Annotated in this window: 40 protein-coding genes and 1 tRNA gene (2 of these 41 cut by a window edge); 39 read left to right on the forward strand and 2 right to left on the reverse strand. The window is 46.4% G+C overall.

Annotated elements, in window-relative coordinates:
- From P5G61_RS12245 to glnA, 7 genes are all read left to right on the forward strand, one after another.
- Nucleotides 1–626 carry the 3' portion of a PBP1A family penicillin-binding protein gene (locus P5G61_RS12245; RefSeq protein WP_301246681.1) on the forward strand. It extends 2,038 nt beyond the left edge of the window, so 626 of the gene's 2,664 nt are visible here — the last part of the coding sequence; the start codon falls outside the window, past its left edge; it ends in the stop codon at nt 624–626.
- Nucleotides 627–909: 283 nt separating this feature from the next.
- Nucleotides 910–1,473 (forward strand): ribonuclease FAU-1 family protein, encoded by a 564-nt coding sequence (locus P5G61_RS12250; RefSeq protein ID WP_024630470.1) that lies wholly within the window; start codon nt 910–912, stop codon nt 1,471–1,473.
- A 109-nt stretch (nt 1,474–1,582) separates the two neighbouring features.
- Nucleotides 1,583–2,554, forward strand: a complete 972-nt coding sequence (locus tag P5G61_RS12255) for an AAA family ATPase (protein ID WP_024630469.1) — start codon at nt 1,583–1,585, stop codon at nt 2,552–2,554.
- Nucleotides 2,555–2,673: 119 nt separating this feature from the next.
- A complete protein-coding gene (hflX, locus tag P5G61_RS12260) occupies nt 2,674–3,960 on the forward strand; it encodes a GTPase HflX (RefSeq protein WP_301246683.1) in 1,287 nt (428 codons plus the stop codon).
- A gap of 84 nt (nt 3,961–4,044) precedes the next feature.
- Nucleotides 4,045–5,298 carry a methionine gamma-lyase family protein gene (locus P5G61_RS12265; RefSeq protein ID WP_301246684.1) on the forward strand — a complete coding sequence of 418 codons (1,254 nt, stop codon included), beginning with the start codon at nt 4,045–4,047 and terminating at the stop codon, nt 5,296–5,298.
- Nucleotides 5,299–5,381: 83 nt separating this feature from the next.
- A complete protein-coding gene (locus tag P5G61_RS12270; protein WP_024630466.1) occupies nt 5,382–5,795 on the forward strand; it encodes a MerR family transcriptional regulator in 414 nt (137 codons plus the stop codon).
- A gap of 129 nt (nt 5,796–5,924) precedes the next feature.
- On the forward strand, nt 5,925–7,253 hold the full coding sequence (gene glnA, locus P5G61_RS12275) for a type I glutamate--ammonia ligase (RefSeq protein WP_024630465.1): 1,329 nt from the start codon (nt 5,925–5,927) through the stop codon (nt 7,251–7,253).
- A gap of 212 nt (nt 7,254–7,465) precedes the next feature.
- On the opposite strand, the gene P5G61_RS12280 is transcribed toward glnA, so the two are convergent.
- A tRNA-Pro gene (locus P5G61_RS12280) sits at nt 7,466–7,543 on the reverse strand.
- Nucleotides 7,544–8,169: 626 nt separating this feature from the next.
- On the opposite strand from P5G61_RS12280, the gene P5G61_RS12285 reads away from it, so the two are divergent.
- Nucleotides 8,170–8,694: a hypothetical protein gene (locus tag P5G61_RS12285; protein ID WP_024630463.1), complete on the forward strand. Its 525-nt coding sequence runs from the start codon at nt 8,170–8,172 to the stop codon at nt 8,692–8,694.
- 247 nt (nt 8,695–8,941) lie between these two features.
- Entirely contained in the window at nt 8,942–9,091 is a 150-nt protein-coding gene (locus P5G61_RS12290; protein ID WP_161634210.1) for a hypothetical protein, read from the forward strand.
- A 226-nt stretch (nt 9,092–9,317) separates the two neighbouring features.
- Here the strand turns inward: P5G61_RS12290 and P5G61_RS12295 are convergent, their stop codons facing one another.
- Nucleotides 9,318–9,575: a helix-turn-helix domain-containing protein gene (locus tag P5G61_RS12295; RefSeq protein ID WP_301246686.1), complete on the reverse strand. Its 258-nt coding sequence runs from the start codon at nt 9,573–9,575 to the stop codon at nt 9,318–9,320.
- Between the two features lie 569 nt (nt 9,576–10,144).
- Here P5G61_RS12295 and P5G61_RS12300 point away from each other — a divergent pair.
- From P5G61_RS12300 to P5G61_RS12445, 30 genes are all read left to right on the forward strand, one after another.
- Nucleotides 10,145–10,483 carry a hypothetical protein gene (locus tag P5G61_RS12300; RefSeq protein WP_024630460.1) on the forward strand — a complete coding sequence of 113 codons (339 nt, stop codon included), beginning with the start codon at nt 10,145–10,147 and terminating at the stop codon, nt 10,481–10,483.
- A 302-nt stretch (nt 10,484–10,785) separates the two neighbouring features.
- Nucleotides 10,786–11,247, forward strand: a complete 462-nt coding sequence (locus P5G61_RS12305) for a hypothetical protein (RefSeq protein ID WP_024630459.1) — start codon at nt 10,786–10,788, stop codon at nt 11,245–11,247.
- Entirely contained in the window at nt 11,248–12,306 is a 1,059-nt protein-coding gene (locus tag P5G61_RS12310; RefSeq protein ID WP_301246688.1) for a hypothetical protein, read from the forward strand.
- 161 nt (nt 12,307–12,467) lie between these two features.
- The gene (locus P5G61_RS12315; protein ID WP_254790253.1) at nt 12,468–12,926 is read left to right on the forward strand and encodes a DNA polymerase III subunit gamma/tau; all 459 of its coding nucleotides are present in this window, start codon (nt 12,468–12,470) and stop codon (nt 12,924–12,926) included.
- Nucleotides 12,887–13,255, forward strand: coding sequence for a hypothetical protein (locus tag P5G61_RS12320; RefSeq protein WP_109998333.1), 369 nt, complete (start codon nt 12,887–12,889; stop codon nt 13,253–13,255). The genes P5G61_RS12315 and P5G61_RS12320 overlap by 40 nt, the downstream gene beginning before the upstream one ends.
- A 64-nt stretch (nt 13,256–13,319) precedes the next feature.
- Nucleotides 13,320–18,527, forward strand: coding sequence for a hypothetical protein (locus P5G61_RS12325; protein ID WP_301246692.1), 5,208 nt, complete (start codon nt 13,320–13,322; stop codon nt 18,525–18,527).
- 58 nt (nt 18,528–18,585) lie between these two features.
- Nucleotides 18,586–19,206, forward strand: a complete 621-nt coding sequence (locus P5G61_RS12330) for an S-layer homology domain-containing protein (protein ID WP_024630454.1) — start codon at nt 18,586–18,588, stop codon at nt 19,204–19,206.
- A gap of 3 nt (nt 19,207–19,209) precedes the next feature.
- Entirely contained in the window at nt 19,210–20,253 is a 1,044-nt protein-coding gene (locus tag P5G61_RS12335; protein ID WP_024630453.1) for an S-layer homology domain-containing protein, read from the forward strand.
- A 14-nt stretch (nt 20,254–20,267) separates the two neighbouring features.
- Nucleotides 20,268–23,756: a peptidoglycan DD-metalloendopeptidase family protein gene (locus P5G61_RS12340; protein WP_301246695.1), complete on the forward strand. Its 3,489-nt coding sequence runs from the start codon at nt 20,268–20,270 to the stop codon at nt 23,754–23,756.
- 76 nt (nt 23,757–23,832) lie between these two features.
- Nucleotides 23,833–24,258 carry a hypothetical protein gene (locus tag P5G61_RS12345; RefSeq protein ID WP_236642083.1) on the forward strand — a complete coding sequence of 142 codons (426 nt, stop codon included), beginning with the start codon at nt 23,833–23,835 and terminating at the stop codon, nt 24,256–24,258.
- Nucleotides 24,259–24,261: 3 nt separating this feature from the next.
- A complete protein-coding gene (locus tag P5G61_RS12350) occupies nt 24,262–24,648 on the forward strand; it encodes a hypothetical protein (RefSeq protein ID WP_024630450.1) in 387 nt (128 codons plus the stop codon).
- A 15-nt stretch (nt 24,649–24,663) separates the two neighbouring features.
- On the forward strand, nt 24,664–27,324 hold the full coding sequence (locus P5G61_RS12355) for a PKD domain-containing protein (protein ID WP_301246697.1): 2,661 nt from the start codon (nt 24,664–24,666) through the stop codon (nt 27,322–27,324).
- Between the two features lie 48 nt (nt 27,325–27,372).
- Nucleotides 27,373–28,851 (forward strand): hypothetical protein, encoded by a 1,479-nt coding sequence (locus tag P5G61_RS12360; protein WP_024630448.1) that lies wholly within the window; start codon nt 27,373–27,375, stop codon nt 28,849–28,851.
- An 88-nt stretch (nt 28,852–28,939) separates the two neighbouring features.
- Complete coding sequence (locus P5G61_RS12365) at nt 28,940–30,760, forward strand: hypothetical protein (protein WP_301246699.1); 1,821 nt, start codon at nt 28,940–28,942, stop codon at nt 30,758–30,760.
- 26 nt (nt 30,761–30,786) lie between these two features.
- A complete protein-coding gene (locus tag P5G61_RS12370; protein WP_301246700.1) occupies nt 30,787–34,656 on the forward strand; it encodes a hypothetical protein in 3,870 nt (1,289 codons plus the stop codon).
- Between the two features lie 10 nt (nt 34,657–34,666).
- Entirely contained in the window at nt 34,667–35,749 is a 1,083-nt protein-coding gene (locus P5G61_RS12375) for a cell adhesion protein (RefSeq protein ID WP_301246702.1), read from the forward strand.
- A gap of 14 nt (nt 35,750–35,763) precedes the next feature.
- A complete protein-coding gene (locus P5G61_RS12380) occupies nt 35,764–36,603 on the forward strand; it encodes a hypothetical protein (protein WP_301246703.1) in 840 nt (279 codons plus the stop codon).
- Nucleotides 36,604–36,707: 104 nt separating this feature from the next.
- On the forward strand, nt 36,708–37,940 hold the full coding sequence (locus tag P5G61_RS12385; protein WP_301246704.1) for a hypothetical protein: 1,233 nt from the start codon (nt 36,708–36,710) through the stop codon (nt 37,938–37,940).
- A gap of 171 nt (nt 37,941–38,111) precedes the next feature.
- A complete protein-coding gene (locus P5G61_RS12390; RefSeq protein ID WP_111273293.1) occupies nt 38,112–38,585 on the forward strand; it encodes a hypothetical protein in 474 nt (157 codons plus the stop codon).
- A gap of 38 nt (nt 38,586–38,623) precedes the next feature.
- Nucleotides 38,624–39,238: a hypothetical protein gene (locus tag P5G61_RS12395; protein WP_301246707.1), complete on the forward strand. Its 615-nt coding sequence runs from the start codon at nt 38,624–38,626 to the stop codon at nt 39,236–39,238.
- A gap of 32 nt (nt 39,239–39,270) precedes the next feature.
- On the forward strand, nt 39,271–41,310 hold the full coding sequence (locus P5G61_RS12400; RefSeq protein WP_301246708.1) for a hypothetical protein: 2,040 nt from the start codon (nt 39,271–39,273) through the stop codon (nt 41,308–41,310).
- A gap of 17 nt (nt 41,311–41,327) precedes the next feature.
- The gene (locus tag P5G61_RS12405; protein ID WP_301246710.1) at nt 41,328–44,246 is read left to right on the forward strand and encodes a LamG domain-containing protein; all 2,919 of its coding nucleotides are present in this window, start codon (nt 41,328–41,330) and stop codon (nt 44,244–44,246) included.
- Between the two features lie 25 nt (nt 44,247–44,271).
- Nucleotides 44,272–46,590 carry an RCC1 domain-containing protein gene (locus P5G61_RS12410; protein ID WP_301246711.1) on the forward strand — a complete coding sequence of 773 codons (2,319 nt, stop codon included), beginning with the start codon at nt 44,272–44,274 and terminating at the stop codon, nt 46,588–46,590.
- Nucleotides 46,591–46,691: 101 nt separating this feature from the next.
- Nucleotides 46,692–53,372: a DNRLRE domain-containing protein gene (locus P5G61_RS12415; RefSeq protein WP_301246713.1), complete on the forward strand. Its 6,681-nt coding sequence runs from the start codon at nt 46,692–46,694 to the stop codon at nt 53,370–53,372.
- A 406-nt stretch (nt 53,373–53,778) separates the two neighbouring features.
- A complete protein-coding gene (locus P5G61_RS12420; RefSeq protein ID WP_109998317.1) occupies nt 53,779–54,090 on the forward strand; it encodes a hypothetical protein in 312 nt (103 codons plus the stop codon).
- Between the two features lies 1 nt (nt 54,091).
- A complete protein-coding gene (locus P5G61_RS12425; RefSeq protein ID WP_301246714.1) occupies nt 54,092–54,433 on the forward strand; it encodes a hypothetical protein in 342 nt (113 codons plus the stop codon).
- A gap of 29 nt (nt 54,434–54,462) precedes the next feature.
- Nucleotides 54,463–55,230, forward strand: a complete 768-nt coding sequence (locus P5G61_RS12430; RefSeq protein ID WP_301246715.1) for a peptidoglycan recognition protein family protein — start codon at nt 54,463–54,465, stop codon at nt 55,228–55,230.
- The gene (locus P5G61_RS12435) at nt 55,230–55,532 is read left to right on the forward strand and encodes a hypothetical protein (RefSeq protein ID WP_301246717.1); all 303 of its coding nucleotides are present in this window, start codon (nt 55,230–55,232) and stop codon (nt 55,530–55,532) included. Before P5G61_RS12430 ends, P5G61_RS12435 begins: the two co-directional genes overlap by 1 nt.
- Nucleotides 55,533–56,444: 912 nt before the next feature.
- Complete coding sequence (locus P5G61_RS12440; protein ID WP_301246718.1) at nt 56,445–57,419, forward strand: helix-turn-helix domain-containing protein; 975 nt, start codon at nt 56,445–56,447, stop codon at nt 57,417–57,419.
- On the forward strand, nt 57,419–57,671 hold the 5' portion of the coding sequence (locus P5G61_RS12445) for an ATP-binding protein (protein ID WP_301246720.1). Its footprint extends 524 nt past the window's final position; only the first 253 of its 777 coding nucleotides appear in the window; its start codon is at nt 57,419–57,421; the stop codon falls past the right edge of the window. Before P5G61_RS12440 ends, P5G61_RS12445 begins: the two co-directional genes overlap by 1 nt.

Raw genomic sequence — 57,671 nt, forward strand, 5'->3', positions numbered from 1 at the left:
CACTGAACTGGACTGCAACAGGCGATTCGTCAACACAGTACCGGATTTATCGGAAAGAATCTTCCGAAGGACAGTTCACCCATCTCATTGATGCTGTAGGTTCGACCAGTGCACAAGATTTAAGTGCGCTCCCTGGGCTTACTTATGAGTATTATGTAACAGCCTATGATCTTGCCTCTGGACTGGAGACGGATCCGTCCAATACCATATCGCTGATGATTGAAGCGGAGGAATTGGAACCGGAACAGCCAGATACGGGCACGGAGCCAGGAACGGAACCGGGAACCGGACAGCCGGGAACAGAAAATCCGGACAACGGTTCTCCGGGGAATGGAAGTTCTGAGGGGAACAATGGCAACGGCAACGGGAACGGAAATGAAAATGGCAACAATGGTAACGGGAATAATGGAAACAATGGCGGGACAGGTCAAGGGAACGGACAGACCGGTGAAGGAAACACGCCGCCTGGACAGGGAACAACAGAACCTGGAGGTACGGGTGAGGGTTCCAATGATGGGTCTGTAACGACACCGGGTGAGGTAGTCACGCCACCAGATAGTGGAAACAGCGGTAACACTGGTGAGACGAATGCACCGCCAGATTCCCAAGCTGGAACCGGTGGTTAATGAGAATAAACCGCATTAATAATTTCAACCTAAAGCCTGCTCCCTGACGTTTGGGAAGCAGGCTTTTTGGTTTGTGTAATGTTTGGAGTGGAACAAGAGCCCTGCAACAGATGGGACAAAGCTTGATTTTGAGTGTATAACTTAAATATGGTAAGCTGTAACTATTCGTAATACGTTGTGCAAAGTCGATTCAGGGACTTGTGGAATCGGTAATGCGGACGGTATTCGCTGTTCACCAATATTCAGCAGGTCACGGACCTGTAGTCGGCAAAGAGGGGTTCGTATGAAACGGAAATTCGGGGACCGCGCGAACTGGCGCCGGATTACGAACCGACAATTTACATGCCGGTTCGTTCAATCCAAAATTTTCACAGGTTACATTACGCTGTATACGATACAAGATTTGAAAGAGCCTTTGTGGAAAACCTATGGAGGAAGTACCTTCTGCATTGCGGATAAAGGTTATTCATGGCTGCAGTATTATCCGAAAGGCGAGCATTTTGTTGTAACGGCTATGTTTGACGATCAGGAGCGGATTGTTGAATGGTATATTGATACTTGCCGCAGTCAGGGCATAACTGATCAGGGTGTTCCGTGGTTTGATGATCTGTATCTGGATGTCGTCGTCCTGAAGGATGGAGAAATATTTTTGCTGGACGAGGATGAACTTGAAGATGCTCTTTCACGTAAGCACATTACGACGGGGGATTACGATCTGGCTAACCGGACAGCAAAGGACTTGTTGCATGCCATTGATGCACATGTGTTTCCTTATTTCCAACTGTCTCTGAAGCATAGACAAACCCTGTTTGAGAATGGGGAGTTCAGAAAAAATATTCAGATTTGAGTCATGGAAAAGTCGTAGAATTCTTCATCATCCTTCTAATATTAGAGCACCTGATAGAATACATTAATAATCAGGAGAGTTCAGCCCGATAAAATAGAGGTGATGGCGAATGAACGGACGGGTCATGGCTGCAGGAGGGCAACCGGGAGGCAGACCATCCAGACAAATTAATGTTGTTTTGCGTAACCAGGAGCCTCAGATGCTGGTCAAAGAAGAAGAGACGGCAATACAGGCAGCAAAAGGCTTAGCCAAGCATGCGCACTTTCAGGAAATTCAAGGTGAATTGGAGCAACTGGTTGGACTGGAAAATATCAAGGATTTGGTATTTGAAATCTATGCTTTCTTACAGATTGCCCAGATGCGTACCGAAGCAGGACTGATAAGTGGGGCGCACGTGTATCATATGATTTTTAAAGGCAATCCGGGAACTGGAAAAACAACGGTAGCACGGATCGTTGCGAAGCTGTTTCAGAAGATGGGAGTTCTGAGTAAGGGTCATCTCATTGAAGTGGAACGTGCAGATCTGGTCGGGGAATACATCGGGCATACTGCACAGAAAACGAGGGATTTGGTCAAGAAGGCTTTGGGAGGAATCTTGTTTATTGACGAGGCGTACAGTCTGGCTCGCGGGGGCGAGAAGGATTTTGGGAAGGAAGCTATCGACACACTTGTGAAATCAATGGAAGATAATAAGAATCAATTTATCCTCATCCTGGCTGGATACTCGGAAGAGATAGATTTTTTTCTGCAGACCAACCCCGGATTACCTTCCCGTTTTCCGATCCAGGTTGAATTTCCGGACTATAGCATTGATCAATTGATTCAAATCTCTGAAATTATGGCCAAGGAACGTGACTATATTCTCATGCCACAGACCATACTCAAATTAAAGCAGCATCTGCTTCAGGAAAAAAATGAGTCTCTTCATGCGTTCAGCAACGCCCGATATGTCCGAAATGCCATTGAACGATCGATTCGACATCAGGCCGTTCGACTATTGGAACAGTATACTCAGGGGAATCCGGGAAAACTGGAGCTGATGACCATCCGCACAGAGGATTTGAAGTTTGAGCAAAAGTAAGCGATAATATAATTTTTAACGCAGCCGGCCGGGTTAACCGGTTCGGCTTAAAGCGTGCCATGTAAGCATGGTGGCACAGAATATATGCGGAGACGTAGTAGAAGGAGTGAATATACACGATGACAAATGGCACACATGATACAGATATGGTGAAGAAGGATCGCGCCGTGTTGGTGAGTCTGGTTACCGATGAGGTCAAACGTTCGGGTATTAACCCGGAGTACTCCCTTGAGGAGTTGGTAAAACTCGCCGAGACGGCAGGCGTGGAAGTGCTGAGTGTATTGTCACAGAACCTGAAAACCCGGGACACCAAATGGTTCATTGGTAAGGGAAAAGTGGAAGAACTTCGTGCAGTGGCTGAGGAAATGGGAGCAACAACAGCTATATTTGACCAAGAGCTGTCTGGTGCTCAAGTTCGTAACCTGGAAGAAGCGTTGGATCTCAAAATTATTGACCGCACCCAGCTGATTTTGGATATCTTTGCGCAGCGCGCCAACACAAGAGAAGGTATTATCCAGGTTGAGTTGGCTCAGTTGAGCTATTTGTTACCACGTTTGTCGGGTCACGGGAAGAATTTGTCCAGACTTGGTGGAGGAATTGGAACGCGGGGTCCAGGTGAAAGTAAACTGGAGACGGATCGTCGACATATTCGTGGCCGTATAGATGACTTGAAGCGTCATTTGGAAGAAGTGACGCGTCATCGCAAGCTGCACCGGGAACGTCGTAAAAAGACGGGGATCGTTCAGGTAGCCCTTGTAGGTTATACGAATGCGGGTAAATCGACCTTGCTTAAACAATTAACGGCGGCAGATGTGTACATTCAAGATCAGCTGTTTGCCACACTGGATCCGACCTCACGGACGATGGAACTGCCAAGTGGTAAAGAAATCGTACTCACAGATACGGTAGGGTTTATACAAAACCTTCCTCATGATCTGATTGCGGCTTTCCGTGCAACGCTGGAGGAAGTGAATGAAGCGGACCTTATATTACATGTGGTCGATGCATCATCTGCAATGCGTGAAGACCAGATGAGAACGGTACACACGATTTTGCAGCAACTGGGTTCAGGGGACAAGCCTCAATTGGTATTGTATAACAAAAAGGATGCTTGTACACCGGAGCAGCTGGAAATGCTTCCTTTGGATAAAGAACATATCAAAGTGAGCGCTCTGGATGCAGATGACTTGCTGAAAATTCGTGAGCTTATCCAGGCTGAATTGACTGGCGCTACCAAACGGTTCCGTATTCCGGCTGACCGTGGCGATCTTACATCTGTACTTTACAAAATAGGCGATGTGGTTGAGACTACATTTGAAGATAATGATGTAATTTATGAAGTGGAACTGCAAAAAGGCGAATATGAGAAATTCGGTTATTTACTTGAAGATTTCATACAACTGTAACATCGATGACATATTTGTATGATAAGTTGACACGATAATTGATGTTTGACGTCAGATTCGTGCTATGAAAGGGAATGAAGCAAGATGGCAAGCTTTGATTCAGAGATTATTGAACTTCAACGACAGGTTGAACGTCAGATTGAAGGGCAATTGCAACAGATTGACCGGATCACCGATCATAACCAATGGAAAGTAATTAATGCTTTTCAGCGTAGAAAAGTCAGTGATTTTCACTTTGCGGGTTCAACGGGGTACGCTTATAACGATCGCGGGCGGGAGGTGCTCGATGAAGTATATGCCGATGTTTTCGGTGCAGAGGCGGCACTGGTACGTCCCCATTTTGCATCAGGTACACATACTATTGCTACAGCTTTGTTCGGTGTGCTCCGTCCAGGCGACGAGTTATTGTACATTACGGGTAAGCCCTATGACACATTGCATAAGGTCATTGGCAAGCCTGGTGATGGAACAGGATCGTTACGGGATTTCGGCATTGGCTATCAAGAGACGGCTCTGTTAGAAGATGGCGGAGTAGATTGGGTGGCGGTAGAGAAAAGTATCAATGCAGCGACAAAAGTCATTGGTATTCAGCGCTCCAGAGGTTATGATTGGAGATCTTCCTTCTGTATTGAAGAAATCGCGGATATGGTTGCACGTGTAAAGGCAATCAAAGAAGATGTCATCGTATTTGTGGATAACTGTTATGGTGAATTCACGGAGGAACGTGAACCAACTGAAATAGGTGTAGACTTGATGGCAGGTTCACTGATTAAAAATCCCGGTGGAGGTCTGGCGGAAACCGGAGGATACATATGTGGGAAGGAAAAGTACGTACAATTGGCAGCCTATCGTTTGACTGCTCCTGGAATTGGCGGTGAGGTTGGCGCGATGTTAGGAACGACTCGTGGCATCTACCAAGGACTTTACATGGCTCCGACAATTGTGGGACAGGCCATTAAAGGAAGCACATTCGCTGCGGCGATGTTTGCCGCATCCGGATTTGTGACCAAACCGGCATGGAATGAAATGCGTACCGATCTGATCCAGGCTGTTCAATTCAGTTCGGCAGAGCATCTGATTGCCTTTGTGCAAGGAATACAGCGGGCTGCTGCAGTAGATAGCCATGTAGTTCCTGAACCGTGGGACATGCCGGGTTACGAGCACCCTGTCATCATGGCGGCAGGTACGTTTATACAGGGTGGAAGTCTGGAATTGTCAGCAGATGCACCTATCCGTGAGCCTTATATTGGCTATATGCAGGGTGGTTTAACATACTCTCATGTTAAATATGGCGTTTTGATGGCATTACAGACGATGAAAGAACGTAAATTATTGTGAGTTTATCTAACACATCATTGACACTTAGTAATAACTAACTGTACAATAGAGTGAAGAAAAGATGACTGGAAGGTTGATGAATGATGGGTGACGAAATTCGCAGAAATATGGCCTTATTCCCGATAGGTATTGTAATGAAACTTACGGATCTGTCCGCGCGTCAGATTCGTTATTATGAGCAGCACAGCTTGATTGTTCCTGCGAGAACGTCAGGTAATCAGCGTTTGTTCTCTTTCAATGACGTAGAACGATTGCTGGAAATCAAGGCTCTGATTGAAAAAGGAGTTAACATCGCGGGTATTAAACAAGTGATGAATCCTGTATCCAAGGAGTCAGAAGAAGCGACTGTTATTACACCCGATACGGAAGTGAAACGCAGAGAACTTTCGGACTCCCAACTGCACCGTCTGTTGAAACAACAACTGGTGTCAGGTAAGAGACCTGGACAAGTATCTCTCATTCAGGGAGAGCTTTCCCGTTTCTTTAATAAAAAATAAGTTCGTATAACCTCGTAGGTCAGGGGAAATCCTGCTTTTAGGTAGGAGGACTCCTTGACCCGTGCAATATTCTAATGTACAAATATAACAAGTAAGCCAATTACGCAGAGAAGAAAGGGAGAGGGTATCGTGAGTTTTACTAAAGAAGACATACTACGCATCTCAAAAGAAGAAAATGTACGATTCGTTCGTTTGCAATTTACCGATTTGCTTGGAGCAATCAAAAACGTTGAAATTCCTGTGAGCCAGCTTACCAAGGCTCTGGACAATAAAATGATGTTTGATGGTTCTTCCATTGAAGGTTATGTTCGTATTGAAGAGTCCGACATGTACCTCTATCCGGATCTCGATTCTTGGCTGATTTTCCCTTGGGTAGCCGAGAACCGTGTTGCTCGACTGATTTGCGACGTATATCTTCCGGATGGTAATCCGTTTCCAGGAGATCCGCGTGGCATCTTGAAACGAAACCTGAAAGAAGCCGAAGAAATGGGATTCACTTCCTTCAACGTCGGTCCTGAACCAGAGTTCTTCTTGTTCAAAACAGACGAAAAAGGAAACCCGACTAACGAACTGAATGACCAAGGTGGATATTTCGACCTTGCGCCTACGGATCTTGGTGAAAACTGTCGTCGTGACATTGTTATCACACTTGAAGAAATGGGGTTTGAGATCGAAGCTTCCCACCATGAGGTAGCTCCAGGTCAGCATGAGATCGACTTTAAATATGCTGATGCTCTAAAAGCAGCAGACCAGATCCAAACGTTCAAACTCGTTGTTAAAACGATTGCACGTCAGCATGGTTTACATGCTACCTTTATGCCGAAACCGCTGTTTGGTATGAACGGTTCCGGTATGCACTGTAACCAATCCTTGTTCCAAGGTAAAGTGAACGCATTCGTAGACGAGTCGGACGAGCTGGGTCTGAGCAAAACTGCACGTCACTTCATGGCTGGAACTTTGAAGCATGCTCGTGCGTTTGCAGCAATTACGAACCCAACTGTGAACTCATACAAACGTCTTGTACCAGGTTATGAAGCCCCTTGTTATGTAGCATGGTCCGCCAGTAACCGTAGCCCAATGATCCGTATTCCAGCTTCCCGTGGTCTGAGTACACGTGTTGAGGTTCGTAATCCGGATCCGGCTGCTAACCCTTACTTGGCTTTGGCTGTTTTATTGAAAGCAGGTCTGGACGGAATCAAACGTGAGCTTTCCTTACCAGCTCCGATTGACCGTAACATCTACATCATGTCAGAAGAAGAGCGTGTGGAAGAAGGCATTCCGAGCTTGCCGGCTGACCTGAAAGAAGCATTGAACGAATTGATCCGCAGCGAAGTTATCTGTGATGCTCTCGGCGACCACGCCCTGGCTCACTTCTATGAGCTGAAAGAAATTGAGTGGGACATGTATAGAACACAAGTCCACCAATGGGAACGCGATCAATATATCACGTTGTACTAATAGCTGAATCCCTTGGCGCTCTAGCGCTGAGGGATTTTTCTTTATGCACTAATCTTTACTTCACAAAATAAATGAAGTTAAGATTAGTGCATAACTTAAAAATGAACATAAAATTCCATTGAACTAAGAGAGCATATGGTCGGAAAGGTTGGTAACGCACCAACATCTACGGTATTTCACGCCGCCGCTAATCTATTTCAGCTACTTCCCGATGGTCGGAATGGCAGGACTTGAACCTGCGATCTCTTGCTTCCAAGGCAAGCGAGAACTCCAAACTTCTCCACAACCCGATATGCTGGTCCCGACGGGAATCGAACCCTTGAGAAGCGGCGTATGAGACCGCTCTGAGAATCAACACTCGCCCCTGCATTGGCACGGGTCCGTCTGTGCTCACCGCACATTTAACTCTAGCAACCCCCACATAAGTTCACAGCCTTGAACGTTTACTATTTCGCCACGAACACCAAGTCTTTCACACTAGTCAATTTCGAGAATCGTCAGTTGGCTTGCACATGATTGATATGTAAGTCTAGGAGTGTGCTTTCTAATTAAAAAAACTTTTTCAAGTATTTCACTAGATTGCTCCTTACATTTTCAGCAGTCGAGCCATCTACGTGAAAGGTTGCGTCTAGTACGTACAAAAAGCTTAAGTACGCACAAACCTACCTATATTGGTAAATGAGGTGGTCATATTGAAATGCGGTTGCGGAAGGTTTATTACGCAGAATGCAAAGGCTCTAGCCACTATCTATGAGACGGAAGGCAGTAAATGTATCCACTGTCTATCGGATACCTTGAATGTTCCTTATCAAGAGTTAGTGGATAGGTACATGGGAATTTACGAGTGCCGACCTTGTGCTCAAGATAAGAAGAAAGCGGAGATACGTAGAAAATTACTTGGACTAGGGGGATAACAATGAAATACCTGAAATCAGGTTTTACCGCCCCATCGGTGAAGAACTTGAATGTACTATTACTTAATGATTTGCATATCGGGTCTGAAGCCGCCGATATTAGGTTGCTTGATAGAGCGATTGACTTCGCCAAGACTAATGAACATAACTTTCGTATTCTACTGAACGGTGACTATATTGAAGGAGTCATAAAACTCAGTAAAGGTGGAATATATATACAATATATGTATCCAAGAGAACCAATTTATTTTGTAATGGACAAGCTTGAGCCTGTAAAACCTTTGAACGTTACATATTGTGGGCATTGGCACAAGGAATTTAGTAAGCCAATCAAGAGATTCGCTATTGACCCGTACAATGGATTGGTTCGAGAAGAGAAGCGTTGGCTGGTTTGCCGAAATACGATTGTCAACACTGCGGAGTACGCGGTGCGTGACGGCTTTGAAGAATCGTTCCCATCTCAATCACACTTGACTCTTTCCGGTAAGAAGTCGAACAAAGGGATTGACGTAAAATGGATTCGCTAATCAAGTGCATTAAGTGCGAGTTCAGGTACGTCACAGATAAAGCAAGGGAGAACTTTGTTGCCGAAGAGCTTCAAGGAGAACCCCTGCTTTGTCTCCATTGTATCGGTAAAATTAAGGGAAAAGTCATGAACCGATACGGCTACTTGATCTTGCCTGAAGAGTTAGATGATTCTAACCAACGGATGCAAGTTCTGCCAAAAACACTCACTGGCTGTAGACCGTGTATGAAGAAGAGAGGGTTATCGTGATGAAAACAGAGAGAATCTACTTGAGAACAACTCCCGAGAATAAAAAGTATTTGCAGGAGGTGGCTGACCACTATTTTGAGGGAAACCTGTCTGCCGTTTTCGAGTTTATGATTGAACGTTTTGATATGCGCTTAGAAGGGATGGATTGATATAGCTGAATTTGCCGATTCGGAAGAGATGTACAAGTACAAGCAGGGACAAGACCCTGAGTTTCCAGAGATAATGTCATCTATCGGGCATCGTGGGAAATCAACCCGAACATCAAATGGGAAGACTTGAACATGGACTTTGCAAAAGACCCTGAAGAACTGGAACACTGGCCAATGCCTTCCCTCATGGGGGCATCCAGAAACTAAAGACAAAGCCACAGGCAACTTACGCCGTGGCTCTGTTTCTTTTGGTATAAACGTAGACCAGTAGTCCGCAATCCTCCAAAGCCTGTAACGATATGACAACTGTTTTCCTGCTCAGTTTAGTCAGCTTTACGATTTCATCTTGCAACGGGAACTCCGTCCTACCATCGCTCAGAAGCTTCGTCACCGCAAGGTATGTGGTAATAGCCGAAGCATTCAACCCTCTCTCGAATAGGTCAGCCGCCAGTAAATACCTCTCATTTTCTACGTCCTTTACCACGCCGTACGTGCTTGCTCTCATGTAATCTCACTACCTCTCATTTTGTGGGTAGAGACATTATTCACAAGATTAGTAGATTATATATGTGTTCATATATTACTTTTTATACAATATCTAGCACCCGCCGCCAGATACGTACTGCATGTTATGTCTGAAGTGTACGGTTTACCATACAGACCCCTATGAAGTGTAAAAAGTGCATTTGTTGTGAGTTCTGTATTGTAAAGTTTACACCGTATAAAGAGATATAAAAGATTAAGAGATATAAAAGAAAGATATATAGAATAATAAAACATAGGCAAGGGGTAGTGAAAATACTCACTGAGTAAAACTATGGCAAAGCGTGGCGTTACCCTGCGGGTCACGCTATTTGTTTTTATAAGCTTTCGGTTAAAGCGAGACTTCACCTACCTATAATGACTTGTGACAAAGATAGAAAGGTGGTAAGAAGTTTGGGATGCTGAAAGAACATGTTTACCCGTCTGAACACAAGTCTGGTCAGAAATTAGTGGACGACTTTTTACTTGGTTTGAATTATTACATATCACAATGAGGGGAGCATTTTAACAATGGCAGGAACAACAAACAAACGTAAGAGGACTCCTAAAGCCCCTGAGAAAGAGACCGAGACGGTTAGCGTGGATGGATTGGAGGGCGATGTGGTTGCAGAGTTCACCCAACAACTTTCTATCTTCGGTCAGTTCATTTATAACGCTCAAGAAGAAGATACAACCTTGATTGTCGAGAACTTGGGCTTCGGAGATATCTATGTTAGTGACAAGCCGAATCTCCGAGTGGGCAATGAAGAGCAACGTTTGCTTTTCAAGGAGCAAAAGGCTTTCAAGGCTCGGAAGCTATTTATGACTTCGGGTAGCCAGCCTGTGGCATCCATTATCGAAATCAAGTAAAGAAAGGGCAGTTGGGATGGAAGGTGATGGTCATCGATAGAACACACACCAGCTACTTAGCTTCTAAAGACCCTATGGGCAGTGGGTAGACTTGGGCGACAACATCCATGAATCCAACGTCAGGAGCGCTCCTAATAGAATGAAAAAGAACCATTTAGGTAGAGATTCCACCGTCTCACTGTTCGAATATAGCCTTAATAAGTCCATTTCGATGGTGGACAACGCAGTACACAGGGCGGTTAGAAATATACCCATTTCAACTTATATTGGTATACGAAGCATTCATAAGAGGATGTGATGATATGGGAAAGATCAGCGTCTCTGATGTTTACGCCTATATTCATTCCACGCTTCGTCATGACCCTGAGATTTTTGCCATGCTAGGGCTGGCGGCAGACACTTCTCTGGAAGATTTGGGAACGAAGATTCAGAAGAGGAAGAAGCCGAAGGACTTAGTTCAGCACAACTTGCCCTTGATTACGTTCTACAAAAATCCTGGCGCAAGAGGCGAAAATCACCTTGAGTATAGGTTCATCGTTGACTTCGATATCTATACACAGGATGACGTGGAACTGGCAGTGAACATCGCTGACCGTATTTGCCAAATTTTCGACGTCCAATACTTTTGGATGCCAAAAGGAAGTGTGTTCAAGGGTGAGTATGTCACAAGTGCTGAAGACGACATCGACCTAGAGAACACCTACAAGTATTTCACCCAAATATGCTTCACCATTGGGATAGATGAATATAAGGAGGTTTTCTGAATGAGTAAGATTACTAAGAACAAAAAAATGTTGATTAAGGGCGCTGGTAAGTTCATGGCGAAAATCCCGAACTGTGACGACCTCGTTACAATCGGTACGCTGAACAACATGCGTCTGGATATTCAGCTGGACATGCAGGACATTGAGGGCGGTGACTCTAGCGTAGCACTGGATACGTTGCTTCGTAAGAAGACAATTGATATCACAGCGGAATCCGCTAAGTTCGACCTTAACCTTGTACGTTTGGCTACTGGCTCGAAACTCCGTGAAGGAATTTCTGGTTCGGCGTACAGCATGGTCACTGAGACCTTTGTAGTCCCTTCCGCTTCTCCGTATCAAGCGAAACTTACTCAAGTCGCTCTTGCTTCTCCAACACCTAAGTCTTTCGAGGGTGCTGTGGGCGGCGCTGACCTGAGTGCAGACGTTACGGTAACGGGTCAGGATGTCGTATTCGATATGGCGCTGGCAGGTAAAACGGTTGTCATCGTTTACGCTGCTGCACTGGCTGGGATTACACCAGACCCTGACGGCTTCGTGTGGGTGCTGGAAGAAAAGCACACGGTTAAACAGAACGGCTCAGACTTTACTGTTGATCTTGTGTACGGAGCATCCCTGAACGTTGACCCTCAGATTTCTGTTCGTACTCTGGAAGGTAACAAATTGCTAAAGAAAACGACTAGCCCTACCCCTACGGAAGACCAATACGTAATAAGCGGCGGCACTCTGAAGTTCAACTCAGCTCTCAAGGACGTAAACATTTACGTTAACTACAAGCGGAACGAAGTTGTTGATATCCTCGATATCACAACCAAGGACATGCCGTTGACGGTACACGTTGTTCACGATGGTCAGTTCGAGCAGAAGGACGGTACAATCCAAGGTTATCAAACCGAATTGTTCCAATGCCGTGTGAAGTCCAACTTCACTCTGGACGCACAACGTCAACAAGCGTCCACGCATAGCGTAACGCTGACTGTAATCGACCCTGAACGTCCGGACGGTAAGCTTGGTTCTATCAAGCGTTATGAAGTTGGTTCTGTATCTGCGGAAGATTGCTAATCACTAGACTCCCTTCGGGGAGTCTTTTTTTACATACCTAATGTTAGAGTCTAGGCTTACTTACTTAGAATGTTCTGTGAGTTGATTGCAGGGACTTCCCCCGCTCTGTGGTCAATTCGATTCACTTTTCTTGGGGGAGAAATATAAAGGGGGCTATTAAAATGAGTGAACGAGATTTAGTTATCCCAAAAGCTGGCGGCATCGCTGAAGAAGTAGCCAGTCAAGTAGAAGAGCAGACTCCACAGGTAACAGCTGAAGAAGAGAAGAAGCCACTGACCCAAGAGGAAGCTGACATTCGTGAGAAAGTATTCTTCGAGACAGATGAACAGGTTCGTTTACGTGACGGTAAGACTTATTACATCCCACCACTAGGGTTGCTTGATGCTCGAAGATTGATGAAGAGACTTAATACGATTGATTCCGGTGTAATCATCGCTAACCTTATCCCTGAAGATGAGGAAGATAGATTTGAAGAATTGCTTGAAGTGCTGCTTATGGCATTTAAGCCATATTACAAACACATGACGGTCGAGCATCTTGGCGAATACGTTGATTTGGAGACGGCTAAACAGATTATCGATTGCATGATTGGTCTCAATGGGCTAAAAAAGTCCATGTAACCACTCAGGAAGAGGAAGAAGACTATGACAGTCAGCCGCCTGTCGATTGGGCTAACATCTTCTTCAAACTTGCCCACTACTGCCACTTGAAAAAGCATGATGTGTGGCAGTTAACCTTACCTCAGTTAGGTTACTACTTGGAACAATGCAACGAACACATTCAGTTTACTATCAAGGTTTCTACCATGTCGCTTGGCGGCCTGTTCGGCGGAAGCGTTCCTGCTGGTGATTCAACCAGTGAAGAGGAAGTAACAACTGACGGTAAATACGTGAATGGTTATAAAGTAGCCGATGCGGAAGACATGAATTTCCTTGCACAGCTATTATAATTCCTCCTGCTCTGCTTCCTTCTAGGGAGGGGCAGGAGTTTTATTTTATGAGGGTGGTGAGACTATGAACAACAAAATCCAAACTGACGTGATTTTAGAGTTGCAGAAATCCATAGATAATATGGCTCGATATGGACAGGAGATGGAAACTCTCGATTCTAGTTTTGGTAGATTGGAGCAGCGGATTGACGCAATGCGTTCGTCCCTGTCCGGTTTGCAATCGCAGGTATCACGTGGGGCTGGAAGCAATCTCCGTCAGTCGTTGACAAATGAACTCAACAATCTCATCGCAGGGAATGGGGTTGTTCTTGAGCAGTTAGGTTCGGCTGGACTCACGGTTAAGCTTGAGACTCTTCAAGATATCTTGGGCAAAATTGAAAATGAAATCAACGAAGAGTTGCGGACGTACGTTCGTGACATGCACATTGAAATCGACCCTAACTACGCCGGCGGGCAACAGCTTCCTATCAGTAAAGATGACTTTAACGAGATTAATAAAGAAGTAGCCAAGGTCATCAAACTGCAAATTCATAACCTTGTCAGTGCTATCCAGAAGCAAAAATCCAACCTGATGAAATCGGAAACTCTTGACAGTTTACAGATTACGATTGGCAAGGAAACGGTCATGGCTTTCGTCAATAAAATCAAACAAAAGATTTTGAGTATGCTTCAGAACCCTGACGTAGCCGATATCAGTGACATGAAAATTTCCAAAGCAGATTTGAACAAGGTAATCAAGGAAGCTAAGGAAAAATTGTTGAAGGCACTCGATGTTGAAGTTCCTGACATGAGCGGAATGGAAGTTGCGAACAAGGTAAAGAAAATCCCTAACGAACTTGAACAAAGCCTGAATGAATACGTTAACAAAACCGTTGCAGGCATTAACACTGCAATGGCGGGCAAGATGCAGATTCCATTAGGCGACCTAAGCAAGAAGGTCAAGAAGATTCTTGCTCAGGAACTTGATACTACGGTGGACAAGCTGGAAGCGCTCGGCACGGTCGATTTAGGCTCTATTCGTGGCGCTGGATTGAAGGCTCAACTTGAACGAGTGGCAAAGGCTCTTGACAAGAAAATGAGCAACAATGTTCAGGAAGAGATTGACCAATTAATAAAGGCGATACACGATGTGGAAATCACCCCTGAACCTAAGCTGAAGCATCACCTCGTGAATCAGATTAACCGCATCAACAATGCGTTGATTAACAAAATCCGTGAGCAGGTAAACGTTCAGGTGCAGTCTATCATCCAAGAGATTAATAAGGTTCAATCCGGACCAAGTGGACTTAACAGTGATACTCAGATTCGGAATGCAGGAAAACTTGGCCTTTCTACTTCTCGTTCTGGTTCGTCTTCTTCTGACAGTCACAGCGGCGGTGGAGGAACTGCATCTAAAGGAAGCAGTAGCAGTGAAAAGGATAGTGGGTTGGGAGCGGTTAACGCCGAAGCTGTACAAGGGGCAATCATTAACATCATACGTCAAAGAATTTCGGGAGCCTTCGATAATGCTCTAATGATGGCGATGTCTAAAGCAGTTGAGGCGTTTAAGAATATTCAGCCTGAACAGATTAAAATGATGCGGAACTTGAAGTTGAAGGACGAATACAACCAAGACAAAGACGGCAACCCTCTTGGAACGACGAACATGGCTGGCGTGGAGAGTGCTGTTAGTGATCTGCAAAACTTTATCAGACAGCAATCTATGTTTTACGGTACAGATTACAAACAGCTTTATCAAGTAGGGGGCATCGCTTCTGGTTTGCTTGATGATCCTATAGAAATGAAGGAGTTTGTCCGCGTAACTGCTCAGTTGCATACACTAGCCCCTGGAAGTAGTCCTGTCAATATCGCCAATGGTCTTGAGTCAGCGAAGGCTCAGTTTGGACTTGAGGTGGCTGACTTGGAGGATAGAATCGCACAACCTTTGGCGGTTGTATCCGACGTGACAAAAGCAAGTATTGAGCAACTTATTGATGCACTGAAAAGTTCAAGTTCCAAAGTTGACCCTGAAACGTCAATCGTTATGGCGGGTACAACCCTCCAAGCAAAATCACTTGAAGGGGCGAATGTCAGTAACTTCTACAAATCCATTCTGAACAGATTACAGTCTCCTAGTGCACTGAACAAGAAGGATAAATCACAGGTTGATCCATACTACGGCGACGACAGTGCAGAAGTAGCCAACAGACTTCAATCTCCTGAAGCCATGAAGAAATTGCAGGAACTTGGTCTAGCGAAAGTAGATGACACAGGAGCGAAGATTCTTGTTCCAGCGGAGGAACTGTTTAAGTCCATTGCCCAGAAGTTGTCCGGTGCAGACAGCCCTACCGTCCGCAATACCAACGATGCTTTGTTTGGTACGTACCAATCCTCCAAAGGTGCGGCTACGATGCACGAAATCATGAACACGTTCGTTAAAGTCATGGAAGTTAGCGGAAACTTTGACAAATCTAAATATGAGAAGATGGTTAAGTCGTCTGTAGACAACCCACTCGTCAACACTAAACGGGCAGGGCAAAGCATATCCATTGCCTTTGATGCTCTTGTTCAGGAGATGACCCCTACCATCAATAAAGTGTCCTACGCACTTATGAACATGGCAGAAAACGTGACAAAGAATGCCCAATTGTTCGTCAAGTTAGGAGACGTGCTAACTAACGTATTGATTGGGATGATGCTGCTTAAGGGAGTTAAGTGGGGCGCTGGGAAGATTGGTGCAAACTTCGAGAGGGAGTCTGCACGTACTTCATTTCTGGAGAACGTATCGGGCATGAATGTTGATAATTCTATCAAGAACATGACGCGTAAAGAGGTCGGGGAGATGCAGAAAGACCCATTACTTGGTGGTTATTTACGTGATTTGAACGGATTGACGGAAAAGCAACGCAAGCACTATGAGAACTACCTGGATTCTAATAAGGTAGAGGTTAAAGACTTGCCGACTCTATTTAGCACGATGGACGAAGCTAAAAATTGGAATCCGGGCAAGGAGTTGACGGATGATGAAAAATTCGACCGGACGAAGCAGTACAACAGCCGCCTAAGTACCCGAACTGAATTGGCTTCCGTCATTACCCCTACCCTCCTGACCACCCTGAACAGCAGCACCGCCAGTCGGGGAGTGTTTGATACACAAAGAGCAAGCGATACCAATTACTCTGAACTGTCCAATAGGATGTCCCAAATGTCTCAAGGAGAATTCCAGGGCTTTGAAAACCACTTGGTGGACAGGCAGCGGAACGGATTACCTCCGATTGACGATATCCAAAAGCTGAATAATGCGATGGATGATTACGAGAAGACCCAGCGGGAAGCCGCTGCTTCTGCTCGACAATCCTCCCCTGCCTTCGGAGATTTGTCCAATGCTGTACGAGGCATGAACTCTGGAATGTCTTCTACGGCATCCCTCAAGAATGGGTTCAAACAGTTCTTGAAGGATATTCCAGACTTAAGCAAGGGGGCTCTGGTTTCTGTTAAAAACTTGGCGGGAGGTTTCGCTAAGATGGCTATGGAGATTGCTGGGGCAATCGGTCTCGCTCAAGCGGCTAAAGGATTGACAGAGTCCTACCTGTCAACAGATGACGAAAGGTTACTTGCTCAGGCTGACGACCGTGACAACGACCTGAAAGGCATGTCTAACAAGATTAATGCGCAGGCTGAAGGCGAAGCCTCTTGGGCTTTGGCTCGGAATACCGCGACAGGGCTTTACTACTCCGCAATGAACGGGATATCTTCCGCATTCGGTGGAACTCCATCCAACTTCGGTTACTTTGAAGGCGACGACATGATGGGCGAGATGATGGATTATTTCAAATTCTCGGGAAGTCAGGTGGATTTTTCAAAATGGCTCAAACAACGGGAAGCCAGCGGCGGACAGACAGTAGAGGAAGCCGTTGCTGAGTTTAACACCAAGTCCGGACGTTCTGCGGAAACAGAAAAGATCCGTCAGAAAGCCATTACCAAGCAGTACGAAGCATCAAAGCTTGAAGAGGCAGAGCAGAAGAGACTCGAAGAGATTGCGAAGAAGAATTATGAGGAGAAGTACAAGAAAGGTGCGGTCAACTCCCCTTCCATCGACTCTGACTCTGTTCTAAGCCGTGTCTCTGACCGTATCAATGAGATTAAGGACACTAGCCAAATTGACACGCTTCGTGCCCTCATGAGTGGAATGAAGACTGACTCTGACGAGTACATTGCACTGCGTAAGAAGCAGACTGAATCCATGCGTCAGGTATTGAATGAAGAACTGGATATCATTGACAAGTATATCGCCAACGCCAAGACGGTCATGGACAGCGCTGACCCTGAGTCGCAAGAGTACAAAGATGCCAAAACTGCTTACGATAACCTTACTTCGACAAGAGATAAAGTGGCATCCGAAGGGGAAGTTGAAATTCTTCGGGAAGAGTGGAACACAAAACAAGATTCGTATCAAAGTCAGGTTCGTAAGGTTAACAACAGTTTGTCTCGCATTGACCTTATTGCTCAAGCAAAGGAACTGGCGGCGGCGTACAACATGGACACTCAGTCTCAAGAATACTTGGACACCATGAAGAAGATTACACTGACTAAGCTATCTCAGATGAAAAATGAGTTGGCGAATCTTCAAGCAATCCAAGCCATCGGAGACCTATCCGAAGACCAAGCAACGCAGGTTTTACAGCTTCAGAATGAAATCGCCAATGAGCAAGCCCTTATTAAGGAGTACAATCTTGCTTCCATCGGAATTGGCAGGGCTAAGATTCAGGACAACAGTTCTGAACGTGAGAATGAGTTGCTGGAACTCAAGTTACGGACTGGAAACCCTGACGACTCCTCGCCTATTCTTCGTAACAAGCGGATTGCCAATGCCAAGGAAGAGGTATCTGAAATCAACCAAGTCATTGCCGATCTGAAAGCTAAACTTCCTTCGGCTGGAGCGGACGAAACAACTAAGATTAACGCTGAAATTCGAGACTTGCAAAAGCAATCTTTACAGGCTCAGTTGGGCATCTTGGATGAAATGAAATCCACAGCGGGAACGTTCAACATGCCTAATGGAGTAAATGCTATGAGCCGCTACGAGTACCTTACCCGTGGCAACACTCACAACACGACAACCATCGGTACAGGGGATGTCACCGTCAACATCACGCTTCCTAACATCACCAACGGCATGACAAACCGCCAGTTGCAACAAGTCGGACAATCCATTGGACAAGGCTTGTCTGTAGGGCGGGTAGGAAACCTTCGTAGCCAACAGGCTATGAATCCTAGCAACTATAGAAGTTAGCGAAATAACTCCCCGTCTTATAATGAGATGGGGAGTTAATTTATAAGGAGGTACGACCATGACACAACAAAATAACCTCTTGTCAGAGGATTCGGTATATAAGAAGAAACTGTTTTACGACAACGGAGTCCAGTTTAATCAGGTCAAAGCAAAGCTGATTACGGAGTACAAACCGCCGGCGCCTTACCTGAAGACCCATGTCAACCAGACCTTGGCATCTTCTGCGGGACTTGTGCAGAACGGAACGTCTCATTATAACGCTACCCTAACCATGCTGTTTTATTCTAAGAAGGAATATGCCGACTGGCTTCAGTTCATCGGCTCTCAACATAAGTATTACGACGAGAAGGGTACAGTTTACATCGGCATCGTGACCGGAGAACCCGATATTAAGACCGCTGAGATGGAAACGAAGTACATCGTAACCATCGGCATGTCTCTTGTCCGCAAGCAAGATTTTGAATACAAGTACATGACAGAGTTCATTGATATCGAAGATCATTGGGCAAACAAGTATATCGACAATATGCAACAGCTTGGACTTATCGCAACGAACTGGGAAGCAGACGGGGAGTCTGTTGTTTACTTCCGTCCGGACGAAGCGGCTACAAGAGCAGAATCCATTACGTTCCTTATGCGGACGTACCGACACGTAGACAAGTTGCTGAGGGGGTACTAAGAAATGAAAAGATGGATTGACGTAGATCCGCTGGATTGGTATTACCGTGACACACTTGAGATTACTCGTATGAGAACGGATTTGACAGGTGACGTAGAAGTCTTAAGCGGCATGACGTACAACGTGTTCAAAGAAGGGTACGAGAGAATGGTTAAGCGCTTCGTGACCGTAAGCGGACAGCAAGAGTTTCTTGTACCTGATTACAAATACCACATGAGTAATCCGGTGTTCGTTATCGTGAACGGGGTAGAGGTTCTTCCTGAGAAGGTAGAGAACGGAAAAGTCACAATGACCAACCCACTGTCGGCGGGTATCGAAGTCGTGGTCATTGCTTATGGCATCCCTGACCGGAAAGATATCGGGTGTGTCAATACCCCATACAATGGAGTAGGCGACTACCGGATGCCACACGCAACCCTGAAGTACGCTTCTACATACTACTTCAGCTACAGCAACCAACCGGAGTCTTGTACAGTCCTTGGGGTTAAGCTGAAGAGACTTTTCGTTACTGTTGGCGCAGGAAGTGATGCAGGCGTGGTCATCCGGAACGCTATCGGATTTCAGCGTGACGTGTTTGTAATTCATAAAGGTGAAGTTTACCTACCATACATGTACAATGGCTTCCCTGCTGTCATAGGGTATAACGCCGTAATTAATGGGGTGAATAGACGTACAAGTGAAACGGTCGTCGTGGAATCAGGGCGGGTGACATACAACGACCGATTTTTCGGAGACGTTCGTATTCGTCGCGGAGACTTCTTCGCACTAATGAGCCGTATTTACGAGAACCTGCATAATCGGTACACCGACCGTGCGTTCACATACAATGATACGCCGCTGAGACCGATTGTGGATAAGGATGTTATCCTTTCCAAATGGTACTCGAACGATGTACTGACCCTGTTAGATGAAAAATTCCATGACGGGTGTTATGTTTTCCCACTTTATGAAGATGGCAAGTTTGAACCGGAAGCATGTATTACAAGAGCGGAAGCGGTAACCTTCCTCAATAGATTTATCGAGTGGATTACGGAGAAATATAGATAAGGTAGGTGGCTTAAGTGGCTTATGTATCTAACGTTAATTACCCTTCAAGGCAATTGCTACAAGGAATTATGGAGCGTGTGAACGCGCTAGGGAACGAGCCGAAGGTAATCGTAGAGTTGGACAAAACATCATACGTGCGGGGCTTCCGTAGAAAATACGATGCAGTCCAGTACGTGGTAGACAGTGCAGTGAATGATATGCTATCCATCGACAAAGCGGAGAAGATTACGAATTACGTTGACGGTACGCTGGTTGATACCAGCACCGACCTGAGAAACGCAGACTTCTCAATGCCAATAAAAGCTAGTTCAACGATGCATGGGAAGGAGAATGGGGAGCGTACCATCAACGGGATGTATATCACCGACTGGTTCGAGACAGACCCTCGCTGTTCCCGGAAGAAGCATAAAGGGATTGACCTTGACCTTGCGATGAACGACCCTGTATACGCTGTGTGGACAGGTACAGTAGCCATCGCCAGCACCTTGAGAGGGTACGGTAAAGTCGTCTACGTCAATCACGGAAACGGATGGCAGACAAGGTATGCCCACTTAAACAAAATCAGTGTCAGTGTGGGTGATAAGGTTAACGCAGGTGGTCTTGTAGGTCTTGGAGGTAATACCGGACACTCCATCTCCAGTGGTGGCGGTGACGGAACACACTTGCACTTTGAAGTACGATTTAACGACGTAGCACAGAATCCTGAACCGTACCTTCGGGGCAAGAAAACTATTCAGACAGCAAGCAAGAAAATTGACCCAAGGAACATTCAGGATGCTTCTGTTCTAATGGACGCTTCAGGGGTAATGGCAGACTCGACCTCCTACGTGGAATACAACATGGAAGCAACGGCATATGTAGCAGACTGCCCCGGCTGTATTGGAATCACACGGGGCGGTACAGACGTTCGTACATGGAAGAGCTGGAAGATTATTGCGGTAGATCCCTCTGTCATCCCTTTGAAGAGCAAAGTGGAACTGATTGTCAATGGAACGAGTTGGGGAGAGTATCTTGCAGATGATACGGGCGGGGATATCAAAGGCAACCGAATTGACATTCTCTATGATACGAAGGCGAATGCCCTCAAGTTTGGAAGGCAGCCCGTTGTTGTAAGAGTCAAGTCTTGGGGCGATGGTAAACCAAGAACGGCAGACTCGACTGGAGATGCCAGCATCGATAAGGAAATCGTCACGTACCAATACAACAGGACAACCACTAAACAAACCTACTTTAAGGATTTTACGACCAAGAAGACTACGCTTGATGTCAAGAAGTACACAGAGACAAACGGTGCAGTGCAAATGACCGTTGTTGATGACAAGACTTCGATGAACGTTCTCGGATTTAACGGAACGGGCGGGGCAGGGCAGGCAAAGACGCTGGTTTTCGAGCACGATTGGTTTAAGGCAGGAAACCTTGGCTGGGCATACTTCTCTGACCTTGAACTGGATGACACAATTATTGTCACAGTTAATGATTACGAAGTAGTTCGTATCAACGGGGTTAGCGCTAAAAACGGAGTGGCATACCCACCTTCCATCCCGATGCCCAAAGGACATAACGTGGTGAAATTCACTTTCGCCAATTCCTCGAAAGCATCGAGAGGAAAGTTCGGTATCTTGTGGCTCAGAGCGAAAGAGTTCGATGTAGAGACCATTGAGTCGAAGGCGATGTGGGACTTTGAAGATGAAATGAACAGTGCCAACAAATGGACTCCGTACAGCACAGTTGTACAGAAGGACAAGGGAGATTATCAAGCAATCTCAACCAGCGGAGGCGAAGCAGGTATCGAGCGGTTAGGTAAAATCAAGAAGTTTCCGTTTACGATTAACTTTAGCCTGAAGACAGCCGCCGGTACCAGCGGCAAGTTAGTTATTAGTAATGGAACGAAGGGGTTTCTTCTGAACATCAAGGATGACCAAATTTATACATCTGGTGGCGGCACGTATAAGCTAAACACGACTTCTGATTTTATCGAGTACACTGTAGTCTGCCATGACCAAACGGATATCGATGTATATGTGAAGATAAATGATGTCTGGGTTAACACCGGAATCCGTGGGGCGGCATTCGACTATCCGTACCAAAGCAGAATTCTGTTTGCAGTGACGGATGGAACGATGTATCTCGACAGTGTGAAGTACGCTGCCAACGACTATGCCATCGAGCAACTAGCTACTGCCATCGGTGACACGTATGACGAGAAGTGGTATGAAGTTGGGGACTTCGTTTATGAAGACATGTACACCATTGAGAAAGATGTAATGAGTTGGGAAATCAACACCCACCTTGATACGACTATCAGCACCGCACGGCTAACGCTGGACAACTCTTCGGGTATTTATTCTCCATCTTGGGAGCGTAGACCAGAGTTCCCTGACTCATTTAAGACGGACAAGTCTCCGTTGAGCTATTACGAAGAAGGAGAACTGCGATATGTTATTAGCGAGTACACTCCAATCAGGATTTATGCGGGATACGGGGAAGAAGTTGTCCGTGTATTCACTGGAATGATTAAAGGCGAAATTACGGAGAACTCTGACGAGAAGACCGTCTCGTTTAGCTGTGTGGACAGGTACGACATGCTTGAGGAATTTATCTTCTACAAGCCTATGCATTACCCGCCGGAAGAAGCTTATGCAGGAGATGGCGGGGCATTCTCCTGGATTAAATCAAGCATTGTAGAAGACATTGTTGTCCATGCAGGAATGAGCGCTTGGAAGTTTCATTCGGAGGATATGAGCAACCCTGACTACGTGATTGAGGACACAGTTTACATCGACGTGAACAAAGGGAAGAACACCTTCATGAAATTTAATAAGGAGAGCGGGGAACTTGAGGCCGTGACTCAGGAGAATATTATGGAAGTGGGCGGCTGGCAGAATCCGTTCGTGGCAAGTGTATCCTTCCCAATAGGTACGAACGCTTCAGATGCCGTACAGTCCCTTATTCAAGATATTCCTTACCGTGCCTACTGCGACAGGTATGGGACGTTTCGAATGGAGAAGATGGACTTCCTCGATTCACCAGACTGGGCTATGGTAGCGGGCATGAAGTGGGAGTTTATTGATGGAGAGAATCTACTGGAAGTTACTTCTTCTACGGATTACTCGCGTGTCAGAAATCACTTGATGATTTCCGGTACAGCGGGTATCGTGGAACACTTCTTCGACAAGTCTCTGATTATCGCAACCAAGGGTAATATCCGCACGGCGGGCGCTCAGTTGGACTGGATTGAAGAGATCGATGGAAACTCCTTGAGAGACTTGAAGGAGGACGTAGCCAATAAGATTTTCTTTGATTACAAACGTCAGGCAAGGACGAAGAACGTAGTCGTCAAAGGTAATCCGTTAATCGAACTGCTTGACTCTGTTTACGTATACGATTCCAATACGTTCACTGCCAATTACTTCCTGGTTAAGGGGAACAGAATCGTCGGTAACAGCGATGGCATCGTCAATTACCTCGAGTTGACGTGGCAGTCTTTATCAGAATTAGGATAACCACATAGGCAGGGAGCACTTACGCTTACGGCGCTAATTGTTCCCTGCTTTTTCTTATAATGCTATTGAAGGTGAGGTGTATACTTTGGACACTAGGAACTTTGTAAACTCGAATGAAATCTATCCCATACTCGATTTAATTCGTAGGGAGATGAAGAAATCCGGTCTTTACACTGGCGGCGATGAATTAACTGTCATGGATGCACTTGTAGAACCGAATGTAATTAACGTGGAAGCCCGCAGAGAATTGGCAGGTTATTCTGCTCTCGTAACTTCTGTGGTATACACATACGATAACGGTGTAATCGAAATTCTGACCCTTGAGAGGGATGCCAATTTAATTGTGGAAGGCTTCCTGATAGAGATTACATATCCTGCCTTGGTCAATGAGGAATTAGAAGAGGAAACAGATATCGCATCTTTCAGCACAGTTAGAGGGACTATTATTAGAGAGAACGGATTATTTAAGAATCTGGAACTCGAATATATTAAGGCGGTGTAGTGAATGTCTAGCGGAGCAAATTTTGCGAGTTATCTGGTAGGCGGTAGACTCGACCCTCCTTTTATGCCTACCAAAACGAACCCGTACATTGAAGGGATTATGATAGAGTCCCCAATGGCGGGCAAGGTCGAACACAAGTTGACCATTCAAGAGGATTGTGAGTTGCTTTCCGTTGCAGTCGGCGTATCCAACTATGAAGCAAGAGACTATTGGAACTTGTACGTAGGGGAACGGCTGGTATGTAAGAACATTTACACGAAGGATTTACCGGAGGGGATGTACCTGACGGCGATTATCCCATGTAAGCAGGGAACACAACTTCACTTTGAGTTCTTTAATGAGGGCGGCAAGCCTAAGGTAGTATGGGCAAACTACCAAACGCTCAAATAGAAAGGAGGTGATTAAATGGCAGATACGTCATACCAGCCAACGCCTTGGCTCGACACGACCATAAATGAAGAGTTTTTGCTAGAAGGGCTTGCTGGTATCATGACAACCAACGGCTGGTCAAAGGTAGCTGAGTTTACTAAGGTAACCTACTCCAACAAGCTGACCAAGCCAACAATCAAGCGTTTCTACCTTCCGATGGCTAACCCTGAAATAGACTTGCCTAAGGTACTGAACGATGATTACTACATCTTCCTTGATGGAGAGATTGCTCCAACATCCTATTACACAGCGGTCAAGAACACTGACGAAACCATCACGATTACCTTTGAAGCAGGGGTATCCGGTCAGGTAGCAATTTACTACAGCACGGTCGGGTCAGCAGACACCTTCGACTTCTATGTGACCAAGCACATCGTCGTCAAAAATATATCGGGAAACCTGTTTGGCATGGCAATGCTGGCTCACATTAATGAGCAGATTGGACGGACGGACTGTAAAGTACCATTCGCAATCTATGACAAAAATGCCGATTACGGTACTCAGTTAACACCGCAGGACAGCGGCGTATTCTCTTGGGCGATTCAGAAGGCTAACGAAGATGCCCTCTTTGAGCGGCATACGCTTTACTTCTACCAGCTTGAGAAGTGGATTGGAAACGGGAAGATGTTGGTTGGGTGGGAGAACGTCAATGAATTGAAACGGGTGGCTTTGGATGTTGAAGTGCAGACAAGCATGTGGGGGCTGGACGATAATACAAACGCTCTTCAGTCACGAATTACTGATTCCTTCCCTCAGATGTACCAGTCGCCAATAGTCACGTCCCATACAAGAATCCCTCAGCTTGAGCACACAGAGAAGATTGCCTTCGTTGACGTAAAATTTACGAACTGGTGGGACGACAGTAAGGTGTTCGTCAAAGGGTTCGTGGACGGTAAGTCGCTCATGCTGATTATAGTTGCGGACACTGCTCCCGTTTGGGATGACAACGCCGTACCTGCGATTCCTCTCTACATGGGAGACTTCGACGTTAACGGCTTGACAGAAGAGGTTATTAATCGGGATATCACGTTCGACTTCTACCGGAAGCAGACGAAGACTTCCACAATTATCTCAGGCAAGCCAATGGTTAATGCGGGGTCATATGTAAAAGTATGGCTAATGGGTGACACGGACGGCGACATGCCTGACGAAGCTGTCACGCTGACCATCGCAGGACAGGAGATTGGGAAGTTCAATACCATCGGGGCGGTAGAGCCGACAAGTAACAGGAACGATGCTCAGTTGATGGGGCAATTCGATATCACGGGAATCGAGGGCATGTCCTCTGTGACCATTGAAGCAGTGAGTGGAGATGGAGTGAGTGGCTACACTCCGGTATCCGGTCGGATGTTTCTTGAGATTCATATCGAGACCAATCGAAACGCTGAAGGCACACCTTCTGCCTTATTCTCAGGGACGGCATACAACAAGGACGGGGCTACTGTAGAAGACGCTCTCAAGCAGTCTGGTAAATTCAATTATGACGATGCAAGCATCAAGCAAGAGGTTTTGCTTCCTGTTATGAAGGAGTATCCGCACTTCCCAAGTAACGGTATTGACTCCATTATGGTCAAGCGAAATAAGTTCGGTGCAAGGTATCAGGCGCATTACCTGTCTTGGAATGTTCCTTCTAATTCTATGCCACCGCTAAGGGAAAATGCTGACAACCGTAAGCACCCAAGGGCTTGGAAAGATTACATGAACGAGCAATACAAGTACCAGTTCAGTCCGTCAAGGTACAGCGGGAAAGCCCATTCATCCCGTGCACTTCTGGTTCATCCTGAAGATGGTACGTTCGGAACACTGCGAAACGTTATTTTAACCTCTCCCTTAACTATAATGAATGGTGACGAGTTAAAGGCTGTGAGAGATTACTGTGACGACGAGAATAGGTATGAGGTTTACTCTTACTACTTGGTCGAAGGAATTTCGCCACTGACAAAGAGGCCTGCAACGCCATACAGACCTGCCGCTCTCGGCATTCTGAAGGCGGGGTACACTCTTCCTGAGATTCCTCCTGCACCGCCTGAATCTCCAGCTCTGATTCTGTCAATCGACCCTGGTTATTCAAGCATAGAAGAGGACACGTCAATCAAGTTCACATCGCTGTACAGTAAGCACTCCCCTATTACGAATTACAGGTGGGAAGTGACGAGTGACGTGAAAAAGGGCTTGTATACAGTCGATAATGCAACGTTTACGTTCAGCAATGTCGGCACGTATTCGGTCAAGCTTACGGTGTGGAATGAAATAGGTCAGCAGGCAACGGCTACGGCAACCATAACGGTAACTGCCAAGTACGTGCCCCCACCACCTCCACCACCCCCACCGGCTAATACATTGCAGTGCGGTAAGCTGAACGATTCTGGCGGCGGTGCTTATACGGAGAAACTGCATGAGATGGGCAATTCATCTGGACGAGTCGTTATCACCTACAACATGTATGGGGTAGCTGACCGTATGGATGTTTACTATCAGAACCAGTTGCTTGCCAGCACCAACATGGAAGTATCTAACGGAGGTTCACTCCAATTCCAATACAGTCCTGTTGGCGGCGTAACACAAATAAAGGTGGTCATGTCCTCCAGTTCGGGGTCAAGTTCGTCGTGGGAATACCTGGTAAACTGTCCTGTGTAACAGCAGGACTTGCTATATAAAGCTAATAAGTAAAGGGGTGCTATTTAAATGCCATTTATCGACACAACTCCTGCATCGTTTACCCCGAAAGTAACGGAACAGGATATTCAACCTCGGTTAGGAGACCTACTTGCTACTCAAGGATGGGATACGGTCGCAAATTTTAAGAAAGTGGTTTTTGATGCAGGTATTATGCGAAGCACGTACACCGGTCTTGATTCGGCCGACATTCCAATCTACGTGGCGGAGCACTTCATTTACAAGAACACTGCGGGCAAGATGTTTGGCGTTGCTGTTCTTGGTACATGGAATCAGAACCTTGGTCAACTTCGGAAGCTAAACAAGTCACCTGATTCTAAAGCTCCGGCTCCTGCAACACTTGCGGTGTTCTCAGAATGGGCTACAAACGAGTTCCGTAAGTATCGTTCCCCTCAGACTCTGTACTTCTATATGGTCGAGAATTTGGCGGGACTTATGCCTAACTACTCTGACGTAACACTGCCTTGGATTAACTCGGGCGACCTTAAACGGGCGGCTCTAGATATCGAAGTAGAAGCGGCAGGTTGGGTAGGCACAGGCTCGACGGCTACCTTCACTGTATCTAAAGCTGAAGGGAATCGGATGCAGTCTCCAATCATGCAAGCTGGTCTTCGCACCAACCTTTTGGAAAAATACCACGACGACGATATCAACTATGCGATTCAAAATACGAACTGGTGGGCTGACTCAGAAATCTCTATTAAAGGTCACTTGAACGGAGATAGCCTGTTTTTCATCATCCAATGTGACAACGTACCTGCACCGGAAGGAAACCTTGTTCCAATCATTCCTCTCTACTTCGGTAAGCTGGATGCCATTGAAGAAGGTGATGATGCCTACGCAATGTTCGCAGGTAGTGTACCTATCGTGACACAGACAGGTTCAGCGGGGTTGACTGCTATCGCTGAGTACGACTTCGATGATACGACGAAGAGACAACCGAACATCATGCCGCTGATGAAAACCTACCCTAAGAATCCTGCGAACGGATTGGACAACGTTATGGTCAGCCGTGGTAAACTCGGTGCTCGATATCAGGCGTACTACCTGTCTTGGAACGCACCAGCCAATGCCATCCCTCCAATGCGTACTTCGCAGGATGGCAAGCGAGACTATCCGCGGGCTTGGAACAACGCTGAGAATCCTCTTTACAAGTATTCCTTTAACCCTTCCCGATACAGCGGTAAGGTTCACACTTCCAAGCTGTACGTGGTTCATCCAGAAGAAGGGGTGCGGGGAGCACTGAAAGACACCATCGCATTATCGGCGCTGTCCTTTAACGCAAACAAACTGCGTGTGAAGAAGGATCACTGCCCAGATGAATTCGATGTATTCCGTTACTTCTTGGTTGAGGGTGTATCCCCACTGACAAGTAAGCCGGGAACTCAGTACCGTCCAGCGGGTATTGGATTGTACTTAAATACTGTAGATGATGAAGGCGTGGAGGTCACTCCGACACCTACACCGACACAGCCTACAACCCCATAACAATATAGCCCTGGCATTAATTCCTATTAAATAAGTATGTTTAGTCAGGATAACCGGCAGGGTAATTCCAAACGAGAGGTGATTTATCGTGAGTTGGTTTGATGGAGATTCCACGATTCAGCTATTCCCTAAAGACCTTGAAGCACTGTTTAACTCCAAGGGATGGGATACATTCATAAAGTACCGCTCCGTATCTCAAGACGGTCAGAAGTTCGCAGATGTCCGCTTGTTCCGGTCTCTCGGCTCGGACAACCAAATGCGGAACTTCGGCATGGTTTACGGATACGGCAAGAAAAGCAATCCAACCTTGGGCGAGCAAGAGTTTATTTCTCAGAACTCCGTACTTGGTGCGTTGATTGAAAACGAGACATTAAACACGAAGTTCCACTTCCAAGTGTTCCCTGTACTCAGAGATTCTGTCATCGTCTATAAGAACGGTAACGCTGTTGCTTCGACAGACTACGTTCTTGATGAAACGAACGGTATCATCACATTCACGTCTGCACCATTGCCGACTGACGCAATTACAGCAAACTACTCCCCATCTCCAATTGCACCTCAGCCAGTGAAGCGCATGTACTTCTTCACATTCGATGATGTGCGGGGCGAACGAATCGTACAAGGTGTTAGCGGTTCTGTAGTCGTTGGTGACCCTGAATCCATTTTACCGGATGGTGATGGAACTCGTAAGTTGTTCCAAATCCCAACGGTGGCGACGATTAAAGCGGACACTGTAAGGGTTTATGTGAATCAGGTTGAACAGGATTCAACGTTATACACAGTTGACTACACTAATAATAGTGTAACGTTCGTTGGCAAAGCCCCAGACGCAGGCGCAGAATTACACGCATCCTACATCAGAATTCTGAATGCCACTGGAAACCAAACGCTGAATTACGGTGACATCACAGTCAAGAACTTTGACCCCGATAAACCGAATGATCTAATGAATGCTGTTTACTCATCCATTTATTACATCTATCCATCCCTGCCAACGGCTCTGTCCTTCACTCCGTTGCAGAACTTTGATAGAGGATGGCAACGTGATAGTACGATGTACTATTGGGGGAATGTGACCAAAGACCGAATCGTAATGTTTTTCCGTCCAGATCCTACTCCGGGCGCTGAGAATACTTACTTCGCTCCATTGTACATCGGGCGGCTAACGACTCTTGGTAAGTCCCCTCGCAAAAACAATGTCATTATCTCTGGTTGTCGGGAAGCAGACGAAGTTGTATGGAAGAAAGACATGAAGTTGGGTGCGATTTACGTCGACTACGGTAACAACACATCCAACGGAAACCGCGGGGTACAGCTTCAACAGTCCATCGGTGGTACATACTACCAACAGCATTACCTCGCGTTCATAACGCACGATAAGAACGTTGATGCGGGTGAGTCCCGATTTAATCCATCGGTTTATAGTGGTAAGTATCACATCTCCCCGATGTACATTGTTCACCCGAATGATGGTTTTGTAGGTAAGCTGGATGAATGTTACGCCGTACACCCTAAGAACATTTCCCAACTCGATGAACTTGAAGTAGTGGAGACATCCGACCATGAAGAAGTGGGCAAGGGCACAGGCGTAAACAAAGTCTTCCATATGGCGCACTCGCCTTCTCTGAAGGATGACGGAACTCCGTTTAAGTTGGAAGTTCAGGTGGATTGCGTAGACCAAGTGCTCGGCACAGACTACACAGTTGATATCGAGACGAAGACAATCAACTTCCTTGACGGAAAAGCACCTGTGGCTGAATCGGAAGTCCTTGCTACTTACGAGTACAAGCAACTTTACCGCTACACGTTGGCAGACACACCTGTCAGTCCGTTCACATTGGCTAACATGTCGCCGTTTGCCCCAATTGGTCTCGGCATCCTCAAAGAAACGTTGAAGAAGAACCCGTAATAAATAGCAAGGGAGGTTGGCGGTGAATGATGAACGGTAAGAAATCTTACCTGATCAGCTTCACCGCCCTTTTTTCTAAAAAGGGCTATGAACTGACAATTGGGTTTGAGCAGATTATCAATGCAAACAATCAATATCACCTGACCGCTCCCGTTAACAGTACCTATCGAACACTGATTGAAGATACCATGAAGGGCGCAAATAAAGTGCCTCACTCGGCTACTGGATTATTCGGCCGGCTAGGGAGTGCTGAGTACGTCACTCAGTATGACGGTTTTGAGGTGGAGACTGTAGTCGCATCTATCGTATCGTATTTGTCGGGCATACATAAGTATTTTAACGGCGAAACAGTCACGGACGTAACAACTGGAGAGCAACAGAGCGTACGCAGGCTAGAGCAGGTACTTGATGCTGAAGGTGCGGCGGTGAGAGAAGGCAGTCGAACAGACCATCTGGCACTTCTTGACGAATTATCCTCCGGTGATCTTTATGACGTGAAGGTCTCCATTGAGGAAGGGAACAGAGTATCCATTTCACTATCTAACAAGCAGAGTGTTATTCATGCCTTGGAGTCCAATACCTCAGGAATATCAGCGGACGCTCAAATGTCAGGCTTCGACACGGCTGAGAATGGGGTTCGCCTTAATGCGGAAAAAGGTCGGGCGGTTTTGTCGAACATTGTAAGAAACATCTTGGACGGGGAGATTGCTTTACTAAGCACTGCTAGCCATGACCCTAACATCACGATGCAAGGAGGAATTGCCCATTTCGAGTCCGCAGACTTTGGGATGTACAGGGCAGACGGAAAATCCTATCAGGTTGAGTATGCAATCATTGTGAGTGAAGGTAAGGAGTTCGGTTACGAACTTGCTGAGACTAGTACCAAAGATTCTTCCCTTAAAGGGTACGAATTGGCTGAGACAAGGCAAGAGGGAACTCTTGAAAAAATCGAAGAAGCACGGCGACTGGAAGTCACGGAGGACGCATTTCTGGCATTGATAGAGACAGCATTATCCGACATGGCTTTTGATGCACAAGACGTAGCGTATATTTATGCAGAGAAGCAGAATGAAGCTGACCTGACGCTAACTACGCTGACAGATACTTACGGCGGCGGGGATGCAGAGGTAAACGAGAGCATTGTAGCAGAAACGTTTTACCATGACCCGACGATGCTGAGTGAATTTATCATGGTAGACACGCACAAGGATACTCACCTTGAGACTTTTACCCAAGTGTACACCTATCAGAATGTTGACGTGCAGGAGTTTGGGCAGACAGATACGGTCATGCAAGCCAGCCAGCAGGATACGATGACAGGTGACCTCATTCAACCCGTCTATGAAGGGGGGATTGATGGGGTGCTCACTCAAGGCGAGACCGTGCACGATTCTACTTTACATGAGAGCATTGCCTATGAGACGTTGGTTCATGAGCCTGCACACCTTGACTTGTATACCGAATCGACAACCCGTGAGGACGTTTACATCATTGAGTCGTCCAGTCAAGCAACCAAGCATGTCAAGGATGCTAGAATCGAATCCACGCAGACCGTGGACAGAAGGGCAACAGCAGAACTTCAGGAGTTCCTTACGTATGAGACAAGGCGGGACGGGCAGTTTGAGACCATTGAAGTAACTGACAGCCAGTCAGGTTCGTTTCTGGAAATTGACCGGATAAGCACTGCTGACACTCTGCAGGAGGGCGGGGTCATCCCTGCATTGGAGAGTGGCAAGGTGGAGATGGACTACGATGCAAGAACAGATGGATTAGAGCAATCGTTCTACTTCGATAAGGGCGGTGCAATCTCCTTCTTTACAGGCGCATCGAGCATTGCAAACGGTGCTGAGAATCGTCTTGAGTCGGCAGAGTACACTTCGGACGCATGGGGAAATGAGAGCATTACAAAAGCTTCTAGCGACTCTGAAGCCGAGGGTAGACTAGAGTTCTCTTCACAGGCAGTGGTCAATCAGGCGTACGCCGCTGACGTGGAGACGGCGACAGATGCCGAACACCTCATAAGCAGTAGTAGTGATATCCAACTTGTGACCAACGCTGAGATTTATGTGGGCGGTGACCCACTGGTAGATAGATTCATGAGCGCAGATAATGTCAGCGACCGGACGGACGCAGAGGTAGAAGAGATGACGGATGCAGAAGTCACGGAGCGTATGCAAGCTGAAGTCCAATCCTTGGTTACGTTCGAGCAGATACAAGGCGTGATTGCGGAGTCTCCTGAAATCCTTAAGGCTGTGCGGCTCATGGAGATTATGTATGGCTCGAAAGCTGTCGATTTAATCGAAGCTGGCATGGAGAACATCATCCAAGACAGCATCACTCAAGGCTTTACTCAAGCCGACTTCCCTGCCATCACACAAGCTGTGATTGAAAGAATGAAACAGGCGGGCGCAGGTGTGACAGTCGTCGCCACCAATCAGGATGAAGTACAGGCAGAGCATAACAAAGGGGCAGAACTTGCTGTAGAAAATCCTTCTACTGGACGGTACATCAACGAACCGGAAGGAACGATGCCGCAGGAAATGTCAGGAGCATCTTTATTCGACTTACACTGGACAGCAGACGTGTCTGAGATTGGTCGCGCTATCTCTGAAGCGAACAAGCACATCGGCATTATGCAGACGATTGAATCGGCAGAGCAGACCACATTCGGAGAAGGGCTGAGACCGAACACGTTGACTGCCGCAGAGTCCGACATTACCAAGGACGGCGTAGTACATTTCCCTGAGACAGCAGTATCCGACCCAACCGCTGAAGGCGTGATCGCAGGGATTGAGACAGGTTCGGCTGGCATGGAGTATGACGGGGTGATGGAAAGACCGGAAACGGCTGACCATATGACCAGTGCTGAAGGTGTCATGCAGGAGACGGTGACAGCAGAGCAGTCAGATGCCAAGCAGGTCGGCTATGAGCACAAACCGGAGACCGCAGTCAATGAAACAGGCAGAGACGGAGTATGGTTCGGCATTGAGTTAGCTGAACAGCGGGCGGACAAAGAAGGCGTGACCCATGAAATCGAAGGCGCTCGAATTAGTGGCGGAAACTCTCTATCTATCCTCCATGAAATTGAAGGTGCTTGGCAGAGCGATGCGGCAAGAGAGTCCGTTTTACACGAACTGGAATCAGTAACCTACGGTGACAGAGAGTACGAGATGGAAGAGACCAAACTGGAAGGGGCAACGCAGAACAAGTCTGCAGATGCAGTGCTGTCTGAGATTGAAGGGGCAACATCCTTTACTTCAGAGGAAGCTGGCGTTCTCGGGTTAGAATCCGCAGATTACCCTGACGGTTCTACAGAGGGCGTTATTCATGAGGTTGAGTCAGCTTATCTTGATGATAGCAGGAAAGTCGGAACTATCTCGGAAATGGAGACAGCAACATCGACAACCAATGCTGAAGCCATCGTCCATAAATCTGAGCAAGCTACGAGCGGCAAGGAGATGAACGCAGTTATTCAGGAAGAAGAACTCGCTGACTACAGTTCGTATCAAAACGAATCGGTCATCGAGGAACTGGATTCTGCCACACGGAAGAGGAAACAGCTTGTGACCGATATCCATGATGACACTGAATCTGTGAATAACCGTGAACCTATTGAGACGAACATCGCTGAACCGGAAGAAGCCGCTAGACCAACCAAGGCGGTAGAGATCGGTATTGAGAAGTCAGAAGAAGCCGACAGACCTAAGCGTGTCTTTGAAGTCGATATTGAGAAGGCGGAAGGCGCGACACGACCTAAACGTGAAATTGAGACGACGATTGAGAGACCGGAGGGCGGTATCCTGAAGACTCCTGAAGAACCGAAGAAACCTCGCATATGGCTCATACTCGGTAAGATAGCTTCTTGGAGTATCTGGAACTGGAAGAAAACAAGGTAGGTGATAATAATTGGGAATCTATAAGAAGTCGAGCGGCTTAATCTTCGATGATAGGTTCGATAGCGGGAGTATCCATTCCCGCTATACCCTTTCACCTAGTGATGCTATTTCAATCGACAATACTTTGGGTCAGGTCATTATGCCGCACACAGACAACGACACTTCTATCATGTTTGACGTTCCTGAAGAGCAGACCGTTTTAATGGAAGTGACAGCAGACTATGTGCCCACAGAACTTCTCGATGAAGGCGGTATTATCATCTGGCAGGATGGATACCACCGCCTGGAGTTTCTTGAGAGTAAGGACACGACCACAAGAGAGTACAGCAAATGGCGGGCTTTGAAGAAAGGGAATAAGTGGACGTTCTATGCAGACCGCGGAAGTGGGTGGGAGATATTCGACACCGCTCCTATGGTAGCTGAGAAGATGGGAGTCATCCTGAAGAACCGTGAGCAGGATAACTTCGATACGCTCAATCTTGATAGAGTCGTACTCTGCAAGAGTGACAAGATTACAGTAGGTAATCTACCAATGGGGTACTCCGTTTACCTTTGTGACCCTAAAGGTAATTCGGTGGCTTCGGCTGTAGTCGAACCAAACTGGACGGGGTGTGAGATTGAACTACCCACTGTCCCGTACAACGGCATTATTAGAGTCTATGATACGCAAGGGACGCTCCTGTCTAGCCTTGGTGCTTTCGATATCTACGGTGGCGACATTTACCTGTTCGGTACAGAACTGAAGGTCGTCTGGAATGGTAGAGAACTTAATAAGGAGACCGACACGTATCTCGGCACGATGTATGACAATCAGATTCTAGTCCAGATGGTGCTACAGAATCCTTCCAAAGAGAAACCTGCAAACATGATATCGTTAGGCATCTTGAGGTACATGGAGATGTTTGGGTATGAGTGGGCTGACATTTGTCACGATGATGGGACGGATACGCCGACAGGAGAGTTCTCGAAGCTATTGGATATGGGAAACTTGCCACCGCTAGGAGAGCGCAAGTTCTGGATGAAAGTAGAGAGGATGGAAGACCGATTCCAGATAAAACCTCTGCACTTCATTCTGGACATTAACCACACGTAAGGAGGTGAGGGTGGATGGCAGGAACTAAGATGACCCTTCACCGCTACGGTGGTGGGGAGTTTCAGTATTGGGACGAGCAGGAAATCATTGTGGACAAGCAGTACCTTGCGTTAGGACGTGGGCTGTTTCTTCACCTTGACCATGAATACCGGATGGGTACGAAGCAATTAGATGTGTACTTTAACGGGGCACACTTGCTGGAAGGCGGCGGCTACGAAGAGATTGACCCGACAACTATCCGGTTGGATTTAGGTACTTATGCAGGGGATACGCCGCTTGCAGGAATAGCTGTACAGCTTCAGGTAGGCGATGAAATACTTATCCGCACTTGGAAGCCTGAATACCGTCAAGGAAATGACAACATTGATGGACTCAGGTTCTTGGCTCTGGAAGAAGAGGTACGTAAGGCTAGGCAATACAAGGACGGAGATGCTCCCTACAATAGCCTTGACGACCGTCTCGATTCTATTGAGCGGCGGGCAGAATCAAAGACAATGGTGTTCGTCCTGAGTCGGGTATTTGATGGTATAGCCAAGCTAGTCATGAGATTCCCGTATGAGGGAGATATCACTGAGGTTTATGCTTCTACATCACGTGAAGGGATAGCAGACACCGCATTCCAGATTGAGAAGTGTTCTCAGGAAAGCTACGACAGCGCAACCCCTGTGTGGGAGACAATCTTCCATAGCAACCTTGTTGTGGATGGGGATGAGCGTTCTAGTAAAACGTCAAGTAGACCTTACGCTGTCTCCGTTCCTCGGATCAACAAGGATGACCACTTCCGCGTTAACGTGGTCGAACGGGGCGAAGGCATTGAAGGTGTCACTATAGAACTAGTGATTCGGCTGAGGTAGTACCTCAGTCTACCACCTATCAGGTAAAATATTAGATTTCTTGCTTATAATGTATCTGCGGTAAAGGAAGACACCGCAAAATGATGATAAGAGAGGTGAAAAATATGGCAGGAACTAGAGGTATTGCTAGATTCCGTGGCGAGCAGTTGAACAACAAGTTGATGCGTAACAACCACTTCGACGTTAACAACAAAATCAACGAGCAGTACGTAGACATTGATTTTAATGCTCACCGTGAGATTTTGGAGGATACAAAGATTGACGTATTCGTGCAAAAGAATGGGGCGGCTGTCGGTGCAGGTGTAAACTTCATCGAGATTTCGAATGACATTCTGAACACGAACGTAGCTGTCGATTCCAACACTGAAGGTACTGTTGTCGGCGTAGCTATTCAACTCCGTAAGAACGGGACGGAAGACTTCCCATTCATCGACGAAGACGGGGATAGAGTTTACGGTAAGGTACGTGAAACAGCAGGTAAATACTTCTTGGACTTCTTCAGTGAAGTCAATGGAGCAGAAGCCGCTTACACGTTCACTGAAGCTGTGACAATCGACTTCAAGTACATCACACGTACTAACTTGTCTGTAATCCCTGTTGACGCTATTGTTAGCGGCGGGGCAGGTCTTGTTGCCGACGCTGTTGACGCTAAAGCCTACATGAATCTTAACCAGTTGATGAAGGATATTTACGGCGGCTCTGGGACACTGGACAATGATGGTAATGCTAATCTTGCGACTAACATCGTACAACAAATTGCCAACGAGATTCAAGCACGTACTGATGCTGATACAGCTATCCGTAACGACTTGGCATCCACAGCGGCGACAAAAGGAGCAAGCCTTGTCGGTGTAGTCGTTGACCCTAACTACGATGGTGTTAATGTACAGTCTGTCCTCGCTAACCTTGCACAGCGTGTGGTTGACGTTGAAACACTGAATGCTGGTATTGCTGACCGTGACGCTGACTCGGTTAATGGTTACTTTAAAGCAGGAGACTTCGGCACTGCTAAGGGGCGTATCGTTGACCTAGAGACTGTCGCTGATGCTGAGTTTAAGGCTCAGAACGACCGCTTGGTGAAGCTTGAAACTGAGGATGAAGAAGAAGTGTTTGAAGCGACGGGTGGCGAGACTGAGTACGTTTTCGTAAACGGTTTGGCTAAACCCAAGACTGTCCTTCTGTTCATTAACGGTCAAGTACAAGCACCTAGCATCAACTTTGATTACCTTTTAGACGGTAACGGAGCAGTCCGTGGTGTGGACTTCTCACCTGAAACGTTGAAGGTTACTGACGGAATCCCTGATGTACTGTTTGTCAAGTACAAGAAGATTCTGTAATAAAAAGACCCTAATGGGGTCTTTTTATTTTGCAACGCTGCTAGGTAATATAGCGACTATTCTAAATAGATTCTTTACACGGCAATTGTTAAGGTTTCACCTGCCCAACTTATATTGTTTATAGATTGAAAAGAACAATTCTAGAACTAAGCAATTAAGGGAGGAAATACAATGCCAGCACCAATAGTTTCTTGGTATACATCCGATAACTCTTCGCAAGTAACTCAGTGGGATATCGGTACGGTTGACGCAGGTTCGTTGTCCACTACCTTTACGGTACTGATTTGGAATAACCGTGGCGGTTCGACAGCAGTCTCCGACATGCAAAACTGTACACTCACAACTAAGGATAGTTCAGGCGGTAACACAGGTGAACTTGTAACCAATACTTGGATTGAGGTTAAAGTTGACTCTCTGTCCGAAACGGCGTTTACGGCTGTCGGCGGCACAGTTACAAAAGATATTCGTGCGACCAAGTCGGATACTGCCGCGAAGACAATAAAAGGGGCGGCTAACGATGGTAACGTTAATACAGCTAATACAACCGCAAACTTCTCGAAGGTCACTCTTCGTGCAAACGTACCACCAACGGCTACAGCAGGTTTGGTAACATTCCTGACACGTGTGTCCTATCAGTACGTGTAAGAAATTGACTTCAATACAATGAAGGAGGAAATTGGATCATGCTTTCTATTTTCAATGAGCACAACGGGGTCTCTCCTGTAGGACAAGACTTCATATGGGTGGGTGAGTACGATGACGGTACTTACCTATCTGAATTTAACTTTGACACACAAGAAGAGAACAGCTTCTACGATATTCAACGGGACAGGCTGATCCGATTTGGTGTCATGGGTCACGGTAGCAAGTTTTTCTTCGAGAGTGACGGGGTGTTCAACCTTGACGGCATCGGCATAGAAGTTATATACAAGGACGGAGACAAGGAGTATAACCTTACGGGTCACTCCGGAAAGTTTAATGATGTCATCACCTACAAAGATGCTGAATCAACTGTAAACTTTGCAAGTGGTCGGGGCGGCACAATCACTGACACTACTATAACTCAATATAACTTCGGGTATAAGTCCGTTATTGAAATTGACGGAATAACATTCCAGTTCAAGGCTACTTGTAAAATCCCATTCGGTGAACCATTACACATTAACTTCTGGCTAGTCGCAGACCAAAAGATGGACGGTGTGCTCCTGATCAAGAAGAATAATCGCATTGCTACAGAACTCAAAGCACCACTCAGAAAAGGCGTGGGCGGCGAAGTCAATTTCGGACTGTCTTCCTAAGACAGTCTTTTTCTATATAAGGAGGGACGTTCATGCCATATCAAATTGGTGACTTAGCTTTTACAGGTCAGGCTACTTCCCAAACACTTGCGGGGAAAATTGCTGACGTTATGGTTGGAGATAAATACATATACGTTGCATACCAAAACTTGAACACTGTATATGTTTACAATAAAAATCCTGACGGTACTATCGGTTCATATGTAAGAAGCAGAAATTGGGTCAGCGATGACAGCTATATTTCGTACATCTGTGCCAGTGGAAGTTCTGTCCCTTACGGATACGCCGTGTTCACCGAGAAGGGTCAGGACTACATTATTGGGTGGTCGAGTAGCCACAGCCTTTTGTTTATGTGGACTATTAGACAGAGTGACCAAGCAGTTGTTGGCCGTGTTCAGTACAACGCCCCCACATCTATGGCTAGTTATGGTCGTGGTGGTTGGGATGGCGGGCAGTACGTGTGGTTCTGGAACAGGAACAATTATGGTCTTTATAAGTGGGACTTAAACAACAAGACAGCGGCTATGGTAAGAACATGCACCATAGCAGATAACGGTTACTCGTTAGACTCAAGCTATACAGGGAGCGGTCTGTACGTTGCGGGAGACATGGCTTATTGGGGTTCGGGCTCAAACGAAACCGATGGTCTCCTTGGTTGCTTTGATGTAAATACAGGGGCACTCGTAGGAAGCAAGATGACAAACTCCAACCTACCCTCGTTCGGAGTAACTGCAATAAACGGGGCGGGTGGATGTATCCAGCTTAACCCTACACAACCCGGCATAGCTTACTACTTTTACTTCGGGACTACACTCAAAACACTATTCCTCACCACTCTTGATGTAGCTAACACAACCATCCCTACTACGGCTCACGGAAATGACATTGCAATAAAGTTCGACATTACCAGTAACTTGAGGGGGAGCGCTTCTTCGGCAACGTTTCGTGCCTTAATAAACGAGACTGAGTTAAATACCTTTGCAACTTTACTGCCACTTCCAGTGACTAATAATAGTGTGACAGTTCCAATCTCTCTCATGAACATTGGGGCGAACACACTAACTTTAGAGTTGAAGGATAACTATGACGGTATAATCAAAAAGGTGTTTACTATCACCGTAACCAATGACCAACCTAATATAGTGACTTCCGTATCAAGTGCCACTACCCACAAAGAGAACGTTGTTTTTGAAGCCATAGTGACGGATGAACCGACAGACTTAATGACTTACAGGGTTCTATTGAACGATGTTCCTCTGGACGATTGGACAGTATCGGGGTACAACTCCCCGCTTATTGTCAGACGTTCGTTCAGGTCTGACCAATTAAACATGGGTGCTAACGAAGTCAAGATTGAAGTGAAAGATAACTTTAAGACCAACACCACCGTAGTGTCCGGTCAAAGCACAATTACAAAACTTAACAAGAAGCCAGTGGTCGATGTAGTCATGAAAGGTAACACGCTATACATGGACTTTAATGACCCTGACGGAGACCAAGTAAGATTCAGAGTGTTACTGAATGGGAAGCAGGTTATTCCAGAATCAGGGTACTCCATTCCCTTCCCTTCTCCAACGTCAATTATGTATACATTACCCAAGAAAGAAGTAATCACTAACCAATCCAACACGGTTGTTGTGGAGGTGGTCGATTCGGAGGGCGACACAGATATGTGGGCAAGTACAGGAGCACTAGGGTACAGCGGATTGATGTTTAAAGACACGGAAAGTAACTTCTACACGACCGACTTCGGTACTCTTCTTAAGTACCTAAACGTTGGAGTCCTTTACGCAAGAGAGCAGTCAGGAATCTATGAAATTACTGTAGAGAACACCTTGGGATATCCTGTGAAGAACATTAAGCTGACACCCATTCAAGGAGACCTTGATCCTGTATCAGAGAAAGTTGAAATAAGCCGAAGTAATGCACCGTTTTCTCCTGAGAGTGAGCTTCTTTACCCTGACTCATACGACACAGGAGACACACTGAAGTTTTACGTTCGATTGACTATGAACGATGATGCGGTTGGCGGCGGCAACTTCAAGATTAAAGTAACAGGCAATGCCCTGTAGGAAGAGAGGTCAATATAATGGCTAATCTAAAAGGTCAGCGTGTCCAGATTGATGCGACAGGGGTTAACCTGGCGGCAGGTGCGCAAAACACAGTTGAATTTTGGATGTACTGGCGTGGAGTAGAAGGCGTTATGCCGTTTGGTTGGAGTAACTATGACCTCTATTTTTCTAGTGGCGGTTTTGGATTTAACACAAACAACAGCGATGTATTGGGAATCCCTAGCGCTTCCCTGGCCAACAGATGGGTACACGTGGCGGGAGTATTCTACAACGGAGTACCCAACCCAACGAACGTGGAACTATACATCGACGGAGTGAAGCAAGTCATATCCAACCGAAACGCATCCAACGCTAACCGTTCAGTCACTAATGTTGCTTGGATTGGTGGCTTTGGGGCTAGTGGTGGTTACTTGTTTAATGGCTATATACGCAATTTTCGTATTTGGAACAGAAAGTTATCTGCGGCAGAAGTCTCGTTAGCAATGACCACGCCAGAAGGACTGCCCGCAGATAATGGACTTATCGGGCAATGGTACACAGATTCTATTGAGAATGTTGCCCCTCAGTACGACTACGCATTTGCCAGTGGGTACAGTGGGTGGAATCCTACCGCCTTAATGACCGGAAGTACCTCTTACCCGTTTGACGACAACGGAGACCTGTACGCAGGGTTCATGTTCCAGTGGGACACGCCAATTAGGTTTACTCAACTGAAGTTCAGGTCTCACGTAAGCTTCCCTATGTATAATACTTCCATATATATAGATAACCTCAAGGTAGCGGACAACATAACTATTACAGGGACCTACACTACGTTAAATGGTAATTGGTACGGAAAGAGTGTAACCCTTGTCAGGAAGGGGGCCAGTAAAGACCAAACGATTCAGCAAGTGGAGTTCTACGGAGACGTTCTAAGCAGGGGGTTTGACAGCTCTATTAAGAGAGTGGGGAGTATCCCTGCTTGGTATACGTACAATATGCAATTGGTTCAGATTGACAATACGCTGGACGTGATCGGGGATACGGGTCACGGCGGTAATGATATCTGGCACATGACTAGGGCTACCAATATTGGCGGCGCTGTTCAGAGTGTAAGGTCTTACCAAGTAACTGGGTGGCAACAAACCACATCTCACCCTGACTGCTTTGATTACAATCCCTTTAATGGACACCTCTACGCCGTCCATAATGAAGACCCGTTCACGATGCACAAGTACCTAATCAATAAGAGCGGCATGTCTTGGAGTGTTTCCCTTGTCAAGTCGTATACCATCGCTAATAAGGTAGCTAGTGGCGATACGTTAAATAGTTGGGCGGGCGTAAAGTTTGCCTTCAACAAACGGACAAATGACGGGTACGCCTACGTATTAGCTAACTACCAATCTGCGGGGAGTATCGCCAAGCTGTACAGGATTAAACTCGATACGAACAATGTTGTACCTGAGTTCGTTACAGATATTCCTTGGTATTACCCAAACAATCTAGGTAGCTTTGCGGTGACTGATGACTATGTGTTTCTTCCTACCTCAACAGGGACGCACGTAGGAGCGTTTGGTGTTAGAGATGGGCATTTAGCTAATGCCTACCCGATTGCAAATAACGTTAACAGCTACTTCAACGCTTCAAGTTATAACTATGACGGGGAAACGTTTGTAACGGCTAACGGCTACCAGTACGCTCTGACCCAACTGAAAATTGGAAACAGGAAGCCGAACTTCAACGACATGAAGGTAACTCCTGCTACAGTGGCTAGGCAGGACTACGCCCTTACAGGTAGTATATCCCATATCGACAATAAGCCAATGTCTTATAAAGTCTTCGTGAACGGGGTGGAGAAGGTATCAATAGCTACACTGCCTTCTCCAATCGCAGTAAACCATTTGCTAATGAACAAAGACTTAGAAATTGGAGTCAACACTGTGACCTTGGAAGCAGTTGATTCTAGCGGGAGCATTTCTGTTTTTGTATTAAACATCGCCAAGGTAAACACGGATACTAGCCTTAACCTGACGGCTTCGACTCTAACCTGCCACAAGGAAAATGTGACCCTAGAGGTTGCTGTGTTTGACGCTGAGAGGGATATGACAAAGTTCCAGATTTTGATAAACGGGGTGGCTGAATATCCAGAGTCAGGGTTCACGGAAAACCTCAAGACTCCTTACACATACGTCCACACCATTAGGAACAGCAGACTCTCCATTGGTGACAACTTAGTAACGGTCAATGTCGTGGATGAGTTTGGCTCTACTGTGACAAAATCCTTTACGATCAAGAAGTTCAATGCAGCAGCCAAAGCTGAAGAAGCATCGGTCAGGGGGCAGATGTTATATGCCAATATTACTGACGGTGACGGAGATGCTGTAAGGTACAAGATTCTAGTGAACGGGAATCAAGTGTACCCTCCTACACTTGGGACAATGACTCAATACCTCCCAACACCAATTAACGTCCAGTATAGACTGCCAAAAGAATCAATTATTTTTGGTAACGTGCATGAGGTAAAGATTGTCATGGAAGACGACATGGGAGTCACGTCTAGTTGGGTGACTAATCCTCCGATTGAATACGCAGGGCTGATGTTCGTCTCTGAGCATAACCAATTCTACTCTACCGATATCGGAGAGGTTCTTCGTTATCTTGAAGTCGGTACTGTCGTGGCGGGTAACACCTCAGGTACTTTTAAGGTTTTCCTAAAGAATACGGTGGGGTACAAGGTCAAGAATATTATATTGACCACGGCCCAGAAGGACTTAGACCCCGTAGAAGAAAAAGTGCAGTTAAGCCTGACAGACAAACCGTTCACACCAACGCACATACTGGAATTGGGTTCTCTTGAGCACGGTGAACAAGTTACGTTTTACGTAAGAATAAGCACTTCAAGAAAAGCCATTGGCGGCGGCTTCTTCGATGTCAGAGTCGTAGGAGACCCCGCTTAAAAGGCGGTCATTGGGAGGTTAAATAATGAGTACACAGTCGGCTTTCCATTCATCGTATATCAAGAACAACGGTGATGTTTATACCTTCGGGTATAACAGCCACGGTCAGCTAGGATTCAGTAGTTCTTCCGTCTACCCTACGCAGACAAGATTAACTTCACTGTCCAACGTGAAGATGGTCGCTGAAGGGTACTACCATACAGCAGTACTTCTAATGAACGGCGACTTGTACACGTTCGGATACGGGTACTATGGGCAGTTGGGGGATTCCAGAGGTTGGAGGAGTAGTAACGCTAACTATACGCCTGTAAAGGTCATGTCAGATGTTAAAGAAGTAGCTTGTGGCTACCTGCACACCGTTGCCTTAAAGAACAATGGTGATGTATACACGTTCGGGTACAACGCTCACGGGGAGTTAGGTAATGGTAGCACGTCAGACACATATGCCCCTCAGAAGGTCGCAACGGGTATTCGGAGGGTAGGGGCAGGATACACCCACTCGTTTATCATGGACCAACAAAATAAGCTATACGCAACAGGGTACAATGGGTACGGTGGTTTGGGGATTAATAACTCAAGCAATAAGCTTTCGTTCACATTTGTAATGGATGACGTTCGACAGGCAGATGGCGGCATATACCACTCGCTATTCCTGAAAACTGACGGTTCTGTGTGGGGTACGGGGTATAACTACTACGGGCAGACAGGTAGAAGTCTAGGAAATGGTACAAACAACTTCTATGGAGTACCGCACAAGATTATGGATAACTGCCGCTCAGTCGTCTGCGGCGGCTACTTCTCAGGCGTGATAACAAACGATTCAAAGCTGTACACATTCGGAAACGATGACTATGCGCAGTTAGGGATGGGGTATGTATCTGGAAGTATAAACTACACTCCAAGGCTTGCCACAACCAACGTTAGGCAAGTAGCTATGGGTTACTACTATACTCTTGTACTGGACAACGATGGTAAAGTAAGGGGCGTAGGGTACAACTATTACGGTATGTTGGGAACTGCTACGAACAACAACAGTAGCACAGGTGTAGTTGCTTGGCAGAATGTGGCTAGTGACGTTCGTAGGCTTATGGGCGGCGGTGAGGTTTCATTCACTTTCTCAGACTCAAGTATCACACCGTCATTTCATAAGGAAGACTGTCAGCTTGTTACTACCATCGGACATATAGCCAATGACCTGGTGTCGTATCGGGTTTTGGTTAACGGTACACAGAGATTCCCTTCATCTGGATGGACTTCTTCGCAGTTGACGGACTTCATTCTTACTAAGGATTTATCGCATACGTACTTTAATCTCGGAAGTAACATGGTAATGTTAGAGGTGCAGGACTCACAAGGGCTTACAGACTCCATTGCTTGGACTACAACGAAGACTAATGTTGCCCCTGTAGCTTCTCCTGAATTATCTGCGGCTCAGATTCACAAAGATAACGTCATGATTGGCGGTACAGTATCCGACCCTGAAGGGGATAGAGTGCAGTACCGTGTGTTACTGAACAATGTACAGAAGTATCCGATTGCAGGATTCACAGAACTAACCCCTCCACCTGTTGACATTGGGCTAGTAATCAACAACACAGACTTCAACGTGGGGGCGAACACTCTCAAGATTGAAGTGCAGGACGACTTAGGCTCACTAACCACATGGACACAGATAATCATCAAGACAAACACTGCACCTACAATCAAAGGCACAGTTCTTGGTAACTTTATCAGCGCTCAGGTCACAGACCCTGACTCAGATAAGGTGCAGTATCGAATCCTTCTGAACGGGACACAGCTTTACCCTGAGAATGGGTACACGGGCTACAATCCAGTACCATTGACAATCCAGTATGTCATTCCGAAAACGAAAGTAAATAAGGGCCAGAGCAACACTGTCCGTATTGAAACGTTGGATGAATTGGGCGGCTCGAAGTCGCTGGACATTACCTTCATGGGCGTGTACTCAGGGTTGTTGTTCTGTGATGCGGCAGAGTCGTTCTATTCAGACGACTTCGGAGATGTGCTAAAGTACCTTGACTTCGGTACAATGGTGGCGGGGCAGACGACAGCGGCAGAGAGGGTGTACGTCAAGAACACCCTTGGATACCCCGTAGAGAACGTCAGGCTTTGGGTTGACCAAAGAGAACTTGATGGGGTCAACGCCAAGGCTGAAGTAAGTAAGCTGGACGCTCCCTTTGAGCCACGTCCTCAGCTTGTCTATGTAGAGCAGTTAGACCACAATGCAAAGATTAGCTTCTATGTTCGTATAGCTACTAATCGTCAAGCAATGTGGGGCGGGATGTTCGATATACTAGTCAAAGCTGACCCAAGAAAAAGCTAGGAATAGCCCTTACTATCTTATAATGGTGGTAAGGGCTTTTCTATGTCTCAATACAATGGGCAGGTAACTTCTCAATACAATGGGAACGGATGTGATAAAAATTGGCAGTCGTCGGTGATAAGTTTAATTTTACGTCCACTACGTCATCTTGGACAGTACCCAATAGCGGACGTTATTTAATAGAGTTAAGCGGAGCAGGTAGTACGAACGGCGGTAGTGGCGGCTACGTAAAAGGGGAAATAAACCTCACCAAAGGTGAAGTCTTAGCTATTACAGTAGGCAGTCAATCTAATGGTGGTAGCGGCGGTAGTGGCGGCTCAGGTAAAGCTAGTGGCGGTACTGCTAGTCCCGGTAGTAGCGGCACAAACGGCGCAGGTGGGACTTATGTCAAGAGAGGTAGTTCCGTCATAATTGCCGCAGGTGGTGGCGGTGGACGTGGAGGTAACGGAGGGGCGGCAGGGCACAGTGGAGGAACTGCCGCAGGTGGTACTGGCGGCACGGGAGGTAACGCTGGCTCTGGTGGGACAAACGGAGTCGGCGGTAGCATATCATATAGAGGTTCAGCAGGTGCAGGTGGAGCAAGTGGCGTATTTCCACATGGTGGCGGTTCTGGCGGTGTAGGTGGTTCTGAATCCTACTACAACGGCAAGGGCGGTACAGGTTCGGTTGGAAACAGCGGTGCGACTGATTATGATGGCGGTGGCGGTGCAGGTGGCGGTGGCGGTGCTTCTGCTACTCCCGGAGACTGGTACGCCGCATCGGGCGGTGGAGGTGGTGGCGGTGCAGGTGGTCACAACTACATTGACCTTACGCTTTTTGGCAGTACATCAACAACAGGTAGTAACTTAGGTAGTGGTAAGGCAGTCCTTACATTCCTGAAACTCCCGCCTGTTGTGTCATCAACAGTGGACAACGAAGGCAACGTAAGCGGCTCAGTAACAGACCCCGCTAACGGCAACTCCAAATACAGGATTTCTGTCAACGGTGTGGTAGTAATGGATTGGAGCAAACTACAAACAACGCCTTACAACTTTTCATACACTGTTCCTGAGAGTAATTACACTTCCCTTATCAATTCTATCACTATTGATGCAATGGATAGTAGTGGTTTAAGTGGCGACACATGGGAAGGCATAATTCCCGTAAGTAATTTAGCAAGTTCTATAAATGTCAAGCAGGTATCTGACGTTACTTCTTCGCTTAATGTGCCTTACCGGAATGAATTTAGTGCCTTCTTTACAGTCAGTGAAAGTGGTAGCAGTGACATGGCAGGGGTTATACAGCCTGTCGTAAGCTCTAGCCTGGAGAGTACATTAGCAGTACCTAGTCATTCCTATCTACCCTCTAAGATTTCCGTAACTGAGAACAACACCATGGACGGTAAGTCATTTATATGGGGCGTAAGGGATGGTGACCTAGAGAGTATATTAGCCGTGACCAGTCATTCCTATCTACCTTCTAAGATTTCCGTAACCGAGAACAACACCATGGACGGTACGTCGTTTATATGGGGTGTGAGAGAAGCTGACCTCGACTCGAAAATAAGCATCAAGAGGATGGGTGACAGCTACCTTAAATCTAAGATGGCCGTTCGAGAGTTGAACACAATGGAAGGCACGGTCGATATCTTCGGTCAGGGAACAGAGGAAATAGGCGGCAGTATCTTCACAATGGGTATCAGTGAGTCCACTATTGACGGCAGAATTGGTGTACGCTTACGGAACTCGATGACAGGTCAAACTGACATTTGGGGCACGGGGGATAGTGACGTAACCTCTGAGGTGAACGTAAATCAAGTCTCTGACCTGCCGATGACCTTGGGTGTAACTCCTTCCAATAGGATGACCGCAATCATAGACATTCAAAAGCCTACGAGAGTAACAGACACAATAACTGCGAAACGTGACGCATTTATTCGTGAAACGTACCCTAAGCTGAACTATGGCGGAGAACAGACGTTGGTCGCAGGATACAGTGCTGCTCGTACGGAGATATTCCGAAGCCTTGTAGGTTTTGATATCACGAATATCTTGGGTATGTCCAACGACTACAAGATTGAAAAAGTCTCAATGAAGCTTAAGCATTCCATCGGTCGTACCCCAATATACCCACTCGAACTAAGAGCCATAACAGGCGATTGGTCAGAGTTCGGAGTAACTTGGAACAACCAACCCAATGCTGGCGATGTAGTAAGCCAAGGAGACTTTACAGCAGACGTAGAGAAAGGCTTCATCACCTTTGATATCACCGAATACATCCTGAAAGCTAAGGCTGAAGGTAAGAACATCGTAGACTTCTACGTTCGGGCGGTAAACGAAGCTGACGAATCGTCTCAGTTCTTCTCAATGGATGCAGGGGTATCTTTAGCACCATCCATCGAATACACGTACTTTGATGAAGTAATCCGAAGCACCGGACGTTCTGGAATTGATACTAGCATCTTGGTAATGTACCCACGTACAAAGGATTTGTCGTCCAAGATTAATGTATTCAAGAAATCCGATAAGAACGACATGTCCTCGAAAATAACGGTCACACCTTCAGGTAATCGGTTCGAGAACCTTCCTTCCCGTTTGATGCTTTCCAGACCAAACCTGCAAGGTAAAGGTATCGTAAGAGTAGGGACTTGGAGCGACCTGACTTCCAAAGTGGCGGTACGGGAAGCAGACCTGAACGACCTTGAGAACTGTAGCATTACGGTATCCAGACCAAACCTTAAACAGACTCTTTACGTAGCCAACAGAAAAGACACTCCGTCGAAGCTAGGTGTTCGAGTATGGGGTGACGACAACCTTTACGGGTGGGCAATTGTAATCGTTAAAGAGCGTCCTGCCACCGTCTACGTAAGACCGTACATCGACAAAGTTGGTACAATCAAGGTAATGCGTACAGTGGACGAAGACCTGACAGCGCAGTTCATTGTAAGTGAGCGTAATAAACTTGGTACGATTGAAGTCCTGAATCGTAGTGACCTAGACTCTGTGATGATTGCAAGGGGCGGCGAAGACACTGACATTGTTTCAAGCATCGTTTCCAACCAGTACCAGTTACTCGGCACGATTGAGGTCAACCCTTACATCGACTACAAGGGTAGCATCTCTGTAAGGCACACGAACGACAGCACAAAGGATTCTAGCCTGACGGTATCCAGACCTGACCTTAACTCTTCAGTTTACGTCAGATTCCGCAGTGATTTGGATGGCATGGTTACAGCAAGACGGGCTGACAGAAGTGAACTAACAGGACAGGCGGCAGTATCCAGACCTGACTTGAAAGGGTTAATCTTCCCGATTATCCACAGTGATATCACAGGAAGTATCACAGTCAGACGTACCGTTGATAAAGACCTTAAATCCAAAATCATCGTACCGTTCAGAAAAGACATCTTGGCTGAGATGGACATTGTAGGGGCAAGCATGTTGCCGTCCAGCATCCAAGTAAACTCTGGATACCTGTTTAGTAGGATTGAAGTCCCTGCCTACGGGAACGTCGATATTGACGGTGAGTTTACCGTTAGGGTGCGTATGGCAAGTGACCTTGACTCTGCCATCGAAGTTGTTCAATACGACACGATTGACGGAAGTATTACAGTACGTCAGTTCTTTGAAAAGTCCATAGAATCTAAGATTACGGTAAAGAGAACCGAAAACGAAGACCTGACAGGTAAAGTCAATGTTTGGATTGTAAGAAACCTGAACGGTAGAATCTCCGTCCGTAGAGAAGCACAGTCCGGTATTGATTCTAGTATGTTTATTTTGTGGCACGATGACCTAGCGGGTAGCGTTATTGTCCCAAGTCGCACAGACCTGAACAGTAAAATCAAAGTCATGTACCCTGCACAAAGCGAAATCCCTTCTAAAATCCTTGCTAAGATTCGTGTTCACAGCGACCTCGAATCCGAAATCGACGTAGTGAAGGGCGGGGCTAGAGACCTCCTTAGTATCATGGGAGTCACGCCTACGAACAAAATGACAGGTATTGTGGATATCACTTTACCAATCCGTGAAGAGGTTGTTCTGGATACTGTCAAAGACGCTTATGTAAGGGAAGACGTTCCGACTCTCAACAACGGTGAAGAGACAACTTTCGCAGTAGGTAGTTACAAGGACAAGGTGCTTCGCTCCCTGTTAGGATTTGATATCTCTAGCCTGAAATCAAGCTATAATATCGAAAATGTTGAACTCCGTATGGTTTACGGTCAAGTACCGACTAAGAATCTGAAGCTGTTCGCAGTAGACGGAAGCTGGTCGGAAACAGGCGTGACATGGGACAACCGTCCGAACATTGGGACTGAAATCTCCAACTCCTACACGGTAAACACTGTAGACGGACACGTAACATTCGATGTGACAGACTTCATCGAACAGCAGTACACAGTAGGAAACAACTTAGTTGACTTCTACTTGGTGGCGGCTGACGAATCCGAACCTAACTACGAGTACTTCTTCTCCAAAGAAGCAAGCCTAGCCCCTCAGTTAGTGGTCACATACTTTGACCCTGCTGTATGGAGTTTTGGACGTTCTAATATCGACTCTAGCGTTCGAGTACCTTCCCGTAAGAACTTGTCGTCTAGGATTAGAGTTAGAAAACCAGCTTGGTTGGAAGTAGGCATTCCTGCATCCCTTGAGGTAACTCGTAACAATGAGTTCACAGGCGTAGCTAACGTGAGCAGACCTGATATGCTTTCGAGTATCACTGCCATGTACCGTGACCAACTTGATATCCCGTCTAGCTTGGGAGTATCTAACAAGTCTCTTAGTAAGATTGACGGCAGAATGTCAGTAAGCAAGCCTGACCTCCCAATCAGCTTTTACGTTAAAAACAGAGTAGACCTTCCTTCGACGGTCGGCGTAAGAGTTTGGACGGAGCAAGACTTCTTCTCTTGGCTGGTAGTCAATGTAAAAGAGAGACCTGCATCCCTGACTGTCCTCCCGCACAACGATATCGAATTCCGCTTTACGGTTCGTGGGGAGAATGCTGAAGACTTAACCACTCAGGTAACGGTTTCCAGACCGAACTTGGGAGGCTCGATAACAGCCAAACCTTCTGAGAATGGTGACCTGCCTTCCAGCATCACAGTTCGTCACAACGTGGAAGAGGGCATAGACGGAAGCGTTACGGTCAACGTAGGGGTCAACAGAGACCTTTACTCTGAAGTAATGGTAATGGGTGTAGGGCAAGCTGAAATCCCTTCTGCGCTCGTCGTAGTAGGTTACAGCTTGGGCAGTACGCTTTACGTATCCAATGCGGAAGTACTGCCATCGAAACTAACGGTGAATCCGACTTGGTTCGAGTTCCTGCCTGTGACTCTCGAAGTAAGCAGACCTGATTTACCTTCTAGCCTTGAAGTTACTCTCCCTGCCGACATTGACGCTTCTATTACGGTCAACGCATTCGGTCAAGGTGAACTAGCGGCGGGTATTACGGTAAGTAGGGACGTACTTCAGTCAAGCATTAAAGTCACTGACCGCTCAGACGTTACTTCTATTGTTAAGGTCAAAGTCGATGCAGAGCAATCCCTTGGCGGCGGCTTGATTGTAAGCAGACCTGAACTTGCGGGCGTAGTTAACGTAGTGCTTAACAAAGACCTACGGTCAACCATTAAGGTAATGTTCAAGGATAGCAAAGACTTAGGTTCTAAGGTATTCGTTAAGTACATGAATGAAATCGTTGCGACCCTAGATGTAGTAGGGGCAAGCATGATTCCTTCGAGCATTCAAGTAATATCGGGTAACTTGGCTTCGGTAATCGCCGTACCTGCTTACGGAAACAAAGACCTGAAAGGTACAATCGGAGTAAAGAATCGTTTCATCTCTGAGATTCCAACTACTCTGCAAGTACAAGAATGGTCACAGTTCGTCGGAACTATCGGAGTAAGGAATTGGGCAGACCACGATGTGGGCGGTAGCCTGACGGTCGTTAGACACGGAGTTAGTGACCTAGTGTCCGTCATTGTCCCTGTAATGAGATATACTATCCCTTCGACAATCGGTGTACGATTCGACAACACGATGACAGGTCACGTTGACTTCATCCCTGTTGGACAGACCGACCTTGACGGAAGTATTGAAATCTCACCTGCATCTGATATCGTGGGAAGCATCCAAGTTGTACTGAACGCTGAGCACAACATTCCTTCTAGCCTGAAAGTGCGGGCTAAAGGGAAGAGCGACCTTCCTGCGAACGCAAGCATCGTCTACAGAAAGAACGAAGACCTGCCGACTACGTTAGGTGTACCTGCATTAAATAAAATGACAGGCAAGGTATTCATTATTCCTGTTGCTGATGCTGACCTTGATTCCAGCATTTACGTTCTCTTCAGTTCTGACCTGAACTCGCAACTAGCCGTAAGGCGTTCGAGCATGTCCGAAAAGACCTGCAAGATTACGGTACGGAGAAGAGACAACAGCGACATTGGAGGTAGCATTAACACCATCCAGTGGAAAGTCCTTAATTCCAAAATCACTGTACGCAGAAGTGCTTTCTCTGAAATCCCTATGCGTCTTGAAGTCTTGGAAAAGAGTGACTTGCTAGATTGTACAATCACCGTAAGGAGAACTGAAAAGGCTGACCTGAAGGCTACAATTACTATCAGAAGAAGTGCTGACAAAGACCTCAACGGTAGAATCGTAGCAAGACGGAGCGATAAATCAGACCTCCCTTCCTTCATTGAGACATGGCAATTCCGTACAGTCCCATCGAAACTTTATGTACTGTACCGTAACGATCTTGTATCCACAATTGATGTAGTTGCTGACTACGGATATTGCTTCATTATGTAATTATGAAGCCCCTACCTTACTTGGTAGGGGTTATTTTTTGCCCAAAATTACCTATATTGTAGTTGCAAGAGGATGAAACTTTCTTATTTTTCCTACTCATTTTTCTGAGATACCTTGGCATAAATCTTGGTTGCGGCTATGTGTGATCGAGATAATTCCGAACAAGAGCCATGTCACAACTAGTGTTATGCATGTGGGTGGCGAAATTTGTGAAGGAAGATGTGGGAGCAGAGGTTTCTATGGTCAATTCGGACGAGTTCTTATCTGTTTGCAGGTAGAGTAGCAACGTCCCAACATCATTCATTATTCCATCACATCCCGTTGTCTATAGTCACACAATATACACCGGATTATTATGTGACTTATTAACGTGCCACAAACAGAATGAAAAGGTCAGGTGATAGATATGGACGTAGGTGTAATTACAGCAATCGCTGGCCTCGTTGGTACTGCTGTATCCGGTGTAATCGGCTACGCCAGCGGCAAAAACAATAACAAGGTAACGGATAGAGAATTGCTCTCCAAGGACGAGCAGGCCTTCCGTGAAAGGTTGATTGAACGTCTCACAGCTTCGGAAGAAAAGATTGAGAGACTAAGCAACGAAGTCATCACGCTTCGTCAGGAAAACATGGAACTGATTAGTGAGAACAGGCTGCTGAATATCAAGGTAGAGCAATTAGTGGCTCAACTCTCAAGACGGAGGGGAGACGTGCGCTAAGATGGTGAATTTTGTGAAGAGCGCATTCTGGAAAGACAATGACGGCTTCTCCGCTAAGGATTTTCTAATGGTACTGTTTGGCGGTCTGTTTGCACTGTTCCTGCTGATTATATTCTTTGCACCTTTCTTCGGGGTAGCGGTCAGCTCCGTCTCGATTGAGATGATAGGAAGCCTTAGCCCTGTCGTTATGACCATCGTGGGCGGGGTATTCGCAGTACAGACAGTGAGGGAGTTCAAAACTACCAATACAGAAACTACCATGACCGTTCCTGGTAATTCTCAAGTAGAAAGTGTCTATAGTATCGCGGAGGAAAAGGTAGGGGATAGCACCCCAAAGATTTAATAGAAAGGGTGAACTAGATGGCTTTCAAGATGAAGTATTCCATTGTACAGAAATACATACCAGTCAATACGAAGAGACGTTCCGGCCTAAAGAACCGAGGAATTGTATTTATCGTGGCTCATGACACGGGCAATGACGGCAGTACAGCGGTGGGTAACGTGAACTACTATACGAACTCTGCCAACGTCGAGAGTGCTTCTGCGCATACCTTTATTGATGATGAGGTCATCATTGAGTGTGTGCCACTCACTGAGAAGGCTTGGCACGTGTTGTATAACGTCACTACAGACAATGACCTTTACGGCTTTGACTCCAATGACCACGCAATCGGTGTAGAACTGTGTTACTCCAATAAGAAGGGGAGCATTAATAATCAAGAAGCTTACAAACGGTACGTGTGGTATATGGCGTATCTATGTAACAAGTACGGATTGAATCCCTTGAAGCGGATTTCAGGCCACACTGAGCTTGATCCGAACCGCAAGTCCGACCCGTACAAGAACGCTTTGAAAATTATGGGAATCAGTAAGGCTCAATTCCTAAACGATGTGGCGGCTGAACTGAAGGATTGCAGTACGCCTGAATCACCAACTAAAACTGAAGTATCGGAGGACGATGAACCTATGAAGCTTGATAAGTGGGCATTAGACATGCTTGTAAAGAACCTGACAGACTTTAAGGATAAAGGGTTCTTTACGGACGAAGCTTGGATTACCAAAGCCAAGAATGGTACGCTGACTGCTTCTGAACTGGCGTTCCTAAACACAATCCTAATTGCTAGGGCGGTGAAGAAATAATGGTAACTTTAACTGGAGTATTGGCTACAGCAGTAGGTGCAATCGGTCTGTGGATGCTTGTGGCGGGCTTAACAGAAGCAATCACGGAAGTCATCAAGAAAGTAATGCCTATTAAGGATACAGGCACGTATGCAGTTTCTATTATAGTAGGCGTAGGACTGGCATTTGCATTCGGACTTAATCCATTCGGACTTACCGGAATTGCCGCATACTCATCTACAGTAGCCGCTGGCTTACTAGCGTCCCGTGGGGCTAACTATCTGAGTGATTGGCTGAAGAAACTAGGAATTAAAAGGGAATAGGATTGGCAGATCTCTTTGCATCGTCTGGAGGAGAACGGTATACCCAGTGTTAAAGAGCTTGCGAAAGAAATGGGTACATGGCAAAGCAACATTTAATCAGGATGGTGGTGGTCGCACCGGATAAGGTTCACTCATACGTGAAGACGATCAAGAACGAACTAAGTGAACTGCAAGCGATTGCCGGCGGGTCATCGAGTTGGTTCGTTATCACGACTTCGATATCTTCTGCAATGAAAATGGAAAGCTGGACGGGCTAATGCTCAACCGCCCACTGTACGACGAAGACGGCAAAAGGTCGAAGTCCTGGCTGGACAGATCTTTGTAAACATGGGCGACAGCGAAGGCAACCTTCGAGACCTGACCAACGAGGAAATCAAGAAGGCGACCGAACTCTTTACCTTCACTAACACAACATACTCCAAATTCATTAAAGAACTTCGAGCAATAGGAGTACACGTAATCGGTTAATAAAGTCCCGCCTTCGAGCGAACATCTTTTTCCATAGATAGATCGACTATTGATAACAGAGGGGTTGAGACATATGCGACATACAGCTATATGCCTTATCCACTGTGCTATCAACGGAGTCATACACGTGAACAACGTGACATCCCCTTCTCTAAAGGAAGCCAGGTGAGATGGTCAATATGTCCAATCTTATTACTGAATACCACAAGTATTATCAGCAAGTTTACGCCTAAAAGTCGCCCGCCGAAGTCCTTCAGGGAAGGGGCTGGACGTAACATCTCCCGCAACTTTGTCAATACTTGCGCCGACCACTTAGAGCAGGGAGATGATTTAACAATGGGGCAATACAAAGGACAGGTGATAGTTTCTAGCGAAAAGCAATTCGTTTACCGTGACTCTGAAAACAGAGGGCATGTGCAACTGCCGAACATGGTGGTTTCTTGTTTGGAATTATCAGACACGTCTAAGATAGCCTACGGCGTGATATCCAAGTACGTTTTTGAGAACGGAAGAGAAGCATTTCCTGCCGTATCACGAATTGCTATGGCTTGCAACTGCACCAAGAAAACGGCAATCAAGTACATTGACGAACTCTGCGAGAAGGGGTTTATCCTGAAGGAACGTAACGGTAATCGGAAGACGAACTCCTACTATCTGATGGACATAGACAAGATTGACCATCTACATGTATCCGAAATGTTCTGGCGGACTGTAAATTCCGTGTACAAAGAAGTTGAGGTATGCCTATACGAAGATGTATACGAATGCTTCATTAAGATGCTTGAGAAGCTTGACAAAGAGGGAATCATCTTTCGGGAGATTCCTGTCGATGTTGAGACTGAATCACATATACGTGAGACCCTTTTAAGCAGGGTGAAGAAGGAAGGTGACGATATGTTCAACCCACCGTACGCTAGAAAGGCGAAGCCTGATATCTCCGACCAACCTGCGACAAAGGAAGTAATGAGAAACGTTCTAGGTGGCACTGTTGAAAAAGCGGGCAACTTTGGGGAAGGGAAAAGCAGGTTCTCCCTGCCTGATGACATTGACCGATGGAAGAACGACAACTTCGTTCAATACTTCTACGAGAAGTTTATTGACGCTACAGGCAGAACACACGAAACCGCCCGAAGTAAACACCGTGGAATGATTGGGCGCTTGCTCAAGAATGTTGACGGCAACAAGGCGCTAATTAAGCTAAGAATTAATGCCTTTTTCCAAATTGGATACGACAATCAATCCCTTGAGTGGTTCTGTACTTCAGGACGGGCGGCAGAGATTGATTTGTTCGTCGAGAAAGGCAAGAAACCGTTCTATATCGCGGCGCAAGAGAAGAAGGAAATGGTTGAGACTACCGTCCAGACAAAGAGCGGCATGTCTGCTGAAGACTTCCTGAAGAGGATTAAAGGAGGTAACTAATGAGTATTTTGACTGAAACAAAGACAGAACTGTTTAGCACATGTGAAACCTGTGTGGTAAAGGACTGGTGCAAACTTCGTAGCGGTGAAGTGAAGTTGCCGCCCGAGCATACGCTCACCTATTGTGTGGGCTATGATAAACTGGAAAAGGCTATCGGCTTGGCTAAAATCCCCAAGGAGTACCGTACTGCCAACCTGCACAACTACGTTGAGGATGCGGACAACGCTGACTTTGCAACCATCCTGAAGGACT

Source organism: Paenibacillus vandeheii (assembly GCF_030433635.1).
Classification (GTDB): Bacteria; Bacillota; Bacilli; order Paenibacillales; family Paenibacillaceae; genus Paenibacillus; species Paenibacillus vandeheii.

What these genes read in the sequence shown, in the direction of transcription:
- P5G61_RS12315 (WP_254790253.1), top strand. Translation starts at nt 12,468, where the DNA reads ATGAGTGAACGAGATTTAGTTATCCCAAAAGCTGGCGGCATCGCTGAA.
- P5G61_RS12420 (WP_109998317.1), top strand. Translation starts at nt 53,779, where the DNA reads ATGGACGTAGGTGTAATTACAGCAATCGCTGGCCTCGTTGGTACTGCT.
- hflX (WP_301246683.1), top strand. Translation starts at nt 2,674, where the DNA reads ATGACAAATGGCACACATGATACAGATATGGTGAAGAAGGATCGCGCC.
- P5G61_RS12355 (WP_301246697.1), top strand. Translation starts at nt 24,664, where the DNA reads ATGGCAGATACGTCATACCAGCCAACGCCTTGGCTCGACACGACCATA.
- P5G61_RS12370 (WP_301246700.1), top strand. Translation starts at nt 30,787, where the DNA reads ATGATGAACGGTAAGAAATCTTACCTGATCAGCTTCACCGCCCTTTTT.
- P5G61_RS12310 (WP_301246688.1), top strand. Translation starts at nt 11,248, where the DNA reads ATGAGTAAGATTACTAAGAACAAAAAAATGTTGATTAAGGGCGCTGGT.
- P5G61_RS12360 (WP_024630448.1), top strand. Translation starts at nt 27,373, where the DNA reads ATGCCATTTATCGACACAACTCCTGCATCGTTTACCCCGAAAGTAACG.
- P5G61_RS12410 (WP_301246711.1), top strand. Translation starts at nt 44,272, where the DNA reads ATGAGTACACAGTCGGCTTTCCATTCATCGTATATCAAGAACAACGGT.
- P5G61_RS12330 (WP_024630454.1), top strand. Translation starts at nt 18,586, where the DNA reads ATGACACAACAAAATAACCTCTTGTCAGAGGATTCGGTATATAAGAAG.
- P5G61_RS12435 (WP_301246717.1), top strand. Translation starts at nt 55,230, where the DNA reads ATGGTAACTTTAACTGGAGTATTGGCTACAGCAGTAGGTGCAATCGGT.
- P5G61_RS12380 (WP_301246703.1), top strand. Translation starts at nt 35,764, where the DNA reads ATGGCAGGAACTAAGATGACCCTTCACCGCTACGGTGGTGGGGAGTTT.
- P5G61_RS12305 (WP_024630459.1), top strand. Translation starts at nt 10,786, where the DNA reads ATGGGAAAGATCAGCGTCTCTGATGTTTACGCCTATATTCATTCCACG.
- P5G61_RS12390 (WP_111273293.1), top strand. Translation starts at nt 38,112, where the DNA reads ATGCCAGCACCAATAGTTTCTTGGTATACATCCGATAACTCTTCGCAA.
- P5G61_RS12290 (WP_161634210.1), top strand. Translation starts at nt 8,942, where the DNA reads ATGAAAACAGAGAGAATCTACTTGAGAACAACTCCCGAGAATAAAAAG.
- P5G61_RS12405 (WP_301246710.1), top strand. Translation starts at nt 41,328, where the DNA reads ATGGCTAATCTAAAAGGTCAGCGTGTCCAGATTGATGCGACAGGGGTT.
- P5G61_RS12270 (WP_024630466.1), top strand. Translation starts at nt 5,382, where the DNA reads ATGGGTGACGAAATTCGCAGAAATATGGCCTTATTCCCGATAGGTATT.
- P5G61_RS12285 (WP_024630463.1), top strand. Translation starts at nt 8,170, where the DNA reads ATGAAATACCTGAAATCAGGTTTTACCGCCCCATCGGTGAAGAACTTG.
- P5G61_RS12265 (WP_301246684.1), top strand. Translation starts at nt 4,045, where the DNA reads ATGGCAAGCTTTGATTCAGAGATTATTGAACTTCAACGACAGGTTGAA.
- P5G61_RS12400 (WP_301246708.1), top strand. Translation starts at nt 39,271, where the DNA reads ATGCCATATCAAATTGGTGACTTAGCTTTTACAGGTCAGGCTACTTCC.
- P5G61_RS12325 (WP_301246692.1), top strand. Translation starts at nt 13,320, where the DNA reads ATGAACAACAAAATCCAAACTGACGTGATTTTAGAGTTGCAGAAATCC.
- P5G61_RS12350 (WP_024630450.1), top strand. Translation starts at nt 24,262, where the DNA reads ATGTCTAGCGGAGCAAATTTTGCGAGTTATCTGGTAGGCGGTAGACTC.
- P5G61_RS12250 (WP_024630470.1), top strand. Translation starts at nt 910, where the DNA reads ATGAAACGGAAATTCGGGGACCGCGCGAACTGGCGCCGGATTACGAAC.
- P5G61_RS12335 (WP_024630453.1), top strand. Translation starts at nt 19,210, where the DNA reads ATGAAAAGATGGATTGACGTAGATCCGCTGGATTGGTATTACCGTGAC.
- P5G61_RS12255 (WP_024630469.1), top strand. Translation starts at nt 1,583, where the DNA reads ATGAACGGACGGGTCATGGCTGCAGGAGGGCAACCGGGAGGCAGACCA.
- P5G61_RS12425 (WP_301246714.1), top strand. Translation starts at nt 54,092, where the DNA reads ATGGTGAATTTTGTGAAGAGCGCATTCTGGAAAGACAATGACGGCTTC.
- P5G61_RS12395 (WP_301246707.1), top strand. Translation starts at nt 38,624, where the DNA reads ATGCTTTCTATTTTCAATGAGCACAACGGGGTCTCTCCTGTAGGACAA.
- P5G61_RS12430 (WP_301246715.1), top strand. Translation starts at nt 54,463, where the DNA reads ATGAAGTATTCCATTGTACAGAAATACATACCAGTCAATACGAAGAGA.
- P5G61_RS12385 (WP_301246704.1), top strand. Translation starts at nt 36,708, where the DNA reads ATGGCAGGAACTAGAGGTATTGCTAGATTCCGTGGCGAGCAGTTGAAC.
- P5G61_RS12300 (WP_024630460.1), top strand. Translation starts at nt 10,145, where the DNA reads ATGGCAGGAACAACAAACAAACGTAAGAGGACTCCTAAAGCCCCTGAG.